Origin of the sequence: Pseudoduganella sp. R-32 (assembly GCF_049913245.1) — a bacterium.
Taxonomy (GTDB): domain Bacteria; phylum Pseudomonadota; class Gammaproteobacteria; order Burkholderiales; family Burkholderiaceae_D; genus Rugamonas.
Map to the genome: position 1 here is coordinate 4,248,904 of NZ_CP183987.1, position 56,299 is coordinate 4,305,202.

At 62.1% G+C, this 56,299-nt stretch carries 51 protein-coding genes and 1 riboswitch (2 of these 52 running past the window's edge); of the genes, 32 read left to right on the top strand and 19 right to left on the bottom strand.

Annotation, left to right across the window (positions count from 1 at the left end; genetic code table 11):
• Positions 1-205: the 5' end (the start) of a gamma carbonic anhydrase family protein gene (locus tag ACN9MU_RS19240; RefSeq protein WP_426343300.1), read on the bottom strand. It extends 332 nt beyond the left edge of the window; the window shows 205 of its 537 coding nt (coding positions 1-205); the start codon lies at positions 203-205; the stop codon falls past the left edge of the window.
• 135 nt (positions 206-340) lie between these two features.
• On the opposite strand from ACN9MU_RS19240, the gene ACN9MU_RS19245 reads away from it, so the two are divergent.
• The 7 genes from ACN9MU_RS19245 (at position 341) to ACN9MU_RS19275 (ending at position 8,237) form a co-directional block, all read left to right on the top strand.
• On the top strand, positions 341-1,657 hold the full coding sequence (locus ACN9MU_RS19245; RefSeq protein ID WP_426335938.1) for a dicarboxylate/amino acid:cation symporter: 1,317 nt from the start codon (positions 341-343) through the stop codon (positions 1,655-1,657).
• 166 nt (positions 1,658-1,823) lie between these two features.
• Positions 1,824-2,216, top strand: a complete 393-nt coding sequence (locus ACN9MU_RS19250; protein WP_426318275.1) for a type IV pilin protein — start codon at positions 1,824-1,826, stop codon at positions 2,214-2,216.
• A gap of 4 nt (positions 2,217-2,220) precedes the next feature.
• Entirely contained in the window at positions 2,221-2,670 is a 450-nt protein-coding gene (locus ACN9MU_RS19255; protein ID WP_426318276.1) for a GspH/FimT family pseudopilin, read from the top strand.
• Between the two features lie 8 nt (positions 2,671-2,678).
• On the top strand, positions 2,679-3,236 hold the full coding sequence (locus ACN9MU_RS19260) for a type IV pilus modification PilV family protein (RefSeq protein ID WP_426318277.1): 558 nt from the start codon (positions 2,679-2,681) through the stop codon (positions 3,234-3,236).
• An 11-nt stretch (positions 3,237-3,247) separates the two neighbouring features.
• Positions 3,248-4,270, top strand: coding sequence for a PilW family protein (locus tag ACN9MU_RS19265; RefSeq protein WP_426335939.1), 1,023 nt, complete (start codon positions 3,248-3,250; stop codon positions 4,268-4,270).
• Positions 4,270-4,836: a hypothetical protein gene (locus ACN9MU_RS19270; protein WP_426318278.1), complete on the top strand. Its 567-nt coding sequence runs from the start codon at positions 4,270-4,272 to the stop codon at positions 4,834-4,836. The genes ACN9MU_RS19265 and ACN9MU_RS19270 overlap by 1 nt, the downstream gene beginning before the upstream one ends.
• Positions 4,837-4,868: 32 nt before the next feature.
• Positions 4,869-8,237, top strand: coding sequence for a pilus assembly protein (locus tag ACN9MU_RS19275; protein ID WP_426343301.1), 3,369 nt, complete (start codon positions 4,869-4,871; stop codon positions 8,235-8,237).
• 96 nt (positions 8,238-8,333) lie between these two features.
• Here the strand turns inward: ACN9MU_RS19275 and ACN9MU_RS19280 are convergent, their stop codons facing one another.
• Both ACN9MU_RS19280 and ACN9MU_RS19285 read right to left on the bottom strand, forming a co-directional pair.
• Positions 8,334-8,978, bottom strand: coding sequence for a CoA transferase subunit B (locus ACN9MU_RS19280; RefSeq protein ID WP_426162007.1), 645 nt, complete (start codon positions 8,976-8,978; stop codon positions 8,334-8,336).
• Positions 8,979-8,990: 12 nt separating this feature from the next.
• On the bottom strand, positions 8,991-9,689 hold the full coding sequence (locus tag ACN9MU_RS19285) for a CoA transferase subunit A (RefSeq protein WP_426162008.1): 699 nt from the start codon (positions 9,687-9,689) through the stop codon (positions 8,991-8,993).
• Between the two features lie 82 nt (positions 9,690-9,771).
• On the opposite strand from ACN9MU_RS19285, the gene ACN9MU_RS19290 reads away from it, so the two are divergent.
• The gene (locus ACN9MU_RS19290) at positions 9,772-10,317 is read left to right on the top strand and encodes a LuxR C-terminal-related transcriptional regulator (RefSeq protein ID WP_426162009.1); all 546 of its coding nucleotides are present in this window, start codon (positions 9,772-9,774) and stop codon (positions 10,315-10,317) included.
• A 171-nt stretch (positions 10,318-10,488) separates the two neighbouring features.
• Here the strand turns inward: ACN9MU_RS19290 and ACN9MU_RS19295 are convergent, their stop codons facing one another.
• Positions 10,489-11,295, bottom strand: a complete 807-nt coding sequence (locus ACN9MU_RS19295) for an SDR family oxidoreductase (protein WP_426343302.1) — start codon at positions 11,293-11,295, stop codon at positions 10,489-10,491.
• Positions 11,296-11,476: 181 nt separating this feature from the next.
• Between ACN9MU_RS19295 and ACN9MU_RS19300 the strand changes: the two genes are divergently transcribed.
• The 3 genes from ACN9MU_RS19300 (at position 11,477) to ACN9MU_RS19310 (ending at position 15,181) form a co-directional block, all read left to right on the top strand.
• On the top strand, positions 11,477-13,093 hold the full coding sequence (locus ACN9MU_RS19300) for an electron transfer flavoprotein-ubiquinone oxidoreductase (RefSeq protein WP_426323789.1): 1,617 nt from the start codon (positions 11,477-11,479) through the stop codon (positions 13,091-13,093).
• 172 nt (positions 13,094-13,265) lie between these two features.
• Positions 13,266-14,147 (top strand): flagellin, encoded by an 882-nt coding sequence (locus ACN9MU_RS19305; RefSeq protein ID WP_426162010.1) that lies wholly within the window; start codon positions 13,266-13,268, stop codon positions 14,145-14,147.
• A 74-nt stretch (positions 14,148-14,221) separates the two neighbouring features.
• Positions 14,222-15,181: a hypothetical protein gene (locus tag ACN9MU_RS19310; RefSeq protein ID WP_426318282.1), complete on the top strand. Its 960-nt coding sequence runs from the start codon at positions 14,222-14,224 to the stop codon at positions 15,179-15,181.
• Here the strand turns inward: ACN9MU_RS19310 and ACN9MU_RS19315 are convergent.
• Positions 15,111-16,079, bottom strand: a complete 969-nt coding sequence (locus ACN9MU_RS19315) for a LysR family transcriptional regulator (protein ID WP_426162012.1) — start codon at positions 16,077-16,079, stop codon at positions 15,111-15,113. The genes ACN9MU_RS19310 and ACN9MU_RS19315 overlap by 71 nt on opposite strands.
• A gap of 126 nt (positions 16,080-16,205) precedes the next feature.
• Between ACN9MU_RS19315 and gcl the strand changes: the two genes are divergently transcribed.
• Genes gcl through pyk form a run of 5 tightly spaced genes read left to right on the top strand, consistent with a single transcriptional unit; the run spans position 16,206 to position 22,368 of the window.
• On the top strand, positions 16,206-17,948 hold the full coding sequence (gene gcl, locus ACN9MU_RS19320; protein ID WP_426343303.1) for a glyoxylate carboligase: 1,743 nt from the start codon (positions 16,206-16,208) through the stop codon (positions 17,946-17,948).
• 11 nt (positions 17,949-17,959) lie between these two features.
• Entirely contained in the window at positions 17,960-18,739 is a 780-nt protein-coding gene (gene hyi / locus ACN9MU_RS19325; protein ID WP_426162015.1) for a hydroxypyruvate isomerase, read from the top strand.
• Between the two features lie 18 nt (positions 18,740-18,757).
• A complete protein-coding gene (gene glxR, locus ACN9MU_RS19330; protein WP_426318284.1) occupies positions 18,758-19,645 on the top strand; it encodes a 2-hydroxy-3-oxopropionate reductase in 888 nt (295 codons plus the stop codon).
• Position 19,646: 1 nt separating this feature from the next.
• Complete coding sequence (locus ACN9MU_RS19335; RefSeq protein WP_426343304.1) at positions 19,647-20,918, top strand: glycerate kinase type-2 family protein; 1,272 nt, start codon at positions 19,647-19,649, stop codon at positions 20,916-20,918.
• Between the two features lie 28 nt (positions 20,919-20,946).
• Positions 20,947-22,368: a pyruvate kinase gene (gene pyk / locus ACN9MU_RS19340; RefSeq protein WP_426343305.1), complete on the top strand. Its 1,422-nt coding sequence runs from the start codon at positions 20,947-20,949 to the stop codon at positions 22,366-22,368.
• A gap of 112 nt (positions 22,369-22,480) precedes the next feature.
• On the opposite strand, the gene guaD is transcribed toward pyk, so the two are convergent.
• Both guaD and uraH read right to left on the bottom strand, forming a co-directional pair.
• Positions 22,481-23,782 (bottom strand): guanine deaminase, encoded by a 1,302-nt coding sequence (gene guaD / locus ACN9MU_RS19345; protein WP_426343306.1) that lies wholly within the window; start codon positions 23,780-23,782, stop codon positions 22,481-22,483.
• A 9-nt stretch (positions 23,783-23,791) separates the two neighbouring features.
• Positions 23,792-24,145 carry a hydroxyisourate hydrolase gene (uraH, locus tag ACN9MU_RS19350; RefSeq protein WP_426318288.1) on the bottom strand — a complete coding sequence of 118 codons (354 nt, stop codon included), beginning with the start codon at positions 24,143-24,145 and terminating at the stop codon, positions 23,792-23,794.
• Positions 24,146-24,274: 129 nt separating this feature from the next.
• On the opposite strand from uraH, the gene ACN9MU_RS19355 reads away from it, so the two are divergent.
• From ACN9MU_RS19355 to ACN9MU_RS19365, 3 genes are all read left to right on the top strand, one after another.
• On the top strand, positions 24,275-25,096 hold the full coding sequence (locus ACN9MU_RS19355; RefSeq protein WP_426343307.1) for an outer envelope protein: 822 nt from the start codon (positions 24,275-24,277) through the stop codon (positions 25,094-25,096).
• A 113-nt stretch (positions 25,097-25,209) separates the two neighbouring features.
• Complete coding sequence (locus ACN9MU_RS19360; protein ID WP_426343308.1) at positions 25,210-26,562, top strand: nucleobase:cation symporter-2 family protein; 1,353 nt, start codon at positions 25,210-25,212, stop codon at positions 26,560-26,562.
• Positions 26,563-26,674: 112 nt separating this feature from the next.
• Complete coding sequence (locus ACN9MU_RS19365) at positions 26,675-28,051, top strand: 8-oxoguanine deaminase (RefSeq protein WP_426343309.1); 1,377 nt, start codon at positions 26,675-26,677, stop codon at positions 28,049-28,051.
• A 28-nt stretch (positions 28,052-28,079) separates the two neighbouring features.
• Here ACN9MU_RS19365 and ACN9MU_RS19370 read toward each other — a convergent pair whose 3' ends face one another.
• The 4 genes from ACN9MU_RS19370 to ACN9MU_RS19385 all read right to left on the bottom strand — a co-directional run bounded on the left by ACN9MU_RS19370 (position 28,080) and on the right by ACN9MU_RS19385 (position 32,699).
• Positions 28,080-28,457, bottom strand: coding sequence for a DUF3060 domain-containing protein (locus ACN9MU_RS19370; protein WP_426162025.1), 378 nt, complete (start codon positions 28,455-28,457; stop codon positions 28,080-28,082).
• Positions 28,458-28,580: 123 nt separating this feature from the next.
• Entirely contained in the window at positions 28,581-29,477 is an 897-nt protein-coding gene (locus ACN9MU_RS19375) for a hypothetical protein (protein WP_426162026.1), read from the bottom strand.
• 254 nt (positions 29,478-29,731) lie between these two features.
• Complete coding sequence (locus ACN9MU_RS19380) at positions 29,732-31,354, bottom strand: HAL/PAL/TAL family ammonia-lyase (RefSeq protein WP_426162027.1); 1,623 nt, start codon at positions 31,352-31,354, stop codon at positions 29,732-29,734.
• A 10-nt stretch (positions 31,355-31,364) separates the two neighbouring features.
• A complete protein-coding gene (locus tag ACN9MU_RS19385) occupies positions 31,365-32,699 on the bottom strand; it encodes a urate hydroxylase PuuD (RefSeq protein ID WP_426343310.1) in 1,335 nt (444 codons plus the stop codon).
• Positions 32,700-32,931: 232 nt separating this feature from the next.
• Here ACN9MU_RS19385 and ACN9MU_RS19390 point away from each other — a divergent pair, with 232 nt between their 5' ends.
• The 6 genes from ACN9MU_RS19390 (at position 32,932) to ACN9MU_RS19415 (ending at position 41,740) form a co-directional block, all read left to right on the top strand.
• Positions 32,932-33,867, top strand: coding sequence for a LysR family transcriptional regulator (locus ACN9MU_RS19390; RefSeq protein WP_426172240.1), 936 nt, complete (start codon positions 32,932-32,934; stop codon positions 33,865-33,867).
• Positions 33,868-33,996: 129 nt separating this feature from the next.
• Entirely contained in the window at positions 33,997-35,748 is a 1,752-nt protein-coding gene (locus ACN9MU_RS19395) for an allantoate amidohydrolase (protein ID WP_426162029.1), read from the top strand.
• Positions 35,749-35,893: 145 nt separating this feature from the next.
• Positions 35,894-37,195, top strand: coding sequence for an NCS2 family permease (locus ACN9MU_RS19400; RefSeq protein ID WP_426162031.1), 1,302 nt, complete (start codon positions 35,894-35,896; stop codon positions 37,193-37,195).
• A 17-nt stretch (positions 37,196-37,212) separates the two neighbouring features.
• Positions 37,213-38,700, top strand: a complete 1,488-nt coding sequence (xdhA, locus tag ACN9MU_RS19405; protein ID WP_426343311.1) for a xanthine dehydrogenase small subunit — start codon at positions 37,213-37,215, stop codon at positions 38,698-38,700.
• Positions 38,697-41,042: a xanthine dehydrogenase molybdopterin binding subunit gene (gene xdhB / locus ACN9MU_RS19410; protein WP_426162033.1), complete on the top strand. Its 2,346-nt coding sequence runs from the start codon at positions 38,697-38,699 to the stop codon at positions 41,040-41,042. The genes xdhA and xdhB overlap by 4 nt, the downstream gene beginning before the upstream one ends.
• Positions 41,039-41,740 carry an aquaporin gene (locus ACN9MU_RS19415; protein WP_426343312.1) on the top strand — a complete coding sequence of 234 codons (702 nt, stop codon included), beginning with the start codon at positions 41,039-41,041 and terminating at the stop codon, positions 41,738-41,740. The genes xdhB and ACN9MU_RS19415 overlap by 4 nt, the downstream gene beginning before the upstream one ends.
• 18 nt (positions 41,741-41,758) lie before the next feature.
• On the opposite strand, the gene ribB is transcribed toward ACN9MU_RS19415, so the two are convergent.
• The 8 genes from ribB to ACN9MU_RS19455 form a co-directional block, all read right to left on the bottom strand.
• Positions 41,759-42,400, bottom strand: a complete 642-nt coding sequence (gene ribB, locus ACN9MU_RS19420; protein ID WP_426162036.1) for a 3,4-dihydroxy-2-butanone-4-phosphate synthase — start codon at positions 42,398-42,400, stop codon at positions 41,759-41,761.
• A 102-nt stretch (positions 42,401-42,502) separates the two neighbouring features.
• Positions 42,503-42,653: riboswitch (FMN riboswitch) on the bottom strand.
• 213 nt (positions 42,654-42,866) lie between these two features.
• The gene (locus ACN9MU_RS19425) at positions 42,867-44,960 is read right to left on the bottom strand and encodes a flagellar biosynthesis protein FlhA (RefSeq protein ID WP_426162038.1); all 2,094 of its coding nucleotides are present in this window, start codon (positions 44,958-44,960) and stop codon (positions 42,867-42,869) included.
• Positions 44,957-46,102, bottom strand: a complete 1,146-nt coding sequence (gene flhB / locus ACN9MU_RS19430; protein WP_426162039.1) for a flagellar type III secretion system protein FlhB — start codon at positions 46,100-46,102, stop codon at positions 44,957-44,959. The genes ACN9MU_RS19425 and flhB overlap by 4 nt, the downstream gene beginning before the upstream one ends.
• Positions 46,095-46,877 (bottom strand): flagellar biosynthetic protein FliR, encoded by a 783-nt coding sequence (locus ACN9MU_RS19435; protein WP_426162041.1) that lies wholly within the window; start codon positions 46,875-46,877, stop codon positions 46,095-46,097. The genes flhB and ACN9MU_RS19435 overlap by 8 nt, the downstream gene beginning before the upstream one ends.
• 6 nt (positions 46,878-46,883) lie before the next feature.
• Positions 46,884-47,156 (bottom strand): flagellar biosynthesis protein FliQ, encoded by a 273-nt coding sequence (gene fliQ / locus ACN9MU_RS19440; RefSeq protein WP_055924555.1) that lies wholly within the window; start codon positions 47,154-47,156, stop codon positions 46,884-46,886.
• 11 nt (positions 47,157-47,167) lie between these two features.
• On the bottom strand, positions 47,168-47,914 hold the full coding sequence (fliP, locus tag ACN9MU_RS19445; protein ID WP_426162042.1) for a flagellar type III secretion system pore protein FliP: 747 nt from the start codon (positions 47,912-47,914) through the stop codon (positions 47,168-47,170).
• The gene (locus ACN9MU_RS19450) at positions 47,911-48,285 is read right to left on the bottom strand and encodes a FliM/FliN family flagellar motor switch protein (RefSeq protein ID WP_426172241.1); all 375 of its coding nucleotides are present in this window, start codon (positions 48,283-48,285) and stop codon (positions 47,911-47,913) included. The genes fliP and ACN9MU_RS19450 overlap by 4 nt, the downstream gene beginning before the upstream one ends.
• Before the next feature lie 2 nt (positions 48,286-48,287).
• Positions 48,288-49,142: a FliM/FliN family flagellar motor switch protein gene (locus ACN9MU_RS19455; protein WP_426318301.1), complete on the bottom strand. Its 855-nt coding sequence runs from the start codon at positions 49,140-49,142 to the stop codon at positions 48,288-48,290.
• 387 nt (positions 49,143-49,529) lie between these two features.
• Here ACN9MU_RS19455 and ACN9MU_RS19460 point away from each other — a divergent pair, with 387 nt between their 5' ends.
• The 7 genes from ACN9MU_RS19460 to fliD all read left to right on the top strand — a co-directional run.
• Entirely contained in the window at positions 49,530-49,880 is a 351-nt protein-coding gene (locus ACN9MU_RS19460; protein WP_426162044.1) for a flagellar hook-basal body complex protein FliE, read from the top strand.
• A gap of 36 nt (positions 49,881-49,916) precedes the next feature.
• Positions 49,917-51,686 (top strand): flagellar basal-body MS-ring/collar protein FliF, encoded by a 1,770-nt coding sequence (gene fliF, locus ACN9MU_RS19465; protein WP_426318302.1) that lies wholly within the window; start codon positions 49,917-49,919, stop codon positions 51,684-51,686.
• Positions 51,667-52,689: a flagellar motor switch protein FliG gene (locus tag ACN9MU_RS19470; protein ID WP_426162046.1), complete on the top strand. Its 1,023-nt coding sequence runs from the start codon at positions 51,667-51,669 to the stop codon at positions 52,687-52,689. The genes fliF and ACN9MU_RS19470 overlap by 20 nt, the downstream gene beginning before the upstream one ends.
• Positions 52,689-53,393, top strand: a complete 705-nt coding sequence (gene fliH / locus ACN9MU_RS19475) for a flagellar assembly protein FliH (RefSeq protein WP_426162047.1) — start codon at positions 52,689-52,691, stop codon at positions 53,391-53,393. Before ACN9MU_RS19470 ends, fliH begins: the two co-directional genes overlap by 1 nt.
• Entirely contained in the window at positions 53,390-54,700 is a 1,311-nt protein-coding gene (fliI, locus tag ACN9MU_RS19480) for a flagellar protein export ATPase FliI (protein WP_426335950.1), read from the top strand. The genes fliH and fliI overlap by 4 nt, the downstream gene beginning before the upstream one ends.
• Positions 54,697-55,128 carry a flagellar export protein FliJ gene (fliJ, locus tag ACN9MU_RS19485; RefSeq protein WP_426162049.1) on the top strand — a complete coding sequence of 144 codons (432 nt, stop codon included), beginning with the start codon at positions 54,697-54,699 and terminating at the stop codon, positions 55,126-55,128. Before fliI ends, fliJ begins: the two co-directional genes overlap by 4 nt.
• A gap of 87 nt (positions 55,129-55,215) precedes the next feature.
• Positions 55,216-56,299 carry the 5' portion of a flagellar filament capping protein FliD gene (gene fliD, locus ACN9MU_RS19490; protein WP_426318304.1) on the top strand. 308 nt of this gene lie beyond the right edge of the window, so 1,084 of the gene's 1,392 nt are visible here — the first part of the coding sequence; it begins with the start codon at positions 55,216-55,218; its stop codon lies beyond the right edge, outside the window.

A 56,299-nucleotide genomic window follows, 5' to 3' on the forward strand; every position in this document is an offset into this window, starting at 1 on the left:
GGTGCGACACGTGGCACATGGCGAAATCCTGCACATTGCTGCCTTCGCCGATCGTAATGCGGTTCACATCGCCGCGCACAACCGCATTGCACCAGATCGAGGCATCTCGGCCGACATTGACGTCGCCGATAATTTGCGCGGACTGGTGGACGAACACGCCGTCTTCCAATTGGGGAAAGGTATCGAGGTAGGGTTGCAGTGTCATGCCAGGATTATATGGCCTGCGGCGCTGCAGCATCCGGCCGATTGTGGTTTTCCACAATGGGGATAGACACAATAGCGGCAAGACAACCCGTTTGCCATGATGGGAATATTCGGAGACAAACGAGGCCCCCTCATCATGGAAAAGAAACCCTTCTACAAAGTACTGTACGTCCAGGTACTGTTCGCCATCTTCTGCGGCATCCTGCTCGGCATCTACCTGCCGACCGACGCAGTCGCCATGAAACCGCTTGGCGACGGTTTCATCAAACTGATCAAAATGATCATTGCCCCGGTCATCTTCTGCACCGTGGTGAGCGGCATCGCCGGCATGCAGGACGTGAAAAAGATCGGCCGCGTCGGCGGCAAGGCGCTGATCTACTTCGAAATCGTGTCCACCTTCGCCCTGGTCATCGGCCTCGCCGTTGCCAACTTCATGCAGCCAGGCGCCGGCTTCAACGCCGATCCGCACACGCTGGACACCAAGTCCATCGCCCAGTACACGGAAAAGACCAAGGCGCTGACCACCACCGACTTCCTGCTGAACATCATCCCTAACACCGTGTTCGATGCCTTCGCCAAGGGCGACATCCTGCAGGTGCTGCTGGTTGCCGTGCTGTTCGGCTTTGCCCTGTCGCTGCTCGGCGAGCGCGGCCGTCCGGTCACCAAGCTGGTCGACGAGGTATCGCACGCCTTCTTCGGCATGGTCAACATCATCATGAAGGCCGCCCCGATCGGCGCCTTCGGCGCCATGGCTTTCACCATTGGCAAATACGGCATCGCTTCCCTGCTGCCGCTGGCCAAGCTGATGGGCTCGTTCTACCTGACCTGCTTCCTGTTCGTGTTCATCGTGCTGGGCCTGATCGCCAAGTACACCGGCTTCTCGATCGGCCGCTTCATTTCCTACATCAAGGAAGAGCTGCTGATCGTGCTGGGCACCTCCTCCTCGGAAAGCGCCCTGCCTTCGCTGATGCGCAAGCTGGAAAAACTGGGCGCCTCCAAGCCTGTGGTTGGCCTGGTGGTGCCGACCGGCTACTCCTTCAACCTGGACGGCACCAATATCTACATGACCATGGCAGCCCTGTTCGTAGCCCAAGCCACCAACACCGACCTGACGCTGTGGCAGCAACTGACCATCCTCGGCGTCGCCATGCTGACCTCGAAAGGCGCCTCCGGCATCACCGGCGCCGGCTTCATCACCCTGGCAGCCACCCTGGCCGTGGTGCCAACCATCCCGGTGGCAGGCATGGCCCTGATCCTCGGCATCGACCGCTTCATGAGCGAATGCCGCGCCCTGACCAACTTCGTCGGCAACGGCGTGGCTACCCTGGTGGTCGCCAAGTGGGAAGGCGAGCTGGACATGGATACCCTGAAGCGTGAGCTGGCCAATCCTACCCCGCTGAATGCAGCGGCCCAGCCGGCCGCCGCGGAGGCGCTGGCCGCTACCGCCGAGTAAGCCCGTAGCTTCTTTACCACTAAGACAGGCCCCATGCAATTGTGCATGGGGCCTGTCTTTTTTTGTGGTTAGAATGTAACGAAGAGTCACGAGGCAAATGTTGACACACGGAAACATGCAACCTAGAATGAACTCACTAATCATGCACCCAGAAACGGACGCCAGGATGAAATTCCCCAGCCACCGTGGCTTTACCTTGATTGAATTGATGATCACCGTCGCCATCGTCGGGATCCTCGCTTCCATCGCCCTTCCCAGCTACACCCGCTATATCGTAAAGGGTAACCGCGCCGCTGCGCAGCAGCACCTGATCGACCTGGCCCAGCGCGAGCAGCAATTCCTGGCCGATGCACGTGTCTACAAGGATTCGGTCAGCGGCCTGAACATGCAAACGCCTGCTGCCGTGTCCAAGTGGTACACGATTACCATCCAGACTGATGCCGGCCCGCCGCCAAAGTTCACCATCACGGCGACCCCTATCGCCGGCAGTCGCCAGGAATCCGACGGCGCCCTCACCATCGACCAGGCCGGCAGCAAGCTGCCGGCTGACAAGTGGTGAAGCCATGAAGCGCCAATCCGGCTTCGGCCTTCCTGAAATGCTGATGGTGGTGGTCGTGATCGGTATCCTGGCGGCGCTCGGCGCGCCTGCAATGCAGGATTTCATCGCCAACCAGCGCCTGAAGAGTACATCAAGCGACCTGTTCACCAGTATCCTGCGCGCGCGCAGCGAGGCCATCAAGCGCAACAAGGACGTGTCGATTTCCCCCTCGGCCAGCTGGAATACTGGCTGGAGCATCCCTAGCCCGAACGCCGGCGAACCGGCCCTGGCCATGTTTGTGACGCGCCCGTCGATCACCGTGTCCGGCCCCGCCGCTGGCGTGACGTTTACCGCTGCCGGCCGCGTCAAGGGGGATGCCAACCCGCAGTTCTCCCTGACGGCCTCCACCGGCAAAGCCAGCTGCATCAGGATTGACCTTGGCGGCCGCCCGAACGTGCAACCTACATCATGCTAAGACCCACCATGCCTCGCCAACACGGCGTCACTATGATTGAAGTCCTGGTCACCATTGTGATCCTGGCTTTCGGCCTGCTGGGCATTGCGGTCTTCCAGTCCAAGGCCAGCGTCGGATCGATCGAATCCTACCAGCGCGCCCAGGCGGTCATCCTGCTGGACGACATGACTGCCCGCGTGCAAGGCAACCCTCAGAACAGCGCGGCCTACGAGTCAGCCAATATCGGCACCGGCGATGCGCAGCCAGCCGATTGCAGCGGCCTCGGCGCCGGCGCCGCGCGTGATGTCTGCGAGTGGAGCAACCTGCTGAAAGGCGCGGCTGAAACCGACAGCAGTACCAAGGTCGGCGCCATGATTGGCGCACGCGGCTGCATTACCCTGCTGCAGGCAGCCGATCCCAGCGCCGGCGTTTGCAAGCCGGGCATCGTCCAGGTCGCTGTTGCCTGGCAGGGCTTGCACGCCACCCAGGCTCCATCGCTGGACTGCGGCCGCAATCAATTCGGCGACGAAAGCTATCGCCGCCTGATTGCCGCCCAGGTCCTGATTCCTCAACTTGACTGCAAATGAGGAGCCCATTCATGCAGATACATCGCCGACGCGCGCAAGGTTTTACGTTGGTTGAAATGATGGTGGCGGTCGCCGTCGGCCTCCTCCTGCTCGCCGGCTTGTCGACCCTGTTCAACAACAATAGCGCCGCGCAAATGGAAATCGAGCGCGCCAACCGCCAGGTGGAAAACGGGCGCTACGCCATGCAACTGATGACCGGCGACTTGCGCAACGCCGGCTATTACGCCGAGTACGACCCGGTGGAACTGGCGGCGCCAACCGTCCTGCCGGATCCCTGCACGCTCGACCTGACAGCCATCCGCGGTGACATCGCCTTTGCGGTGCAAGGCTACGACAACAGCAATTCGCTCGGTTGCCTGTCCGACGTCAAGGCCAATACCGACGTGGTGGTGGTGCGCCATACCCAGACCTGCGTGGTCGGCGCCGCCGATTGCGAGGACGAGGCTGCCGGTGGCCCCTTCTTCCAGGCTTCGCAATGCTCCAACGACTATGAACTCGGTTCCAGCGACAAGAACAAACACTACCAGATCTCCGAGATCAACAACGGCTTCACGCTGCACCAGTACAACTGCACGGCGGCCATCAACAGCGGTACGCCGGCCGACGTGCGGCGCCTGCTGACCCATATCTACTTCGTCGCCAACAACAGCATGGCGCGCGATGGCGTCCCCACTCTCAAGCGCGCCGAGGTGGTGAGCAAGGGCGGCGTCATGTCGGTCCAGATCGTGCCGCTGGCCGAAGGCATCGAAAACATGCAGCTCGAATATGGCCTGGACACTAGTGGCGACGGCGTCGCCGACAGCTTCACCCCGCATATCAACGATACCGAGTGGGGCAATGTGGTTTCTGTCAAGCTGCACCTGCTGGCGCGCACCCTGAGCCCGTCCGTGGGTCACACCGACCGCAAGTCCTACGTCCTCGGCGCGAACGAGAATGGCCAGCAGAACGTCATCAGCGCCGCCAACGACAAATACAAACGCCACGTTTTCACCTCACTGATTGGCCTGCCTAACGTGGCCGGAAGGAAATCCTGATGAAACACCCTGCACTCCGCCAGCAAAGCGGCATGACGATGGTCGTGGCGCTGGTCATGCTGGTGCTGCTCACCTTGCTGGCCATGACCACCTTCAACCTTGGCAAGTCCAGCATCCAGGTGGTCAACAATATGCAGAACCGCGACGAAGGCATTGCGGCCAGCCGCAGCGTGCTCGACGAGGCCATGTCCAGCACCCGCTTCTTCGACACGCCATCCGATGCACTGGACCAGCCTTGCCTGAACAGTAACCATCGCTGTTTCGACGTCAATGGCGACGGCGTGGTCGATATCGTTACCTCCCTGAGCGCGGCGCGCTGCGTCAAAGTCCGCAAAATCAAGACGTCTGAACTCGATTTGCAGAACGAAGAAGACCGGGGCTGCAGCGTCGGCTCCAGCAACGATGGCCTGATCGTCGGGGCACAAAGGGGCGATTCAATGTGTGCCGACTCGACCTGGGAAATGACGGCCACCAGCCAGGACCAGCAGGTTCAATCGGAAGTCCAGATGGTGCAAGGCGTCGCCATGCGCGTCTCTACCGACAATGTCGAAACCTCCTGTAAATAGATAACTAGCCCGCTTTTATTTGAGAGCCAGCCATGCAAAAAAAGCTAATGATCACCGCGGCCGCCAGCCTCGGTGCATGCGCCACCCTCCTGTCGTTCCCGGCTGGCGCTGACGACATCGATATTTTCACCGGGGCCTCTGCCGGCACCTCGATCAATCCACGCATCCTGATCGTGCTGGACAATACGTCCAACTGGTCGCGCCAGTCGCAGAAGTGGCCCGGCGGCCTGTCCCAGGGCCAGTCCGAGGTACGCGCCATCAAGGACGCGATTGCCACCCTGAACGACAAGGTCAACGTCGGCCTGTTTGAGTTCGTCACCGACGGCAACGCCAACGACAACGGCGGCTTCGTGCGCTTCCAAGTGCAGCCGATGACCGCGTCGGCAAAGAACCAGTTCAACAACCGGCTCAACACCATCGACGGCGCCATTACCAGCCCGATCGAAAAGCGCAACTCGGGCACGATGTACGGCAACCTGATGTACGACGTGTACAACTACCTCGGCGGCCGTCCCGGCTACTCCGCCGCGCAGGGCGTCACGCCGAGCTCGATCGCCGATCCCGCCGGCTACGTTAGCCGCTGGGTGCCGTTCAAGTCGCCGCTGACCGACGACGCCAGCTGCGCCAAGACGATCGTGATCTTCGTCACCAACCCGGACCAGAGCGGCCCGACCAAGGACGATTCCGCCAACACGACCCAGTTGCAGAGCCTGGGCGGTAGCACCAGGCAGCTCGGCCTGCCGAACTTCTCGACCCAGACCGTCGAGAGCGTCACCAATATCGGCCAGACCTCGGTCTGCTACTCGAGCCAGAGCGCCGCCGGCAATGAGCTGAACATGGCGCCGTGGCCCACCACCTGCGGCAACTACACTGACGGCTGCAGGATAGGCTCGCCCCTGAACGACGGCAGCAAGATCTGCCCGGTCGGCACCTCATCGTATGCAATCAACGGCGTCAACAGCACCGTGACCAACGTGCCGACCGGCGGCGAAACCACCGACTCCAATCCCTGGAATGCCGACGAGTGGGCGCGCTTCATGCACGACAAGGGCGTGCCGATTCCGGCCAGCACAATGAAGTCCAAGGTCACGTTCTACACGATCGACGTGTACAACGCCCAGCAAAACATCGAGCACACCAAGCTGATGCTGAGCATGGCGCGCGCCGGCGGCGGCAAATACTTCGCCGCCAAGAGCCAGCAAGCCATCCTCGATGCTTTGAACCAGATCATTGGCGAGGTGCTGGCTGTGAACTCGACGTTCGCGTCAACTTCGCTGCCAGTGAACGCCACCAACCGTTCGCAAAACCAGAACCAGGTCTTCATTGGCATGTTCCGCCCCGACCCGGATGCCAAGCCCCGCTGGTTTGGCAATCTGAAACGCTACCAGCTGGTCCTGGATGGCGCCGAGGTCAAGCTGGGCGACGCCAACGCCAACCTGGCAGTCAACGACAATACCGGCTTCATCACCGATTGCGCGCAAAGCTTCTGGACCGTCCAGAAGGGGCCGTATTGGGAGAACCTCGGGCTGAACCCGGACCCAGCGAGCGGCTGCAAGGCCTTGCCGCGCGGCGTCTCGCCCTATTCCGACGCGCCGGACGGACCATCGGTTGAAAAAGGCGCGGCGGCGCAGATGCTGCGCAACGGTAACGACCCGAGCTTCACCGGCGACCCGACCTATGCCGTCAACCGCACCTTGTACACCCGCGTCCCGGGTGGCACCTCGCTGGTGGCCTTCAACACCACCAACAGCGGCTTGCCAGCCGACGTGGTCAACTTCATCAAGGGCGCGGACGTCACGCAGGAGCGCGGCGACAACATGCCAACCACCACCACCCGCCCGTCGATCCACGGCGACGTGATCCACTCGCGCCCGCTGCCGCTGGCCTATGACGAGAACAACGTGTTCGTCTTCTACGGCGCCAACGATGGCTTCTTCCGCGCAGTCGATGCCAGCAACGGCAAGGAACGCTGGGCCTTTGTCGCCCCTGAATTCTTCAGCCGCCTGTCGCGCCTGAAAGACCAGACCCCGCTGGTGAACTACCCGAACGTGTCCGGTCCCGGCGACGTGGCTGCCGTCGGCAGCCCGAAAGACTACTTCTTCGACGGTTCCACCGGCGTGTTCCAGAACCTGCCGGTCGATGCCAACGATCCCAAGAAGATCTGGATCTACCCGACCATGCGCCGCGGTGGCCGCATGGTATACGGCCTGGACGTGACCGATATCGACAGCCCACGCCTGATGTGGTCGGTAGGTTGCCCGAACCTGACCAATGACAGCGGCTGCACCCCGGGCTTCGATGGCATCGGCCAGACCTGGTCCATCCCGGCGCTGGCCTTCGTCAAAGGCTACTCGCCCAGCAAGCCTGTGATCGTGATGGGTGGCGGCTACGACAACTGCGAAGACGCCAACACCGGCGCCCCCACCTGCGTGGCAGGCAAAGGCGGATACGTCTACATCATGGACGCGGAAACCGGCTCCCAGTTGGCCAGCTTCAGGACCAAGCGCAGCGTCGTCGGCGACGTGTCGATGGTCGACATCGACAACGACGGCATGGTTGACTACGCCTACGCGGCCGACCTTGGCGGCAATATCTACCGCATCGACTTCATCGATAGCCCCACCACCAAAGCACAGCTCACGGCCGGCAACTGGCGCATGTACCGCGTGGCCTACACCAACCAGGCCAGCAGCCCGCGCAAATTCATGTTCGGCCCGGCCCTACTGTACAACAAGGGCTTCGTCTACCTGGCCCTGGGCAGCGGCGACCGTGAGCACCCGCTGTCGTGGCAGTATCCTTACGAGTCGACCGCCAACCGCTTCTACGTGGCGCTCGACGACCTGTCCCTGCGGCCCACAACTGACGAGGCTGGGCTGAACCTTGACGCCAGCCTGACCAACAACACGGCGTCGACCAGCTGCAATTCGCCGAACGTCCTGCCGAACGGCAGCACCCGCGGCTGGTTCATGGAATTGCAGAAGGGCGAACAGGTCGTGACCTCGTCCCTGATCGCCGGCGGCACTGTCATGTTCAGTACCAACCGTCCGATTGTCGGCAACGCGGCAAGCTGCTCCACCGCCCTGGGTGAAGCACGCGGTTACGTGGTTAACCTGTTCAACGCCTCTGGCGCCATTGGTGCCGACGGCATCTGCGGCGGCAACCGCTCCTCCGTGTTTGCCGGTGGCGGCCTGCCACCTTCGCCGGTGCTGGCCCGTGGTGTGAAAGTCCGCAGGGTGGGCGAGACAGGCGACCCGGGCAGGCCTGGCACTGGCACTGAGCCTCCCCGCGTAACTGTTGGGATCGGCATCGGCGGTACAGCGGCGCCGATCCAGTCGACGCGCATCAATCCGAACATCAAATCGGTCCGCAAACGTAAATACACTTACGTCAAAGGCCAGTAGGAAACGGGGGCGCATCGGCGCCCCTTTTTCCTGACAGCCTTATCAATACAAAAAAGGGACGCCAGCAGGCGTCCCTTTTTTTCTTTGGCTGCGTGCTCAGGAGAACGACAATTCCACGCCGGAAGCAGCGGCGATTTCTTCGCGCGTTACGCCTGGGGCCAGTTCGGTCACCTTGATGCCGGTCGGCGTCACCTCCATTACGCCGAGGTCGGTGATGATCATGTCCACCACGCCCACGCCGGTCAGCGGCAGGTCGCATTTCTTCAGCAGCTTGTGCGAGGTCGAGCCATCCTTGGCGGTGGCGACGTGCTCCATCAGTACCACCACCTTCTTGACGCCCGCCACCAGGTCCATCGCGCCGCCCATGCCCTTTACCATTTTGCCGGGAATCATCCAGTTGGCCAGGTCCCCCTTTTCCGACACCTGCATCGCGCCCAGGATTGCCAGGTTGATCTTGCCGCCCCGGATCATGGCGAACGAGTCGGCGGAGCTGAAGTAAGCAGCGCCAGGCAAGGCGGTCACGGTCTGCTTGCCAGCATTGATCAGGTCCGCATCCACTTCGCTTTCGGTCGGGAAGGGGCCGATGCCCAGCAAGCCGTTTTCCGACTGCAGGAACACTTCGATATGTTGCGGCACATAATTGGCAACCAGCGTCGGCAAGCCGATGCCCAGGTTCACATAAAAGCCATCCTGCAGCTCTTTTGCCGCGCGCGCGGCCATTTCATCACGAGTCCATGCCATGTTGTCTTCTCCTTAGTTGGCACGCACGGTGCGCTGTTCAATGCGTTTTTCCGGGGTGGCGTTGAGCACGATGCGGTGCACGTAGATGCCCGGCAGGTGCACGGCATCCGGGTCGATGGCCCCGACTTCGACGATCTCTTCCACTTCCACCACGCAGACCTTGCCTGCGGCGGCGACGTTCGGGTTGAAGTTGCGCGATGTCTTGCGGAATACCAGGTTGCCGGTCTTGTCGGCCTTCCAGGCCTTGACCAGCGAAACGTCGGCCACCAGCGAACGTTCCATCACATACTGTTCGCCGTCGAATTCGCGGATCTCCTTGCCGTCGGCGACAATGGTGCCGACGCCGGTCTTGGTGAAGAATGCAGGAATGCCGGCGCCGCCGGCGCGCAGCTTTTCAGCCAGCGTGCCTTGCGGCGTGAATTCCAGTTCCAGTTCGCCGGCCAGGAACTGGCGCGCGAATTCCTTGTTCTCGCCCACGTAGGAGGAGATCATCTTCCTGATCTGGCGGGTTTCCAGCAATTGGCCCAGGCCGAAGCCGTCCACGCCGGCATTGTTGGAAATCGCGGTCAGGCCCGTAGCCCCGCTATCGCGCAGGGCGGCGATCAACGCCTCGGGAATGCCGCACAGGCCGAAACCGCCGACCGCGATGGTTTGGCCGTCGGCCACGATGCCGGCCAGGGCGGCCTTGGCATCCGGGTAAATCTTGTTCATTATGTCTCCTTGTTCAAATGGCCAGAAGGCGATTGAGGATAGAATACGCTCGCCCAAACTTCAATACCGTAGAAATACCGCAATGCCGATCAATTATGAGTCCATCTTCAAATTCGCCCCGGTAGGCATGTGCGTGTCGGACCAGCGCGTGATCAAGGCCGGCAATGACGCGCTGGCCGCCATGTTCGGCTACGGAGCGGGTGAACTGGATGGGCAATCGTTCCAGGTGCTGTACCCGACGCAGGACGAATACTTGCGCACCGGGGACCGCATCATCCCGATCATGAATGCCAAAGGGCGTTATTCGGATGAGCGCATCATGCGTCGCGCCAATGGAGAATTGTTCTGGTGCCACGTGACCGGGCGCGCATTGGAGACGGCGCAGCCGCTTGGGGCCGGGATCTGGACGTTCGAGGACGTGTCGGAGCAGCGGCCGGTGTCGGCGGCCCTCACGCCGCGTGAACGCGAAATCGCGGCGCTGCTCGTCGAAGGCAAGACCAGCAAGATGATTGCGCGCGATGCCGGCTTGTCGCCGCGGACGGTGGAGATGCATCGCGCTTCCTTGATGCGCAAGTTCGGTGCTGCTACCGCCACGGAACTGGTCCATAAACTGGCTGGGGCACGCTAGAACCGGTAAATCTGGGTCAGACCCAAGGGTCTGACCCTGTCAGCGGCACCGCCTGGAGTTACGGTTGTGCGTTGTTGATCTTTTCAAAGAGTCGAAGTCCAGGAACCAGCCTCGGGACCCTGAAACCGTCGGGGGTCTGACCCTTCGGGTCAGACCCCGGTTTACCGGTTTTCAGCCCGCCATCATGCCATCATCGGCCGAGATAATGGCACCATTGATAAAGTGCGCCTCATCGCCCGCCAACAACAGCAGCAAGCCATCCAGGTCCTCCGGCTTGCCCGCCCGCTTGCGCGGCAGCATGTCGATCAGGCGCTTGCCCTGGTCGCTGGCGAAGTAATCCTCGTTGATTTCGGTCTCGATATAGCCCGGGCAAATCGCGTTGGTGTTGATGCCATATTTGCCCCACTCCACCGCCATGGCCTTGGTCATCTGCACCACGCCCGCCTTGCTCATGCAGTAGACGCCAATCTGCGGCAACACGCGCAGCCCGGCCACCGAGGCGATATTGATGATGCGGTGCTGCTTGCGCGGATCGCCCTTGGCGCGCGCAATCATGCGCTTGGCCGTTTCCTGCGCCACGAAAAAGGCGCCGCGCAGGTTGCAATCCATGACAAAGTCATAATCTTCCGGCGACACATCGAGCAAGCGTTGCGTCATTGATACACCAGAATTGTTCACCAGGATGTCGATCGGCCCCGCTTCGGTTTCAGCGTGGGCGATGGCGGATTTGATGCTCGCATAATCGGTCACATCCAGCGTCACCACATGGGCGGCGCCGCCATCGGCTTCGATTTCTGCACGCAGTTCCTTCAGGCGTTCGATGCGGCGCGAGGCCAGTACCACCTGGCAACCTGCTTTCGCCAGCACCTTGGCAAAACGGGCGCCGAGACCGCTGGAGGCGCCTGTGATCAGGGCGATCTTGCCCTCAAAATTAACTTCGATCCCCACCGGCCACTCCTTATAATTCCGTTCCGCCATGATGACACAAAAAACCTCCTTATTAGATTGCCACGTCTAATATTAGCCCTCACAATGGCGCCACCGTTGCAATACCCGGGAAAAAAGAGCACACTCGTTCTATTTCCAGCACCGAATTTTCCATCATTCTTATAAAAACACTATGAGCAACCTTGTAGAACAGTACGGCCCGCGCGAGGCAATGGAGTACGACGTTGTGATCGTTGGCGGCGGCCCTGCTGGCCTGTCGGCAGCGATCAAGATCAAGCAGCTGAACCCGGATACCTCCGTGGTCGTGCTGGAAAAAGGCGGCGAACTCGGCGCCCATATCCTGTCCGGCGCTGTGATGGACCCAAAGGCGATCACCGAACTGATCCCCAACTGGAAAGAGCTGGGCGCTCCGCTGAACACCGCAGTCACCGAAGACCGCGTGCTGTTCCTGACCGAGACCAAGGCATACAAGACCCCGAACTTCATGCTGCCGAAGTGTTTCGAGAACCACGGCAATTACGTGATTTCGCTGGGCAATGTGGTGCGCTGGCTGGGCCAGCAAGCCGAAGCGCTGGGCGTGGAAATCTTCCCTGGCTTCACCGGCGCTGAAATCCTGTACAACGACGACGGTTCCGTCAAAGGGGTTGCGACCGGCAATATGGGTGTGAAGCGCGATGGCGAACCAGGCCCTGACTTCCAGCTCGGCATGGAGCTGCACGGCAAGTACACCCTGTTCGCCGAAGGTGCGCGTGGCCACCTGGGCAAGCAGTTGATGGCCAAGTACGACCTGAACAAGGGCAAGGACCCCCAGTCCTACGGCATCGGCATCAAGGAACTGTGGGAAATCGATCCTGCCAAGCACAAGCCGGGCCTGGTGATCCACACCACCGGCTGGCCGCTGGACACCAAGACTTACGGCGGTTCTTTCCTCTACCATCTGGAAAACAACCAGGTCGTCGTCGGCTACGTGGTCGGCCTCGATTACGAGAACCCTTACCTGTCGCCCTACGAAGAATTCCAGCGCTACAAGACCCATCCGGAAATCCGCACCTTCTTTGAAGGCGCCAAGCGCATTTCCTACGGTGCCCGCGCCATTACCGCCGGCGGCCTGCAATCGCTGCCTAAGCTGGTGTTCCCGGGCGGCGCCCTGATCGGTTGCGACGCCGGCTTCCTGAACATGAGCCGTATCAAGGGCTCGCACGCTGCAATCAAGTCGGGCATGCTGGCCGCGGAAGCAGTGGTGGCTGCGCTGGGCGCCGGCCGTTCCGCCGACGAGCTGGTAGCCTACCCGACCGCCTTCGAGCAGTCCTGGCTGCATGAAGAACTGCACGTGGCGCGTAACGTCAAGCCTTGGCTGAAGAAGGGACTGTACCTGGGCTCCCTGATGACTGGGATCGACCAGATCGTGTTCCGCGGCAAGGCGCCTTGGACCCTGCACCATTCGACGCCCGACCACGCCTGCCTGCGCCCTGCTTCGGAATTCACCCCGATCACCTATCCCAAGCCGGATGGCAAGCTGACCTTCGACCGCCTATCGTCGGTATTCATCTCGAATACCAACCACGCGGAAGACCAGCCTATCCACCTGACGCTGAAGGACAACTCGGTGCCGGTGAATGTGAACCTTGCCAAGTTTGCAGGACCCGAATCACGCTACTGCCCTGCCGGCGTATACGAATTCGTCAAGACCGACGAAGGCCAGGACCGCCTGCAGATCAATGCGCAAAATTGCGTGCATTGCAAGACTTGCGATATCAAGGACCCGACCCAGAACATCGTCTGGATCACGCCGGAAGGTGGCGGCGGACCGAACTATCCGAATATGTAAGGACAAAGGGGGCTTCGGCCCCCTTTTCCATGGTCACCCTGGCAACGGCCAAAAAAAATCAAAAAAATTTCCACTCGGCACTTAATGCTCCCGGCCCCACGGTCGTCTTGTACTTCTGAGAGCGCAGAAAAAGACCCGCTGCTCGATTTGAACCAACCACCCAGGAGTTATCATGCTGAGCCTTCACACCAACGCAGCGGCCCTGTCCGCACAAAACTCGATCACCCGCACTCAGAACACCCTGTCGACCTCGATGACCCGCCTGAGCACCGGCTTCCGCATCAACTCGGCAATGGACGACGCTGCAGGCCTGCAGATTGCAACCCGCCTGAAAGTGCAGACCAGCGGCATGAACGTCGCAATGCGCAACACCCAGAACTCCATCTCCCTGCTGCAGACCGCTGAAGGCGCGCTGGACGAAGTGACCTCGATCCTGAACCGCATGAAAGACCTGGCAACCCAGGCAGCTGACGGTTCCTCGACCGCCAACGACAAGACCGCAATGCAGAGCGAGTTCAACTCCCTGACCAGCGAACTGTCGAACATCATGACCAACACCAAGTTCGGCGGTACCGCACTGCTGACCAAGACCACCGGCAAGCTGTCGGCTGCCGCTGGTGTTGACTTCCAGATCGGTGCTGACTCCGCTGAAAAGCTGAACGCCAAGTTCGACACCAGCCTGACCGCCATCGACACCGCCCTGGAAGCCGTGTCCGCAGACTACGACGGCGCAACCGGTGCCGCAGCCGGCGGTGCCACCACCGAACTGACCGCATCCGCGAACGCCACCATCAACATCGTTGCTACCGCGATCGACAAAGTGTCGGCCCTGCGTTCCGACCTGGGTGCTGTGTCGAACCGTCTGGACCACGTCTACAACAACTTGGCCAACATCTCGACCAACACCAAGAACGCAACCGGCCGCATCATGGACGTTGACTTCGCTTCCGAATCCGCGAAGATGACCTCCTCGCAGATGCTGCTGCAAGCTGGCACCGCCATGCTGAAACAGTCGAACAGCCAGTCCTCCCTGGTCCTGTCCCTGCTGCAGTAATTCCGCAGGTGGCCTGAAAAAGCCAACCGTACGCGGTTGGCTTTTTTTATATCGCCGTATTACTATCAGTTTGTATGGCAATCGATCGCGTCACTCCTTCCAATCCAAGCCTGAGCATCCACGACCGCCAGGTCCGGGAAAATCCCGGCCAGGTCAATGCCCAGCCGATTCCGCCGGTTGCCCAGCCACCGGGCGACACGCCCGAGTTCGCGCTGCAGGGCGGCTTGCCCGCTTCCGTCGGTGCGCTGATCGAGGCGATGGAAGGTGCGCAGCATGGCCAGCTGGTCCGCAGCACCGCTGCCGCCGGCGCCACCATCGGCGCCCTGCTCTCGCAGGAAGCGTTGTCGATGCAGCCCAACCAGTTGTTCCCCTTGCGCCAGATGGTCTGGCACACCCCCGATACCTCCTTGCTGGCCGCGTCGTGGCAAGTCATGGTGCGCACCTATAGCGAACAGCGCGCCGCGTTGCAGCAGCAAAACGAAGGCCGCCATGTGCCCTCCAGCCTGTTCATGGCCGACCCGCCGCCGCCTGTGCTGCGCGACGGGCGCCCGCACCCTGGCCTGGTGTCCGAACTGGATGCCTGGCGTTTCGCGGTCTACGCCTGGGGCGCCGAGAAACTGACGCTGCGCGTCGTGGCGCGCGATCCGGGCCAGGACGAAGGGCCGCCGGAACAGCGCCGCCGCCGGCCGCGCGTGGCGCTGCGGCTGGAAATGAACTTGCCCGACATCGGCAAGGTTGTCGTGCAGATGGAGCCCTCCGAACTTGGCGTCGTGCTGGAGATCGGCGCCGCCAGCAATGAAGCCATGCAGCAGATGCGCGAGCTGTTGCCGCGCATCGCCACCATCATTGGCCAATGCGGCCTGCAGATCGTGCGCGCGCGCCTGATGCGTGAACTGACGCCGGTCAACCACCTCGAAAACGATCCTTCGCGCACGCAGGTGGCGCTGCTGACCGCCTCGCTGTTCAAGGCGATGGCGGAAGTGGCCGTGTTCCTGTCGCAACCGCGTTTGCCGGAACAAGCGCTGTCGGCCTAGTCCAGTAGCCCGGCTGGGAATAGACTTCCTTCAACTCGTCGATGAAGAAGCGTATCTTCGCCGGCAGATGCCTTTGCTGCAGGTAGACGGCCATGATGTCGTAATCGGGCAGCGCAAAATCGTCCAGCACTGTAATCAGGCTGCCCTCGGCAAGCTGGGCCTGGATCTCCCACGTTGATCGCCACGCCAGCCCCAGGCTTTCGCACGCCCAGCGGTGCAGCAGTTCGCCGTCGTTGCAGTCCAGATTCCCCTGCACCCTGACCGTGACGGGCTTGCCACCCTGCTGGAAATACCAGCCGCGCTGCTGGCCGCCCTGCAGGTTGAATGCCAGGCAGTTGTGCTGCGCCAGGTCGTCCAAGGTGCGCGGAATGCCATTGCGGGCGAAGTAGTCCGGTGTGCCGCATACAACACGGCGGTTCTTCGCCAGCCGCACTGCCACGAAACTGGGGTCGATGACGCCACCGATGCGGATGCCCAGGTCATAGCCCTCGCGCACCAGGTCGATGACCTGGTCGGTCAGGTTGAACGAGATCTGCACGTCGGGATTGGCAGCCAAAAAGGCCGGCGCGTGCGGTGCAACATGCTGGCGCCCAAATGAGGCCGGTGCGGACACAATCAGGTGGCCCGTCGCCTTGTGCCGGCCTTCCGAAATATTGCGCTCGGCGATATCCAGGCCCGAGAGAAGCTTGCGGCAATCCTCAAGGAAGACATTGCCCTGCTCCGTCAGGGTCAGGTGGCGCGTGGTGCGGTGCATCAGTTTGACGCCCAAACGCTTTTCCAGCGCATCGATCCGGCGCCCCAGCATCACCGGCGTGATGTTCTGTTCCAGCGCGGCACGCGCCAGGCTGCCCTTCTCGACCACGGCCACGAAGGCCTCGATTTGCTTCAGTTTGTCCATGGTTTTGATTATTCCATACTCAGAGTATCGAATGAAACGATTTTTTGTCGTCTTATCAGGGGAACTCATCGCCTATAGCATACAAAACATCAACAACAGACTTTGCATGCATATCAGGAGATCACCATGGCAAAAATGACGGCGGCCGAAGCGGCTGTCCACGTACTGCAGAAGGAAGGCATCTCGGTCGCATTCGGCGTACCGGGCGCCGCCATCAATCCGCTGTACGCTGCACTGAAAAAGAACGGCACGATCAAGCACATCCTGGGGCGCCACGTCGAAGGCGCATCCCATATGGCAGAAGGCTACACCCGCGCTGCCCCCGGCAATATCGGCGTCTGCATCGGCACCTCCGGTCCTGCGGGCACCGACATGATCACCGGCCTGTATTCGGCGCAAGCGGACTCGATCCCTATCCTGTGCATTACCGGCCAGGCGCCGCGCGCCCGCCTGCACAAGGAAGACTTCCAGGCCGTCGACATCTCGTCCATCGCCAAGCCGGTCACCAAGATGGCGACCACGGTGCTGGAGCCGGCCCAGGTGCCGCGCGTGTTCCAGCAAGCCTTCCACCTGATGCGCTCCGGCCGTCCGGGCCCGGTGCTGATCGACCTGCCGTTCGACGTGATGATGGCGCAGATCGAGTTCGATCCCGGGACCTACACCCCGCTGGACGCCTTCAAGCCGCGCGCCTCGCGCGCCCAGGTCGAGAAAGCGCTGCAAATGATGAGCGAGGCCGAGCACCCGCTGATCACCGCCGGCGGCGGCATCATCAACGCCAATGCGTCCGCCCTGTTGCAGGAGTTCGCGGAAATCGTCAACGTGCCGGTGATCCCCACCCTGATGGGCTGGGGCACCATCCCCGACGACCACCCGCTGATGGCGGGCATGGCCGGCCTGCAGACCAGCCACCGCTACGGCAACGCCACCGTGCTGGCATCCGACTTCATCATCGGTATCGGCAACCGCTGGGCGAACCGCCACACCGGCTCGGTCGACGTGTTCACCGAAGGCCGCACCTTCGTGCACGTGGATATCGAGCCAACCCAGATCGGCCGCGTCTTTGGCCCTGACCTGGGCATTGTGTCCGACGCCGGCTACGCGCTGGAACTGTTCGTCGAAGTAGCCAAGGAATGGAAGGCCGCCGGCAAGCTACGCGACCGCACCGGCTGGGTGGCCCAGTGCCAGCACCGCAAGCGCACCATGCTGCGCCGTACCGACTACGACAACGTGCCGGTCAAGCCGCTGCGCGTGTACGAGGAGATGAACAAGTACTTCGGCCGCAATACGCGCTATGTCTCGGCCATCGGCCTGTCGCAGATCGCTGCAGCGCAATTCCTACACGTCTACCAGCCGCGCAACTGGATCAACTGCGGCCAGGCTGGCCCGCTCGGCTGGACCATTCCTGCCGCGCTGGGCGTGCGCGCCGCCGATCCGAGCACCGACATCGTGGCGATTTCGGGCGACTACGACTTCCAGTTCCTGATCGAAGAGCTGGCAGTGGGCGCGCAGTTCAAGCTGCCTTACATCCACGTGCTGGTGAATAACTCGTACCTGGGCCTGATCCGCCAGTCGCAGCGCGGCTTCGACATGGACTTCTGCGTGCAGCTGTCCTTCGAGAACGTGAACGCACCGGAACTGAACGGCTACGGCGTCGACCACGTGGCCGTGGTGGAAGGCCTGGGCTGCAAGGCGATCCGCGTGCACAAGCCGGACGACATCATCCCTGCCTTCGAACAAGCCCGCGAGCTGATGGCCAAGTACAGCGTGCCGGTGGTGGTGGAAGTGATCCTTGAGCGCGTGACCAATATCGCGATGGGCACCGAGATCAACGCCATCAATGAATTCAACGACATCATCGACGCTGCATAAGAGGAAAGCAAATGCCTAAATTCGCTGCCAACCTGACCATGCTGTTCAACGAGCAGCCTTTCCTGGAACGCTTCGGCGCCGCCGCGCGCAACGGCTTCACGGGCGTGGAATTCCTGTTTCCGTATGAATTCGAACCGCAGCAAGTGCACGAGCAACTGGAAGAGCACAAGCTGGAAATGGTGCTGCACAATCTCCCGGCCGGCAACTGGGCCGGCGGTGAGCGCGGCATCGCCTGCCACCCGAACCGCATCGGCGAATTCGAGCAGGGCGTGGAAACCGCCCTCGCCTACGCCAGCGTGCTGGGCACCCAGCGCATCAATTGCCTGGTCGGCATCAAGCCGCAAGGCGTGGCCGATGCCGATGCCCGTGCCGTCCTGGTGAGCAACCTGAAGTTCGCGGCTGCCGCGTTGAAGAAGGCCGGCATTCCGCTGCTGATCGAACCGATCAACACCTTCGATATTCCTGGCTTCTTCCTGTCGGGAACGCGCCAGGGCCTGGACCTGATTGAATCGGTCGGCTCGGACAACCTGTTCCTGCAGTACGACATCTACCACATGCAGCGCATGGAAGGCGAACTGGCCAACACGATCAAGAACCACCTGTCGGTGATCAGGCATGTCCAGCTGGCCGACAATCCGGGCCGCTTCGAACCGGGCACCGGCGAAATCAATTACCGCTACCTGCTCAACTTCCTGGACGAAATCGGCTACGACGGCTGGGTGGGCTGCGAATACAAACCAAAAGCGGGCACGGAAGCGGGCCTCGGCTGGCGCGCTGAACTGGCCGCGTAAACCAAAGGAGAAAGCAAAATGCAAAAACTCGGATTCATCGGTCTCGGCATCATGGGCGGCCCAATGGCCGGTCACCTGCAAGCGGCAGGCCACAAACTGTACCTGCACGATGTGAAGAACCCGCCGGCCAACCTGGTCGAAGGCGGCGCCACCGTCTGCACCTCCGCGATGGAAGTTGCCAAGCGCGCCGACATCATCTTCCTGATGGTGCCCGACACCCCGCAGGTGGAAGAAGTCCTGTTCTCGGAAGACGGCATCGCAGCCGGCCTTTCCGCCGGCAAGATCGTGGTCGACATGAGTTCCATCTCGCCGATCGCCACCAAGGAATTCGCCAAGAAGATCAACAAAAAGAGCTGCGCCTACCTGGACGCTCCGGTGTCCGGCGGCGAAGTGGGCGCCAAGGCGGCTTCGCTGACCATCATGGTCGGCGGACCGCAGGAAGCCTTCGACACCGTCAAGCCGCTGTTCGAACTGATGGGCAAGAACATCACCTTAATCGGCGGCAACGGCGACGGCCAGACCACCAAGGTGGCCAACCAGATCATCGTGGCGCTGAACATCCAGGCCGTGGCCGAAGCGCTTCTGTTCGCATCCAAGGCCGGTGCCGATCCAGCGAAGGTGCGTGAAGCGCTGATGGGCGGCTTCGCATCCTCGCGCATCCTGGAGGTGCATGGCGAGCGCATGGTGAAGCGCACCTTCAACCCGGGCTTCCGCATTGCCCTGCACCAGAAGGACCTGAACCTGGCCCTGCAGGGCGCCAAGGCGCTGGGCGTGTCGTTGCCAAACACCTCGGCCACGCAGGAACTGATGAACGCCTGCGCCGCCAACGGCTTGTCCGGCCTCGACCACTCCGCGCTGTGCCAGGCAATTGAACTGATGTCCAACCACCGCATCGCGCAGGCTTGATATGACGTCCATCCCAGCCCCACGCGAGCTCCTGCTCGACCTGTATAACGCCGCCATTGGCGCGGTCCATCCTCGCAACCTGGTGCGGGATTACCTGCCGCAGCCCCCTGCGAACGGCCGGACACTGGTGATCGGCGCAGGCAAAGGTGCCGCTGCCATGGCGCAAGCCGTGGAGCAGCATTGGCAAGGTCCCTTGTCGGGGCTGGTGGTGACCCGTTACGGCCACGGCGCCGAGACGCGGCAGATCGAAGTGGTCGAAGCTTCGCATCCCGTGCCCGACGATGCGGGCCAGAAGGCCGCGGCGCGCATGCTGGAGATGGTGCAGGGCCTGTCCGAAAACGACCTGGTACTGTGCCTGATCTCCGGCGGCGGATCGGCCCTTCTTGCATTGCCGGCGGAAGGTATTTCGCTGGCCGAAAAGCAGGCCCTGAACAAGGCGCTGCTGAAGAGCGGCGCCACCATCGGTGAGATGAATTGCGTGCGCAAGCACCTTTCCGCCATCAAGGGCGGCCGCCTGGCGCTGGCCTGCGGCAAGGCCCGCGTTGTCACGCTGCTGATCTCAGACGTGCCGGGCGATGATCCGCGCGTGATCGCAAGTGGTCCGACCCTGCCGGATGCCACCAGCAGTTCCGAAGCACTGGCCATCCTGTGCAAGTACCGGATCGAGATCCCGAAAAGCGTGCTGATACACCTGCAATCGGATGCCAGCGAAACACCCAAGCCCGGCGACGCTCGCTTCGAAGGCCACAGCCACCACGTTATCGCAACCGCCCAGCATGCGCTGGAAGCCGCTGCCGCGAAGGCGCGCGAAGCCGGCCTCACGCCGTACATCCTGTCAGACGGGATCGAAGGCGAAGCACGCGACATAGGCCTGATGCACGCGGCGATGGCTCGCCAGGTGGTGGCGCGCAGCCAACCATTTCAGCGCCCATGCGTCATCCTGTCCGGTGGCGAGACCACCGTCACAGTGCGCGGCAACGGACGCGGCGGCCGCAACGTGGAATTCCTGCTCAGCTTCGCGCTGGCCATGGAAGGCGCCAAAGGCGTGCATGCGATTGCCTGCGACACCGACGGCATCGACGGCTCGGAAGACAATGCCGGCGCTGTCTACGCCCCGGATTCGCTGGCCCGCGCCGAGGCGAAAGGCGTGAGCGGCAAGCACCTTCTGGCCAACAACGACGCCTACAGCTTCTTCAGCGCGCTGGACGACCTGGTGGTCAGCGGACCGACACGCACCAACGTGAACGACTTCCGCGCCATCCTGATTCTTTGATTTACTGAGAGTAGAGAGAGACACCCATATGCGTCGCGAACGCAAAGCAAAAATCGTAGCAACCCTCGGCCCCGCAAGCAGCGAATACGCCACCATCAAGGCGCTGTTCGAGGCGGGCGCCGACGTCTTCCGCTTCAATTTCAGCCACGGCAGCCACACCGACCACCAGGCCCGCCACGGCATCGTGCGTACAATCGAAAAAGAACTGGGCCGACCGATCGCCATCCTGGCCGACCTGCAAGGGCCTAAGCTGCGCATTGGCCAGTTCGAAGGGGGCAAGGTCACGCTGAACGCCGGCGCCGAATTCCAGCTGGACCAGGCGCCCGCTCCGGGCAGCGCATCGCGCGTTCGCCTGCCGCACCCCGAGCTTTTCGCAGCCGTCAGCGCCGGCCAATCCCTGCTGCTGGACGATGGCCGCATCCGCCTCGAAGTCTTGGCCAGCGACACCGACACCATACGCACCCGCGTAGTGACGGGCGGCGTGCTATCGGACCGCAAGGGCGTGAACGTGCCGGATGCCGTGCTGCCTATCCCTGCGCTGACCGCCAAGGATAAAGCCGACCTCGAATTCGCATTGGGGCTGGGCGTGGACTGGATCGCCCTGTCCTTCGTCCAGCTGCCGGAAGATGTGGTGCAGACCAAGGAACTGGTTCAGGGGCGCGCCGGCGTGCTGTCCAAGCTGGAAAAGCCTGCCGCCCTGGACCGGCTGGAAGAAATTGTCAGTGTGTCGGATGCGATCATGGTGGCGCGCGGCGACCTCGGTGTCGAGCTGCCCCCTGAGCGCGTGCCGGGTGTACAGAAACGCATCGTGCGCCTGTGCCGCAAGCACGGCAAGCCGGTGGTCGTCGCCACCCAGATGCTGGAATCCATGGTCAGCGCACCGGTGCCAACCCGCGCCGAAGCCTCCGATGTCGCCAACGCCGTGTATGAAGGCGCCGATGCCGTGATGCTATCCGCCGAATCGGCCAGCGGCGCATACCCTGTGCAGGCAGTATCGATCATGGACCGCATCATCTCCGAGGTCGAGCGCGACCCGCTGTATCCCGCCGTGATCGAGGCCCAGCACCAGGCGCCACTACCAAACAAAGGTGACGCCATCAGCGCCGCAATGCGCGACGCCGCGCGGATCATGGGCGCGAAAGCCATGGTGGCCTACACCACTTCGGGTCACAGCAGCCTGCGCACCGCGCGCGAACGCCCGATGGCGCCGATAGTCAGCATCACACCCAAGCCGGAAACCGCGCGCCGCCTGGCACTCGCCTGGGGCGTGCACAGCACCGTAAGCCAGGACGTGAACAGCGTCGATGAAATGGTTGCAGCCGCATGCCGCACCGCACTGCGGGAAGGATTCGTAAAGGCAGGCGACCAGATCGCCATCGCTGCCGGCACCCCATTCGGCCAACCCGGTAGCACCAACCTCCTGCGTCTGGCGGAGATTTGGCCGCAATAGACAGCAACGTACAGACTTTCTCTTTTAACGCCGGTCCTCCAACCGGCGTCTTTTTATTTGTGGCGTATGAAAAACGGGTCAAACCCTTGGATCTGACCCTGCCCTACCGGTTTTACTCGCCGCGCTGATGGACTTTTGCACCAGCTGCGTAAGTTGCCGCAATCGCCCGATCATCCCCGAGCAACGCCAGCGCAAACAGCAATTCCTCCAGGCTGTCGCAGCGCGTGGAGCGGCGCTCCAGCAACGGCGTGGCCTTCGGATCGACCACGATGAAGTCGGCCTCGGCGCCGGCAACGAAATTGCCCACCGTACCTTCCAGCTGCATGCTGCGCGCACCGCCCAGCGTCGCCATGTAGAACATGCGCAGCGCCGGCAGATAGGTCCCGCCCATGCGCGCGACCTTATAGGTTTCGTTCATGGTTTGCAGCATCGAGAACGAAGTCCCGCCGCCAACGTCGGTTGCCAGCGACAATGCCACGTTCTGCTTGTCGGCCGCAGCAAAATCGAACAAGCCGCTGCCTAGGAACAGGTTGGACGTGGCACACATCGACACGGCCGCACCAGTGGCGGCCATGCGCGCTCGATCTTCGTTATCGAGCCAGATGCAATGCGCGTATATCGAACGCGGGCGCAGCAGGCCGTATTTGTCGTACACGTCCAGGTAGCTGCGCGCTTCCGGGAACAGTGACTTGACCCACGCCACCTCGTCCGTGTTTTCCGCCACGTGCGTCTGGACGTAAGTATCCGGATAGGCGCGCGCCAGCTCGCCGCACATATGCATCTGTGCTTCGGTGGAAGTCGGCGCAAAGCGTGGCGTGAGGGCGTACATATTGCGGCCCTTGTTATGCCAGCGATGAATCAGTTCCTCGCTTTCGCGCGCACCGGTTTCTGCCGTATCCTTCAGGAAGTCCGGACAATGGCGGTCCATCATCACCTTGCCGGCAGCCATGCGCAGGTTGCGAGCTTCAGCCGCGCCAAAGAACGCGTCGACCGATTCCGGATGCACCGTGCAATACACCATGGCTGTAGTGGTGCCGCAACGAAGCAATTCCTTGACGAAGAAGTCGGCCACTTCGCCCGCGTGCGCCGGATCTTTGAACTGGCGCTCCGTGGGAAAGGTGTAGGTATCCAGCCAAGGCAAGAGCCCCGGCGCCGGCGACGCGATCATGTCCGTCTGCGGGTAGTGGATATGGGTGTCGATAAAACCCGGCATGATGATCTTGCCGCGGTAGTCGCGCACCTGGGTATCGGGCGGCAGCGTGTCTTTCAGCCGCGCGTAGTCGCCGGCCGCCTGCACGCGGCCGTCGCTAGTCACCAGCAGTCCGTCCTCGTGCCAAGCGTGCGCATCGGCATGGAAGGCAGGATCGGCCGTGAAATGCAGGACGCTGGCGCGGAAAGCTTTCAAAGTAGTCATCGCGCTTTCCTAGCTGCCGCGGTACGTCGAATATGCCCAAGGCGACACCACGATAGGCACGTGGTAGTTCGCATCGGCGTCCGCAATGCCGAATGCGATGACCACCTCGTCGACGAAGCGCGGCTCCGGCAATGCCACGCCTTGCGCCGCAAAATAGTCGCCGGCAGCAAAAACCAGTTCGTATTTGCCCGCAACGACCTCGCCGCCAGTCAGCAAAGGCGTTTCGCAACGACCGTCCTGGTTGGTGGTGTCGGTCTTCAACAACACTTTTGTGTTCTCCTCAACGCGGAAAAGCTTCACTTTTACGCCCGCGCCAGGCTTGCCCTGCGTGATATCCAGGACGTGTGTACTCAGTTTGCCCATATGGTCTCCTCTTGTGAATGAAGAAAATCATATACGTCGGGCCATTGCGAAATATACACGGTGGTGAATATCAACCATGACGTGCACGGACATAATCGGGTCTCCATATCAAAAAATACAGGAGACACCATGCAGCAAGCATTACGCATAGCGGCAGCGGGCACCATCGCTGTCCTGGCCTTGGCGATGGGCGCGCAGCAAGCCAGCGCCGCCGACTGGAGCGACACCTCGATTGGCTACCGCTACGGCAGCAAATTCGCAGAACCGTACAACCCGAACGACATCAACAAGCAGATCCTGAACTGGACCTATGTCGACGGCTACAAATACGGCGGCAACTACATGAACCTGGATTTCCTGCGTTCCGACGGCAAAGACAACAACGCCCACGAAGCCTACCTGTTGTACCGCCACACCCTGGACCTGGGCAAAGTAAGCGGCAAGGACCTCAAACTCGGTCCGGTACGTGGCGTAGGCATCACCGCGGGCTTCGATTGGAACACCAAGAACGACGACAGCTACAACTCGCGCAAGCGCATGATCGTGGCCGGCCCAACCCTGATGCTGGACGTGCCGGGCTTCCTGAATGTGAGCCTGCTCGGCATGTGGGAGAGCAACCAGCCGCTGGGCGTCGCCAAGCGCTACAAATACGACACGCACGCCATGCTGAACGCCGCCTGGGGCATTCCTCTCGGATCGGGCTTCAGCTTTGAAGGCTATGGCAACTGGATCGGCAACAAGGGCAAGGACGAATTCGGCGGCCAGACTTCTCCAGAGGTGAACATCGACGCGCAGGTGATGTATGACCTGAGCGGCCATGTGGGCGCAAAGCCAAACAGCTTCAAAGTCGGCCTGGAATACCAATACTGGCGCAACAAGTTCGGGAATCCGCATAATATCCCCGGCAGCACGGCAAAAACCCCGATGATCCGCGCGGAGTACCATTTCTGATTGATTCAAGGGCACGGCTTGGCCTTCCAGCCGTCCCCTAAGCTGACCCGCAGCGGCATGCCGGATAGCACCGGAAAAAGTAGTTCAGACAAAAATCCTATAACGGAGACACCATGAACAACCTGCTATACCAAGTGGACGACCGTCCACCGCCAATCACAACTGCCCTCCTCGCCGCCCAGCACATGCTGGCAGCCCTGGGCGGCATCATCGCCGTCCCGCTGGTGGTCGGCGCAGTCCTGAAACTTCCCGCCGACCAGATAGTTGCCCTGGTCAACGCCGCCCTCCTCGGCTCCGGCATCGTCACCACCATTCAGTGCATCGGTGTAGGCCGGGTCGGCATCCGCCTGCCCTGCGTGATGGGCACGAGCTTCGCCTTCGTCGGCGCCGCCATCAGCGTGGGCCTGGAGCACGGCGTGCCAGGCATCCTCGGCTCCTCCCTCGCCGGCTCGGCGATCATGATCCTCGGCAGCTTCTTCATGCCGCAGATCCGCAAGCTGTTCCCGCACCAGGTGACAGCAGTCGTCGTCACCATGATCGGCCTGTCGCTCGTTCCTGTCGCAGTGGACTGGGCCGCCGGCGGCAAGAACGCGGGGGCGAACTACGGCGATCCGACCAACCTCGGCATTGCCCTGTTCGTGCTGGCGACCGTGATCGCCCTTGTGCAATTCGGCAAAGGCATCGTTTCCGCAGCCGCGGTGGTGATTGGCATCGTGATCGGCTATTGCGTTTGCCTGGGCCTCGGGCTGGTGGATTTTTCGGCCGTCCAGAAAGCCGCGGTGTTCGCGGTTCCCCTGCCGCTGTACTTCGGCATGAGCTTTCCGCTGAGCGGCATCCTGGCAATGGCACTGGCTTACGTCGTGACCATCGTCGAAACCACGGGCACCTTCATGGCGCTAGGCTCAGCGACCAATACCAAGATGAAGGGCAAGCTGCTGTGCCGCGGCGCGCTGTGCGACGGTCTGGGTTCGGCCTTCGTGTCCGTGCTGGGCGCTCCACCGGTTTCGACCTTCGCACAGAACGTCGGGGTCATCTCGCTGACCGGCGTTGCCAGCCGCTATGTGGTGGCGTTGACCGGCGTGTTCCTGGCGGCGGCCGGCTTGTTCCCTGTGCTCGGCGCAGTCGTCGTGACCATCCCGCAGCCGGTGTTGGGCGGCGCCGGCCTGATGATGTTTGCAATGATTATTGCGGCCGGCGTCCAGATGCTGTCCAACGTGGAACATGACAAGCGCACCGGACTGCTCATCGCAGTTTCGGTTGGCTGCGGTCTGGCGGTATCGGTCCGGCCCGAACTGTTGTCCAAGCTGCCTGCCTTCGTGCACGAAATTTTCGGCTCTGGCATCTCGACCGCCGCCATCGTGGCCGTCGTGCTGAACCTGGTGCTGCCGGACCGACCGGTAGCCGAACATGACGAGGATGAAGAAGATGACGTACCGCAGCCGATGCTGATTCCCAAAGTCGGCTAAACTCCCGCGGTCCTGCACCGGCACGTGACGGGACCGGACCGTTCCCTGACATTGTTTCCGCATTGCCCCGCGCATTGTTTCCGCAGTGTTTAATCATTTCGAGAAAAATTGAATGAGCAAAACTCTCCTGATCAAGAATGCGCGCGTAGTTGTCACCATGGACGAACAACGCCGCGAAATCGACAACGGCGCAATCTACGTACGCGGCAACGTGATCGAACAGGTAGGCCCAACTTCCGAACTACCGCAATCGGCAGACGAAATCATTGACGCCTCCGGCCACGTAGTGATTCCAGGCCTGGTCAACACCCACCACCACATGTACCAAAGCCTGACGCGCGCCATCCCTGCGGCGCAGAACGGCGAGCTGTTTGACTGGCTGACCAACCTGTACCCGATCTGGGCCAACCTGGATAGCGAAATGGTGCACGTGTCGACGTTGACCGCCATGTCGGAGCTGATCCTGTCCGGCTGCACTACCAGCAGCGACCACCTGTACATCTACCCGAACGACTGCAGGCTGGACGACAGCATCGAAGCCGCCGCAAAAATCGGCATGCGCTTCCACGCCGCGCGCGGCTCAATGAGCGTGGGCCAGTCAAAAGGCGGCCTGCCGCCCGACAGTGTAGTCGAGGATGAAAGAGCGATCCTGCGCGACACGCAACGCCTGATCGAAACCTACCATGACGCCGCGCGCCACGCCATGCAGCGCATCGTCGTGGCGCCCTGCTCACCGTTCTCAGTCTCGCGCGACCTGATGAAGGAGGCCGCTGCACTTGCACGCAGCCACGGCGTATCAATGCACACCCACCTGGCAGAAAACGTCAATGACATTGCGTACAGCCGCGAGAAGTTCAACATGACTCCGGCCGAATACGCCGAAGACTGCGGCTGGGTAGGCCATGACGTCTGGCACGCGCACTGCGTCCAGCTTGATGACGAAGGCGTCTACATGTTCGCAAAGACTGGCACTGGTGTCGCGCACTGCCCATGCTCCAACATGCGCCTGGCCTCAGGCATCGCCCCGATCCGCAAAATGGTCGATGCCGGTGTGCCGGTTGGCCTGGGCGTCGATGGCTCCGCATCAAACGACGGCGCCCATATGCTGGGGGAAGTGCGCCAGGCCATGCTGCTGCAACGGGTCGGCTTTGGCCCGGACGCGATGACTGCCCGCCAGGCGCTGGAGCTGGCGACTCTGGGCGGCGCCAAAGTCCTGAACCGCGACGATATCGGCGCCCTCAAGCCCGGCATGTCCGCAGATATCGTCATGTTCAAGCTGAACCAGCCAAGCTTTGCCGGCGCCCTGCACGACCCGGTAGCGGCACTCGTTTTCTGCACCCCGGCAAATGTTAATTACAGCATCATCAACGGAAAGCTCGTAGTGAAAAACGGGATCTTGCAGACGATCGACCTGCCATTGGTGATCGAACGTCATAACCATTTGGCAGCCAACCTGGCCTTGGCGGCAGGAACGCGAAGGATCGCATGAACGACGGCCGGGCGGCAGGGAATCCCGGCTATTTGACGCGGCTGATCCGGTGCCCGGTCCCGGTGACGCTTTGCGCAATCTTGCCTTCGGATTTCCAACGGACTGTGTGATCTGTACCAGTGATGCTGAGACGCCCTTTGGGCTTCACCTCGGTATTGACAACGTTGCCGACGCCCAGGATCTCAACCTCGCTGCACACCCCAGTGGTGGTCACGACATGCCCCGTACCGACGACCTCGAGTTTCCGTCCATCGCAAGCAAACGTACGCTGATGGCCACTGCCGCTGATGCTGATCAGCGTATCGGTCACCTCAACCTCGCCGACCGCATCTTCCTGTGCGCAAGCATTGGACATTGAGATCAACACAACGGTGGAAGCTGTGATTTTAAGCATTTTCCGAATCATACAAACTCTCAATAAATTATGAAAAATGTAATTCTATGGAAATGCTGGATACCGGCGCGTACAATAGAAAACGATACCGAAAGTGGCAATGTCCTGCGCCACCGGATCAGGGCGAAACTCAAGTTACCAGGTAAATTTCTCGGAGGCTTTCAACTCCTCGGGAAGCTCCGCGATATCGCCGCTGCTCGCTTCAATTACGAGGAATTCATTGAAACCGTGCCTGATAACGAGATGGTCTTCATCAAGCCAGCCGGAGATGAGCATCCGTCCACAGCTGGCACCCAGTATGCTGGCGACTGTCTTGATCTTGCCATTGCGGTTCCGAAGTTTGAGCACATGCGGTTCTGAATCAGCTTTGTTTTCGACAAACGCGTGCCATGTCCCACCTCGAGAACTTTCCGCTTTGGGTGCATAAGATGAGCGCGGGATCAGATCCTCGAAAGAGGGAATCTCCCGACCGTTTCGTATGAACGAATGTCCGCTGTTCGATTCGTACTTGGCGGCGAGTTTCTCGAACGAGTTCGACGCCGGCCGATAAGAGAGGAACTCAAACGGGACTTCATGTCCATTATGAAGGTTGCTGCGCACCAGAATCAGCAACTCGGTGCTGTCTTTTGACCATCTGGTCAATGTCATTATTTCTTTTACCGGAATGGAAACCGGCAGCGTCAATTTCGTCCGCTTCAGTGTCGCTGTATCGAAAAGGAAGAGGCCAGCAGATACCCCGATGACGAGGTACTTGCTGTCCGGTGAGAATGAGGGGGAAGACGCTCCCAGCGAGGGCTGTTCGTAGACGAGGCGGTTGGAATTGGCATGCCGGTCAAGCAGCCAATACTGCATTCTCGTTCCCCCAGCACGCACTCCCAGATAGCTTAGCCAGCGGCCATCCGGAGATTGCGTCATGTTCACGCCGTTCGCAAATTCATGTTCAGCCAGGCGCTTGCTACTCTGGTTTGCCAAGTCTGATTTGAAGAGCGACCCTTCACGGTGCGTAAAATAGACCTGCGTTTTGATATCCATGGAGGCGAGTGATACCTTTTTCGCATCAGTCGAAATGCTTCCGCACAGGGGAAGCGCCGCAGAACAATGAGTCGTCGCGGACGCATATATGGTCACTGCGGTGATTGCCGATGCCAACGAAAAGGACCTGTTCATTTCTTGACTCGCTCCGGAACTTTTCGCAGCTTACCATCTTGCAATTTTGAAAACAAGCCAGGTCGGCTCCAATGAAAATGGCCCTCGCGGGCCATCTTCATTTTTTAAGTCAGCGAGGTTTAAATGAATTCACCGACCCTTGCACTCACTGCCTCACGTACCGAGCCACTGGTCACAAAGCTGTGCGCCACCTGGATATCGTTGTGGAACCAGCGGTCACCATCCAGGCAAGCCGGGATCTGCTTGCGGATCTCGTCATAAGCCGCTTGCGTGCCCTCGCCCAGCTTGAAGCCTGGCAGCAGGTTCTCGGTCATGGTCAGCGCCTGTGCGGCCAGCAGCATTTCCACGCCCACGATGTATTGCGTGTTCTGCACCACGGTGTGGGCCTTGCGTGCGCACCAGGTGGAGTTGGAGATGTGGTCTTCGCTGTTGGCCTTGGATGGGATGGAATCCACGCTGCCCGGCATCGACAACGTGCGGTTCTCCATCACCAGGGAGCTGAGCGAGCATTGCACCACCGGATAGCCGGTGTTCACGCCGCGCAGGCCCGACATCAGGTTGCGCGGCAGGCCCCAAGACAGAGTTGGATCAATCAGGCGCGCCACGCGGCGCTCACAGATGCTGCCCAGGTCCGTGACCGCCATGGCCAGCAAATCCATTGCCTGCGCCAGGTACTGGCCGTGGAAATTACCGCCCGAGATGATCTCGAAGCCGCCGCCATCCTTGCCGAAAATCAGAGGATTATCGGTGGCCGAATTGATCTCGTTCTTTACAATGGTGTCAATGTAGTCCAGCGCATCGAACACGGGACCGTAGACTTGCGGCGTACAGCGCAATGAGTACACGTCCTGGATACGCGGGGTGTAGGGAATGTCGGTGCGTCGCAGTTCGTCGGGAAACTGGACGGCACGTGCCTCATGCGTGGTGCGGGTGGACCCCTTCAGCAGCTTGCGCACGACCGATGCAGTCTTGATCTGCCCGGGATGCGGGCGCGCCTGCTGGATGCGCGGGTCGAAAGCCGACATTTCCGCACGCATGGCCTCCAGCGTCAGGCCCAGCGACAGGCAGGCATCAGTCAGCAGGTCGCGCGCGTCCTTCGCCGCCAGCACGGCTACGGCCAGCGAGGCGGTGCAGCCGTTGATCAGTGCCGAGGCATCCTTGGCCTTGAGATCGAACTTTACCGGGCCGACTTCGGCGCGCGTAATCGCTTCGGCAGCAGGCATGCGCTGGCCCTTGTACATCACTTCCGCCTCATCGAAGCCGGCGATGGCTGCTGCCAGGTAAGCCAGCGGTGCCAGGTCGCCGGATGCGCCTACGGACCCTTTCTGCGGCATGACTGGATGGATGCCGGCGTTGATGAAGGCCAGCAGGCGGTCCACTACTTCCACTCGCGGCGCCGAGTAGTTGCTGGCGAAGGCGTTTGCGCGCAGCAGCATGGTGGCGCGGCTCACTTCTTCCGAAAACGGTTCGCCGATGCCGCCGCTATGGGCCTTGATCAACTGCGTCTGGAACAGTTCAATGTGTTCGACCTTGATACGCGTATCTTTCAGCAGGCCAACGCCGGTATTGAAGCTGTACATCATCGGCGCTTCGTCGTGCATCCAGGTGGATTCGATGTAGTCGCGGCTTTCCTTCAGCGCCGCGCGCGAAGTGGCGGACAGCTCGACTTTGGCGCCGTTGCGCGCCACGGCCAGGACTTCTTCGGCAGTCAGGTTGAAGCCGTCGATAGTTACGTTGCTCATTTCTCTTCCTTTAATTTGCGCTGGTTTCGAACCAGGTACCGATCAACTGGCGTTCGGCGTCGGTCATATGGGTCATGTTCGCCAGCGGCATATCCTTGTTCTGCACGGCGCGCTGGTAAATCTTGGCGGCGTGCTGTTTAACCTGGGCCTCGGTATCGAGCATCACGCCGCCCGGGGCTGATGCGAAACCCGCCTGGGTCGGGGTCGCGGAGTGGCACGAGGCGCAGCGCTGCGTCACCACTTGCTGAACGCTGGACAGGCTGGCCTGGGCGGCCGGTGCGGCAGCGGCGGCTGGCGCGGCGTGGCCATCGGCATCCACCGCAGCGGCCACGGTCGCCGGTGCGGCAGCGGCGGCTGGCGCGGCGTGGCCATCGGCATCCACCGCAGCGGCCACGGTCGCCGGCGCGGCAACTGCCTTGCGCGGCGCCGGCGCGATCGCCACAGCCACGCCCGCCAGCAGGATCACGCCCGCGATCGGGAACGCAGGCGAAACCTTGCCCGCATGGCGCAGGTTGAAGAAGTGGCGAATCAGCACACCAGCAGCCATGATGGCGGCCAGCACCAGCCAGCTGTATGCGTGGCTGTAGGTCATGGCGTAGTGGTTGCTGATCATGATCAGCAGCACAGGCAAGGTGAAGTAGTTGTTGTGGACCGAACGCACCTTGGCGCGCTTGCCGTAGATCGGATCAGGCGACTCGCCCTTGGCCATCGCATCCACCAGCTTGCGCTGGCCAGGAATGATCACGAACAGCACGTTACCGACCATCATGGTGCCGATCATCGCGCCAACGTGGATGTAGGCTGCGCGGCCGCTCAGGGTATGGGTCAGCACATATGCTGCGCCGACAATCAGCACGAACATCACGGTGCCCAGCACGGCAGGCTTTTCAGCCAGCGCGGTCTTGCACAGGGTGTCGTACACCAGCCAGCCTCCCGCCAGCGTGCCTATGCCAACGGCCACTGCCTGCAGGGAGGTCAGGTCCGCCACATTCTTATCGATCATCATCGCCGAAGCATTGAAGTAGTAGACGATGAACAGCATGGCGAAGCCGCTCAGCCAGGTGGCGTAGGCTTCCCATTTGAACCAGTGCAGGTCTTCCGGCAGTTCATCCGGCGCTACCAGGTATTTTTGGGGGTTATAGAAGCCGCCGCCGTGCACGGCCCACAGCTCGCCCATCACGCCCTTCTTGGCAAGCGGACTGCCAGGCTTGGGGGGACGGATCGAGTTGTCAAGCCATACGAAGTAAAACGAGGCGCCGATCCAGGCGATACCTGTGATCAGGTGCAGCCAGCGAACCAGCAAGTTAAGCCATTCCACCCCGTAAGGGCCGAATAAAGTCTCCATGATTTTTATCCATTCAGTCCGTTCACCTGCCTCTGGCGGGCACTTCAGGTGAACCAAACGGTCGTTATATCGCCGCCGCTACGACCTGCGTGGATGGAACGATATCGGTTGCTGGCGCGGGAGACCTTCCATTTGCTATATAACTCGCATAGTCCTGGAGATATAGTTTCGTGCCCCGGAAGGTGCGAACCTCTCATGGATAAATCCAAATAAATAATATTCGGAGACCATGATGTCCAGATTGCCAGAACACTTAGACATCCACCTGATCCGTATTCTGTACCTGCTGCTGGTGGAGAAAAACGTATCGCGGGTGGCGCTTAAACTGAACCAGCCGCAGCCCTCTATTTCCGGCTCGCTGCGCAAATTGCGCGACCTGACCGGCGACCCGCTGCTGGTGCGCGGCGGCCGCGGCATGGTGCCGACGCAACACGGCGAAAGCCTGTTGAAGACCGCCAAGCGCATCCTCGACGAAACCGAAAGCCTGTTCAGCCCAAAGACTGCGTTTGTGCCGCAGGACGAAGCGCGCACCTTCCATATCGCCGCGCCGGACTACATGAACACCCAGTTCTTCACCGAGGTGATTGCCCGCCTGCGCCGCGAATCGCCGCGCAGCCGCCTGGTGATCCACTCGCTGGGACCGGACATCGATTACGTGCGCTTGTTGTCGGATGGCGACCTGGACCTGGTGGTCGGCAACTGGGACGAGCCGCCCCAGCACCTGCACATCTCCAAGCTGTTCGACGACCCGATCGTGTGCCTGATGCGCGCCAACAGCGCCTACGCCCGCCGCACGCCGAAAGACGGCATGACGCCCGAGGAGTACCTCACCCTGCCCCACGTTGCCCCAGCGCAAATACTGCCCGGCTACCACGGCAACATCGACTCCTTCCTCGAAGAGCGCGATATGGAGCGCAATATTGTTGTGGAATCGGCACACTTTCGCATGCTGCCCTACATCGTGCAGCAAACAGATTTGGTTTTGACGAGTGGCAAACAATTCGCCAATTTCTACGAAAACCTGCTCGGCCTGAAGTCATACAAGGTGCCACTGGATTTCCCGCCGCTGAGCTTCTACCAGCTATGGCACGAGCGTGCCCACCACGCCACCGAGCACAAGTGGCTGCGCGCCCAGGTCAGCGCAGCCGCCCGCCTGCTGGTGAAATAAAACCGCCCCAGATAGCTGATATCGGCCCAGCGTTATATCTCCTGCCCGCCGGGCCTCTATTATCAATTCGCCATTCCCCAGAACACCTTACTTGGAGCGGGCCGTCGCCAGGCGGCGGCCCGAAGCACGATGACGAGCCTGAAGCGACTGAATACCTGCGACGCAGAGACTTTTACCGAGATCCTGCACGGCCTGTACGAGCATTCCCCATGGATTCCGCAGCGCGCCGCCGCGCAGCGCCCGTTCCGCACCATCGACGAGCTGAAACTGGGCCTGCAAACGGTCGTCACGGATGCCAGCGACGACGAGCAGTTGGGCCTGATCCGCGCCCACCCGGAGCTTGCCGGCAAAGCCGCCGTGGCCGGCGAATTGACGCCTGAATCCACCGGTGAGCAGGCCAAGGCGGGCCTCAACCTCTGCACCAAGGAAGAATTCGCCGTGCTGCAGGAGCTGAACGCCGCCTACAACAGCAAATTCGGCTTCCCCTTCATCCTGGCGGTCAAGGGCGGCGACGGCAAAGGCCTGTCGCGCCAGGCCATCATTGCCGCCTTTCGCCGCCGGCTGCGCAACCAGGCCGACGACGAACAGCGCGAGGCGCTGCGCCAGATCCACCGCATTGCAGAGATGCGCCTGAACGCCCTGCTGTCCTATGTGCCGCACATGGGCCGCGACATCATGGAATGGGCCGAAGAGATCGGCGCGATCAGCGAGGACGAGCAAGGCCTCACCTGCACCTACATGACGCCTGTGCACCGCCGCACCGCCAACCAGCTGGCCAAGTGGATGCGCGAGGCCGGCATGCACGCCCACATTGACGCGGTCGGCAACGTAGTGGGCCGCTACCTGTCCACCGATCCGCAGGCACGCACCCTTCTCACTGGCTCGCACTACGACACGGTGCGCAACGGCGGCAAGTACGACGGCCGCCAGGGCATCCTGACCGCCATCGCCGTCGTCAAGCACCTGCATGAAACCGGCGAAACCCTGCCCTTCCACCTCGAGGTGATCGGCTTCGCCGAAGAAGAAGGGGTGCGCTTCAAGAGCACCTTCCTCGGCAGCAGCGCCGTCATCGGCCAGTTCGATCCGAAACTGCTGGACTTGCGCGACCGCGATGGGCAGTTGCTGCGCGACGTGCTGACCGACGCCGATCATGACGTCAACGCGATTGCCGACATCGCCCGCGATCCATCCGACCTGCTTGGCTTCGTCGAAGTCCATATCGAACAAGGCCCGGTATTGCTGGAGCGCGGCCTGCCGGTCGGCGTGGTGACCTCCATCGCCGGCAGCAAGCGCTACCTGGTGGAGCTGAAAGGCGTCGCCAGCCACGCCGGCACCACCCCCATGCCGATGCGCAAGGATGCCGCCGCCGCCGCCGCCGAAATCATCCTGTACGTGGAACAGCGCTGCGCACAGGACCAGGATTCTGCCCTGGTGGGCACCGTCGGCCAGCTGCAGGTGCCGAACGGTTCCACCAACGTCATCCCGGGTGCCTGTACCCTGTCGCTCGACATCCGCGCAGCCAACAATGCAGCGCGTGATGCTGCCGTGGACGACATCCTCGCCCACATCGAAAAAGTGTGCGAAAGGCGCCACATCACCTGGCAAATTGAACAAACCGTTGCCGCCGATTGCGCCCCCTGCGCGCCGCGCCTGATGGAGCAGTTGGCAGCCGCAGTGGAGCGCCACGGCATCCCTGCCTTCCACCTCGCCTCCGGCGCCGGCCACGACGCCATGCTGATGTCGCGCGTCACCGACGTCGCCATGCTGTTCACGCGCTGCGGCAACGGCGGCATCAGCCACAACCCGCTGGAGACCATGACGGACGATGACGCAGACCTGTCGGCCCGCATCCTGCTGAGCTTTTTGCGCAATTATAGCTAATTCGAGATAGCCAATATGCCCCGGCATAGAAGCCGAAAAGGAGACCTTCAACGATATTGTTAAAACAAGCAGCGCAGGGCCGCCATATTTGCCCGCCCGGAGAGGCGGGATTTCGGGCGCTAAAAACTAAACGGAGACAACCCAAATGCAATTCCTGGACAACTATTTCAAGCTCGGCGAGCACGGCACCAACGTGCGCACCGAGGTGCTGGCTGGCATTACAACCTTCCTGACGATGGCGTACATCATCTTCGTCAACCCATCGATCCTCGGCGATGCCGGCATGCCCAAGGACTCGGTCTTCGTGGCCACCTGTGTCGCGGCCGCCGTCGGCACCCTGATCATGGGCCTGTATGCCAACTTCCCTATCGGCCTGGCGCCTGGCATGGGCCTGAACGCCTATTTCGCTTACGGCGTAGTGCAAGGCATGGGCTTCCCGTGGCAAGCCGCACTGGGCGCCGTGTTCATTTCCGGCTGCTGCTTCATGATCGTCAGCCTGCTGCGCATTCGCGAGAAGATCATGAACGCCATTCCGCCGTCGCTGCGCATCGCCATCCCGGCCGGCGTGGGCCTGTTCCTGGCGCTGATCTCGCTGAAGAACGCCGGCATCGTGGTTTCCAGCCCCGCTACCTTCGTCACCATGGGTGACCTGCACAAACCTGCACCGGTACTGGCAATTATCGGCTTCCTGGTGATCGTTGCCCTGGACCGCCTGCGCGTCACCGGCGCCCTGCTGATCGGCATCATGACCGTGACGGCCCTGAGCTTCTTCTTCGGCGGCAACCACTTCAACGGCATCGTCTCGCTGCCGCCATCGATCGAGCCGACGGCCATGAAGCTGGACATCGTCGGCGCGGTGTCGCACGGCCTGTTCACCGTCGTGATGGTGTTCTTCCTGGTTGAACTGTTCGACGCCACCGGCACCCTGATGGGCGTCGCCCAGCGCGCCGGCCTGATGAAAGACGGCAAGCTGCCAAAGAACATGAACAAGGCGCTGCTGGCCGACTCCGGCGCCATCATCGCCGGTTCCGTGATGGGCACTTCCAGCACCACCGCCTTCATCGAAAGCGCCGCTGGCGTGCAGGCGGGCGGCCGCACCGGCCTCACCGCCGTCACCATCGCCTGCCTGTTCCTGGCGGCGCTGTTCATCGCGCCATTGGCCGGCGTGGTCCCCGCCTACGCCACCGCACCCGCCCTGTTCTTCGTCGCCTGCCTGATGCTGCGCGAACTGGCGGAAGTGAATTGGGCCGAAACCACCGAAAGCGTTCCGGCAGTGGTCACCGCACTGGTCATGCCCTTCACCTATTCGATCGCCAATGGCCTGGCGCTGGGCTTCATCAGCTACGCCGGCCTGAAACTGCTGACCGGTAAATACAAGGAAGTCAGCGCAATGATCTGGTGTGTTGCAGGCGTGTTCCTGTTCAAAATGATTTACATCCCCGGCTGAAGCAAGGAGTAGCAAAGATGTCCCAACCGATTCGTTTCTTCTACCAGGGGCGCGTGCAGGAAGTCGATTCCGCCGCCCCCACCCGCACGGTGCTGCAACACCTGCGGGAAGACCTGCATTGCATCGGCACCAAGGAGGGCTGCGCCGAAGGCGACTGCGGCGCCTGCACCGTGGTGATCGGCTCGCTGGTGGATGGCGAACTGGAAATGCGCAACGTGAATTCGTGCATCCAGTTCCTGCCAACCCTGGACGGCAAGGCAGTGTTCACGGTGGAAGACCTGAAACAGCCAGATGGCGGCCTGCACCCGGTGCAGGAAGCCCTGGTGGAATGCCATGGCTCCCAATGCGGTTTCTGTACTCCCGGCTTCGCCATGTCGCTCTGGAGCCTGTACTTGAAACAGGAAGGCCAAACCACCCCACCATGCCGCAAAACGATCGATGAGACATTGTCCGGTAACCTGTGCCGCTGTACGGGCTACCGCCCGATTATTGATGCAGCCGCCCGCATGGGCGAGTTGCCGGCGGTCGGCTTCGACCGCGACGCATTGAAGGCAGTCCTGCAAGGCCTGCAACGAGATACCATGTTCAGCTACACCCACGACGGCCAGACGTTCCACGCGCCGCGCACCCTGGCCGAAATGACGGCCCTGCGCGCGGCCAAGCCGACCGCCACCATCCTTGCCGGCTCGACCGACGTCGGCCTGTGGGTCACCAAGCAGATGCGCAACCTGGGCGACGTGATCTACACGCGCCAGGTGCAGGAACTGCACCGTATCGCCAGCGTCGACGGCAAGCTGGAGATCGGCGCTGCCGTTTCGCTGGACGACGCCTACAAAGCCGTGCTGGAGCTCTATCCGAACGACTCGCTGCACGAACTGTGGCAGCGCTTCGCCTCGCAGCCGATCCGCAGCACCGGCACCCTGGGCGGCAGCGTAGCCAACGGCTCGCCGATCGGCGATTCCGCGCCATGGATGATCGTGCTCGGCGCCGAAATCGTGCTGCGTTCCGATAAAGGCCAGCGCGTCCTGCTGCTGCAGGACTTCTACCTCGATTACATGAAGAAGGACTGGCAGCCCGGCGAATTCGTGGAAGCCGTGCGCATCCCCCAGCCGCGCACCGGCCAGCAGTTCCGCACCTACAAGCTGGCCAAGCGCTACGACCAGGATATCTCCGCCGTGTGCGCCGCCTTCTCGCTCGAACTTCAAGACGGCGTCGTTCGCAATGCCCGCATCGCCTACGGCGGCATGGCGGCGACTTCGCGCCGGGCACCACAGGCCGAAGCAGCCATCAATGGCCAGCCGTGGAACGAGGCCACTCTGCGCGCCTGCGTGGACGCCCTGGCACGCGACTACACGCCGCTGACGGACATGCGCGCCTCCGCCAATTACCGCATGCGCACTGCACAAAACCTGCTGCGCCGCTTCTGGATGGAGACCCGCCCGGAAGACGCCATACCAAGCACTTACGTTAACGCTTACGCATTCAAGGAAGGAGCCGCCGCATGAACAGCAAGTCCGAACAGTTCATGACGCTCGGCGCCGCCAAGGGCTGGTCCGAAGTTGGCCAGAGCCATCCGCATGAATCGGCCATCCTGCACGTGCTCGGCGAAGCCGTCTACACCGACGACATCCCCGAAGCGCAAGGCACGCTGCACGCTGCGCTGGGCCTCTCCGCCAAGGCACACGCACGCATCCTGTCGCTCAACCTGGAGCCTGTGAAAGCCATGCCAGGCGTGGCCGCCGTGTACACCTGGAAGGACATCCCCGGTACCAATGATTGCGGCCCGATCATCCACGACGACCCGATCCTCGCCGAAGAAAAGGTGGAATACGTCGGCCAGCCGATCTTCATCGTGGTAGCCGACACCCACGACAATGCGCGCCGCGCCGCCCGCAAGGCCGATATCCAGTACGAAGAACTGCCAGCCATCCTGACGCCGGAAGCCGCGCGCGACGCAGAATCGTTCGTGGTGCCGCCAATGCGCCTGACACGGGGCGAAGCGCAGGCAGCATTCGAGCGCTCCCCGAACATCCTCAAAGGCAAACTGCACGTCGGCGGCCAGGAGCAGTTCTACCTGGAAGGCCAGATCTCCTATGCCATTCCCAGGGAAGGCAACGGCATGCACGTCTACTGCTCCACCCAGCACCCGACCGAAATGCAGCACGTGGTCTCGCACGCCCTGCACTATCCGTCACACGCCGTGGTGGTGGAATGCCGGCGCATGGGGGGTGGTTTTGGAGGCAAGGAATCCCAGTCCGCGCTGTGGGCCGCCTGCGCCGCAGTCAGCGCCGCGCGATTGAAACGCCCGGTAAAGCTGCGCGCCGACCGCGACGACGACATGATGGTTACCGGCAAGCGCCACTGCTTCTACTACGAGTACGAAATCGGCTACGACAGCCAGGGCCTGATCACCGCAGCCAAAGTGCAGATGGTGACGCGCGCCGGCTTCTCGGCAGACCTGTCCGCACCAGTGGCAACGCGCGCCATCTGCCACTTCGACAACACCTACTACCTGTCGGACGTGGACATCCGCGCCATGGCAGGCAAGACCAACACACAGTCGAATACCGCCTTTCGCGGCTTCGGCGGCCCGCAAGGGGCCATCGCCATCGAATACATCATCGATGAAATCGCCCGCAATCTCGGCAAGGATGCGCTGGACGTGCGCAAGCTGAACTTCTACGGGCGCAACGACGAGGAAGGCCGCAATATCACGCAATACGGCCAGAAGGTAAAGGACAACGTCATCCACGAACTGGTGGCGCAACTGGAAAGCGAGACCGCCTACCGCGCCCGCCGCGAAGCCATCCATGCGTTCAATGCCACCAGCCCCGTGCTGAAGAAAGGCCTGGCGCTGACTCCGGTGAAGTTCGGCATCGCCTTCAACGTCACCCACTTCAACCAGGCCGGGGCACTGGTACACATCTACGTCGACGGCTCGGTCCTGGTGAACCACGGCGGCACCGAAATGGGCCAGGGCATCAACACCAAGGTATGCCAGGTAGTGGCGCATGAGCTGGGGATTCCGCTGTCCAGCGTGCGCGCTTCCGCCACCGATACCAGCAAGGTCGCCAATACCTCCGCCACCGCCGCCTCGACCGGCGCAGACCTGAACGGCAAGGCCGCGCAGGATGCCGCGCACACGCTGCGCAGGCGCCTGGTGGATTTCGCCGCAAAGTCGTTCGGCGTGGCCGCCGAGGAAATCATCCTCGCCAACGGCACCGTGTTCGCGGGCGAAACCGTGATCCCGTTCGCCGACCTGGTGCAGAAAGCCTACCTGGCCCGCGTGCAACTGTGGTCCGATGGCTTTTACGCCACGCCTGGGCTGAGCTGGGACCGCGAGACCATGAGCGGCAACCCCTTCGGCTACTACGCCTACGGCGCCTCGGTGTCCGAGGTGATCGTCGACACCCTGACCGGCGAATGGAAGCTGCTGAAGGCCGACTGCCTGTACGATGCCGGCAATTCGCTGAACCCCGCCATCGATACAGGTCAGGTGCAAGGCGCCTTCATCCAGGGCATGGGTTGGCTGACAACCGAAGAACTGTGGTGGAACCAGCACGGCAAGCTGATGACGCACGCACCGTCTACTTACAAGATCCCGGGCGTGTCCGATTGCCCGGATCACTTCAACGTGCGCCTGTTCAAGAACCGCAACCCGTTCGACAGCATCCACCGTTCCAAGGCGGTCGGCGAACCGCCGCTGCTGCTGCCGTTTTCCGTCTTCCTGGCCATTCGCGATGCCGTGGCCTCGGTCGGCAACTACCGCATCAATCCGCCGCTGCGCGCCCCTGCCACAGGTGAAGCGATCCTCGACGCGGTCGATGCCGTTCGCGCCCAGGCATGACGCTCGCGCGACGCCTTGCCGCAGAAGGCCTTGGCACGGCACTGTTGCTGGCCGTGGTGGTGGGCTCCGCCATCATGGCCGACCGCCTGGCTGGCGGCAATGCCGCAATCGCCTTGTTCGCCAATTCAGTCGCCAGCGCCGCCGGCCTGTTGGCGCTGATCCTGGCGTTCGGCGCGATCTCCGGCGCTCATTTCAATCCGGTCGTCACGCTGTCGGAAGCCTGGCAAGGCGGCATGGAGTGGAGCGACACCCTCCCCTACGCGGCGGCGCAGGTTTTCGGCGCGTTCGCCGGCATTGCCGCTGCGCACGCGATGTTCGGCGAACCGTTGTTTGCCATGGCGACCCACTCCAGGACCGGTACAGCGCTGTGGTGGAGCGAGTTCATGGCAACTTTCGGCCTGATTTTCGTGACCAGCGGCTGCGCACGCAGCCGGCCGTCGTTGACGCCGTTTGCCGTCGCTGCCTACATCGCTTCCGCTTACTGGTTCACGGCATCGAGCTCGTTCGCCAACCCTGCCCTTACCCTGGCCCGGGCCGCGACGGATACGGTGGCAGGCATACGCTTTGCAGATGTACCCGGCTACGTCGCTGCCCAATTGCTCGGCGCAATGGCAGCGACTGTCCTTGTCACCTGGCTGCATAGTCCAGCGAAACTTCGAGAGCCTGGACCGGACGTTCGCCGCGCGTCAACCTATTGACCGCTCCGTGACCGGAAATCAGCTGCGCTTTCGCCACTCAATCAATTCGGCGATGGTGAGGATCGGCATGCCATGCAGCTGTGCGAACCGCTCGATGGCGTCGCCACGCATCATGGTGCCGTCCGGATTCATCAGCTCGCACAGCACGGCCGATGGCGACAGGCCAGCCATGCTGGCCAGGTCGACCGAGCCTTCGGTGTGGCCGGCGCGCATCAGGACACCGCCTGGCGTGGCGCGCAGCGGGAAGACGTGGCCGGGCCGCACCACGTCTTCCGGGCGCGCGCCAGGCGCCACGGCGGCACGGATGGTCGTGACACGGTCAGCGGCCGATACACCGGTTGTCACGCCGTGGCGTGCCTCGATCGAGACCGTGAACGGGGTGCCGTACTTGCTGCCGTTTTCAGCAGCCATCGGTGGCAGTTCGAGCTCACGCACTTTTTCGGCGGTGAGGCACAGGCAGACGATGCCGCTGCATTCGCGGATCATCAGGGCCATGGTCTCGACCGTCAGGCGATCGGTGGCGACAATCAGGTCGGCCTCGTTCTCGCGGTCGAAGTCGTCCAGCAGGATGACAGGGATACCGGCCCGCATGGCTTCCAGCGCCGCGTGGATACGGGCTTCGAGGTCGGTGCTTTGAAGGGACAATTCAGGGGACAACATAGGAAACGCTCCTCGCTAAAAGTTAACGAAAAACGCTCCAGGGCAAGCGAATAGGCGCAGCTACCCAGCCCGCAAGGCGGACAGGCATCCACGCGCAACAGCGCACATCTTCTTTCATCCGGACTATACCGTCGGCCCTGGAGTCGCACCAGGTCTGCTGACCCTGCCCTATGCAGCCAGGCAGGCGCTCGCGGGCTTGGACATTGCTGTCCTTACCGCCGGTGGGGAATTGCACCCCGCCCCGAAGACGTAATTATTTGCCTGCACGTTGCAGGCGCTGGGATTCTACCAGCAAAACCGGTGAACCGGGGTCAGACCCAAGGGTCTGACCCCGTACGGTCTTCGGGCAGCGGGTTCGGGTTGAGCGGTATTGATCTTCGCCGAAAGTCAGAGGCGCACAACCAAACCCGGGACCTGGAGACCGTACAGGGTCTGACCCTCCGGGTCTGACCCTGGTTTGCCGGTTTCAGCCCACCGTACCGATAATCGAAACTTCGCGATTCTCCGGCACTTCGTTATACGACAGAACGTGCAGCCCAGGCGCAAACAAGCGGGCGTAACGCGCCAGCAGCGGCCGGATCTGCGGCAGCACGAGTAGCAGCGGCGGGGTTGCCTGCTGCTTCATCTGCTCGCGCGCCACCGGCATGTTCACCTGCAATTGCGCCAGCAGGTGCGGGTCGATCGGATAGTTATCCAGCACCACCTTGCCGGTCTGGCGCGCCTGGTTCAGGGAGCCAAGCAGCATGTTTTCCAGTTCGCCGCCCAGGTTAAAGGCCAGCATCTCGGTCTTCTGGCCGAACAGACCGGACACGATCTGGCGCCGCAGCGCGCAACGCACTTCGGCTGCCAGCAGGATCGGGTCCTTGGTAGTTTCAGACGAGTCGAGCAGCGTCGTGGCAATCGGCACGATATCCTTCAGCGACACCGACTCCTGCAACAGCACGCGGAACACGCGCAGCAACTGGGTGTGCGTCAGCGCCTTGTCCAGCGAGCCAGCCAGCTTCGGCGACAAGGCAGTCAGGCGATCCATCAATGCCGCCACGTCTTCATGACGGAACAGCTCCGGCAGGTACTCGCGAATCAGCTTCGACACATGGGTCGCGATGGCGCTTGGCGCTTCCACCACCTGGTAGCCCAGCCCCAGTGCATGCGCCTTGTCCTTTGCCTCGATCCAGGTCACCGGCATGCCATAAGCCGGTTCCACGCCAGGGATGCCGTCGATCTGGCCATAAACGTTGGGCGACGCGATTGCCATCAGGCGCTCGGCAAACACTTCGGCCACCGCAATCGTGGAGCCGCCCAGCACTACCGCATACTGCGTCGGCTTCAGCCCCAGGTCGTCGCGCACGTTAATCTGCGGCAGCACCATGCCCATCGCTTCCGACAGGCTTTGGCGCACGCCGCGCAAGCGCTTGGTCAGCACTTCGCCATGCGCCTTGTCGATCATGCCCACCAGCTTGTAGCCCAGCGAAACCTGCAACGGCTGCACCACGGGCAGCGATTGCCATTCAAGCTCCGGCACTTTCTCTTCGCGCAGCGCTGCCTCGATGGCGGCGATGTTGTCGACCACCGGCGCGCCCTGCCGCTGGTACAGGCGCCAGCCCACATAGCCCAGCACCGCGGCAAAGGTGAGGAAGCTCAACTTCGGCATGCCCGGCACCAGGCCGAGGATCACCATCACGGCCGCAGCGCTGAACAGCACATTCGGCGATGCCAGCAACTGCTGGCCCACCTGGGATTCGAAGTCGGCGCCTTCCGTCTCGGACACGCGGGTCACGATGATCGCCGCCGCAGCCGACAGCAGCAGCGCCGGAATCTGCGCCACCAGGCCGTCACCGATGGTCAGCAGGGCGTACTGCTTGAACGCATCGCCGAAACTCATGTCCTGCATCACGGTACCGATGGCGACACCGCCGACGATATTGATGATCAGGATCAGGATCGATGCAATCGCATCGCCGCGCACGAATTTGGCGGCGCCGTCCATGGCGCCGTAGAAGTCCGCTTCCGTCGCCACTTCCTTGCGGCGCTGCACTGCCTTTTCCTGGTTGATCAGGCCCGCATTCAGGTCGGCGTCGATCGCCATCTGCTTGCCCGGCAAGGCATCCAGGGTGAAGCGCGCCGACACTTCGGAAATTCGCTCGGCGCCTTTGGTCACCACGGCGAAGTTGATGATCATCAGGATCACGAACACCACCATGCCGACCACGTAGTTGCCGCCAATGACCACCTGGCCGAAGGCCTCGATCACCTTACCGGCAGCATCCGTGCCCTGGTGGCCGTGCAGCAGCACCACGCGGGTCGAGGCCACGTTCAGCGTCAGCCGCATCAGCGTGGTAGCCAGGATCACCGTCGGGAAGACCGAGAAGTCCAGCGGCCGCTTGGCGTTCACGCTGACCAGGATCACGATCAGGGCCAGCACGATATTGAAAGTGAACAGGACGTCCAGCAGGATAGGCGGCAATGGCAGGATGATCATCGCCAGAATCGCCAGCAGGAATACCGGCGTGGCGAGTTTGTGGCGTCCCGCTTCTGCGAACAAGCCCTTCAGGAAATTCATATGGTTGCTGCCTCACTCATGGAAGTTGGAACCGGTACCTGCGCCGCTTCCAGCGGATTGGGCTGCGATGGACGGCGCCCTTCACGGAACGCCTTCAGCTGCAGCACATAATGCAGGACCATGGAAACAGCCTGGTACAACTGCACGGGAATCTGCTGGTTGACCTGGCTGGTATTGTAAATTGCGCGCGCCAAGGGCGGCAGGGAGAGCACATCGATGCCGTTCTCCTGCGCCAGCCGCTTGATGTACAGCGCCATTTCGTCGACGCCCTTGGCCAGCACGAACGGCGCCTCGGCGCGCTTCTCGTCGTATTTCAGCGCCACCGCATAGTGCTCCGGATTGACGATCACCACGTCGGCGCCCGGCACGATCTTGCGCGCAGCCCGTTCGGCCATCGCTCGCTGCAGTTGCCGGATGCGCTGGCGCACTTCGGGACGGCCTTCCTGCGACTTGTATTCTTCCTTCAGCTCCTGCTTGGACATCTTTTGCTGTTCGGCGAAGAAGTAAGCCTGCGCCGGCACGTCGATGATGGCGAAGATGATGAACACGGCCACCATGGCCATCACGCCATTCAGCATCTGGTTGGCGCCCGAAATCATGGCTTCATTCAGTCCCAGCCCTTGCAGGCGCGTGTACTCGTTGACCGTACTGGTGCCGATGTGCACCAGCACCCAGCCCAGCACCGCTGCCTTGCCGATCGATACCAGCAGTTCAAAGCCATGCTTCTTCGAGAACAGCCGCCCCAGGTTGGTCACCGGGTTGAAGCGCTCGAACTTCGGCTGCAGGTTCTTGGCGCTCATCACCCAGCCGCCCGGCACCATGGCGCCCAGCACGACAAACAACGGCACCACGAACAAGGGCAACACCATCTTCACCAGCAGCAGCGCGGAACTGAGCCAGACCGTGCTCATGACGTTCTCCAGGGCGCCCTCGCCTTCCAGCGGCGCAAACGCCTGGTGGAAGATCTCGCGGAAATCCAGCAGGTAGTCCGGCAGCATGTACACGAACAGCTTGAGCGACACCAGGATGCCGATGGCCGTCGCCAGGTCGCGCGAACGCACCACCTGGCCTTCCTGGCGGGATTTCTTCAGCTTCTGCGCTGAAGCCTTCTCTGACTTGTCGCCGCCGCTATCGTCAGCCATGAGGCACCATCTGTTGCTGGATCATGTCGAGCACACGGCTCGACATGCGGATGTAATGCTGCGGAATGAAGCGCACCACCTGGCCCAGCATCAGCAGGCCGAAAACGGTGATCACCGAAAAGCCCAGCGCAAAGAGGTTCAGCGTCGGCGCCACGCGGTTCAGGAAACCGAAACCAAGCTGCACCACCAGCGCGGAAAACACCACCGGTATCGCCAGCAGCATGGCGGCCGAGAAGATCCATGCCACATTCCACGCCACCGCCTGCAACAGCAGCGCCGAATAACCGCCGCCCAGCGGCCAGGCCTTGAAGCTTTGCCCGATCACGCCGGCCAGCACCAGGTGGCCGTCTATCGAAAAGAAAACGACGATGGCCAGCATGGACAGCAGCGCCGACACCACGTCCGACGAAGTGCCATTCAGCGGGTCATTCATCACCGCCATCGAAAAGCCGACCTGGCTCGATACCAGGTAACCCAGCACGCCGATCACCGACATCGAAAAATGAAATGCCAGCCCGATCGCGCCGCCGATCACCGCCTGCTCCAGCGTCACCGCAATGCCCTGCACCGAAATCGGGTCGATGCCCTGCACCGCCTGCCCCTGGGTCACCGGCAGCAGGATGATCGCCAGCACCAGCGACACCAGCAGCCGCACAGTGACCGGCACCATCATCTCGCCCAGCACCGGCGCCGCGCTCAGCATGGCCATGCAGCGCACGAAAGGCCACCAGATTGCCGTCAGCCACACCAGGAGGTTTGCCAGGACCTGTTCCATGGCCCGCTACCCCACCAGAGTTGCCGCGCGCTGGAAGATCGACACGCAATAATCCATCAGGTAGCTGGACATCCAGCGCCCCGTCAGGACAATGGCCAGCAGGGTGACCAGCAGGCGCGGCAGGAAGCTCAGCGTCTGCTCATTGATTTGCGTCGCGGCCTGCACCAGCGCCACCAGCAGGCCCGCCACCAGCCCTGGCACCACCAGCACCATGACCATGATCATTACGATATGCAGGGCCTCGACGATCAGGTCGACGGCCACGTCGGGCGTCAGCATCGCTTTGTCACCTAATAGGCCTGTATGCTCGTCACGAGCGTATTGACAGTCAATGTCCAGCCATCGACCAGCACGAACAGCAGCAGCTTGAACGGCAGCGAAATCACCAGCGGCGACAGCATCATCATACCCATTGCCATCAGCACCGACGATACCACCAGGTCGATGATCAGGAAGGGAATGAACAGCAGGCAACCGATCTGGAATGCCGTCTTCAATTCAGACAAGACAAACGCCGCCAGCTTGACGGTGAACGCATGGTCGGCGGGATTGGTAATCGCGTCTTCGCCGGCCAGGTGGGCGATCTGCCTGAGCGAAGCCTTGCTGGTCTGGGCCAGCATGAAGCGCGATATCGGCTTCTCGGCAATTTTCAGCGCATCCTGCAAGCCGATCTTGTCCTGGTCGTAGGGCACGAAAGCGTCGCGCCACACCGCGTCCCCGATCGGCTTCATGACCAGCAGGGTCAGGATCAGCGCCACGCCGGTGATGATACGGTTGGGCAAGCCCTGCTGCAGGCCCAGGGCCTGGCGCAGCAGCGACAGCACGATGACGAAACGGGTAAAGCTGGTCATCATCATGACCATGATGGGCAGCAAGCCCAGCAGGGTCATGATGACCAGGATCTGCATCTTCACCGACAAGTCGGTCTTGGCGCCAGGGACCACCCCGGCCAGCAAATCCTGGGCCCACGCGGGCGCGCAGGCACATAGCAGCACTGCCCCGGCCGCCAGGCCGGGCACCAGGCGGCGCGCCGTCATGGCGCCATCATGTCGAGGTTCAACCCGTCCAGATCGATGACCTTGAGGCCGTAGTTTTCGCCGGCCACCACCACCTCGGCGCGGCCGATCGCGGTGCCGTTGACCTTGATGGTCAGCGGTTCCCCGGCCAGCATGTCGAGTTCCACCACGCTGTCCGGCCCGATCTGCATCAGGTCCTGCAGCGACAGGCGGGCCGAGCCAACCTCCAGCGTCAGCGTGACGGGAATCTTGCGCATCATGGCAGGCAGGTCGCGCCGGCCGGCACGCGGCGCCGGCACGTCGCTCAAATCCTGCGATACCTGGTCGATGATCATTTCTTCCGACATATCGTCCAGCATGGAGTCGTTGGAACCGTTCGGGTTATTCATCATGTTCATTCGGAATCTTCAAAAGAGGTTAAGCAGAGTTTGCCCTTGTGCTCAGTGACCGCAGCTGTAAACAGGCGGGATTCTTCGAGCATAACGTCTGCCCTGTGCAGGCTGATCGGGATGACATCGCCCACACGCAGGTCGAACATGGCGCCCAGCGTGGTTTCCTTGGAAACCAGCCGGCCGCTCAGGCCAACCTGGAGCCGCGCCGCCAGCGGCCCTGGATGCTTGTTGCCCTTCTTGCCGGCATCGCGCTCCGGCATCAGGCCGGCCAGCACACTGCCCATCACTTGCTTGTCGAGCGCAAACCAGGCCTTGCCCTGCAGTTCGCCATCGCTGAGCGAAACAGTGACCACCCAGCTTCCTTTGCCGGGCTGGGCGGCGCTGCTTGCCTTGATGCTTTCCTCTTCGCCAAGTTCGCGCCCGCTTGCAGGCAGGTTACTTTCAATTCGCGCTGCCAGAATGCTCACCAGCTGTTGCCCCAGAACCACAGCCAGGCGTTCCTCGGTAGCGGTAACTCGCACGGCCTGTTCGTCAACAGCGGCATCGGCGCGGGTGGCGCGGCCGTAACGGTAATTCAATACGCCTAGCAGTATCTTACGCTCCAACGCAAAACCCAGTTGCCCGGAAGGCGCTGCAAAACCCAGCCAGCGCTGGCGCGCTTCGCTGCCGTCGAGGCGGCTGAAGGACACATCGTCCACCTGGAACGTGCCCCAGTAACGGCGGTGGACGTTCAGGCGCATGGCCTGGGCCAGGTCTTCGCGCAACTGCGCGGCAAACTCGGGCAGCCGGTGTACCGGCCGCCCCAGCAAGCAAGGGTCAAGTACTTCGTATTGCACAGTGCTTTGAGAGGTAGTCATAGTTGGCCATCCGTCTGCTGCAATCCTATCGCAAAGTTCTGCGCTCAGGATGATCTTGGAAGCGTAGAATAACTCAAATCCCTCAGTATTGCCATGAATCAAGTAGCTCTTTGGTCAAAAAGACTTTACATAAAAGTTTCCAACGAGTAAGCTTCATTATTGCAATGTAACATCAGTTGGTTGCAAAAACTATCCTTAGTGCATGATTTATAAGTAGTTTTGCGATTTGTAAGCGGTTGTTACGAACCAGAAATCGGGTTACACTGCATGTTCCCGTACGGCACCATTTAACATTTAGTCCAGATTGTTGGTTAGTGACTGGAAGTCAATGGTGTTGCATTATTGGTAACGAAAGCGCGCCCTGACGCAACCAACCTGAGGTGTTTTATGGCAAATGAATTCGCTGGCCTGATCAAGGCCGACCTGGCATCCCTGAACAATGCGGCCGCCGAGCTGACGCAGCACGCCAACCTCATCGCCCCTGCCGCCCAGTTCAACGCGCCGCAGCCGGGCGCCACTTTTTCCTTTGCCCAAACGATGCAAGACGCCATTGCCGGCGTCAATGCGCAGGACCTTGATGCCGGTCAAAAGATGGCCGATGTCGATGCCGGCCGCAGCGACGACCTGGTGGGCGCCATGCTCGCCAGCCAGGAAGCCAGCCTGTCGTTCCAGATGCTGATGCAGGTGCGCAACAAGGTGATGGGTGCGGTCGATGAATTGATCAAGCTTCCGCTGTAATCTGTAGTTTCCGCCTTCCCTCTCGAAAGACCTGACGTGATTGCTAACCTCAAGTCCGCTCTCGGACGCTGGCGGGGCGCTGCGGCACCAGCGGTGCCGCCGGCTGTCCTGAAGAACCTGTATCCCCTGCTGCTGCTTGCTGTCGGCGTGACGGCGCTGGTGCTGATGATCCTGTGGAAGGACCAGAGCGGCTACAAGCCGGTGTTTGGCCAGCGCGAAAAAGTCGCGACCGCCGACATGATGAACGTGCTCGACGCGGAAAAGATTTCTTACCGCATCCATCCGGAAACCGGCCAGGTGCTGGTGCCGGAAGGTAAGCTGGGCCAGGTGCGCATGCTGCTCGCCGCCAAGGGCGTGACCGCGCAATTGCCGGCCGGCCTGGAACTCATGGACAAGAACGACCCGCTTGGCGTCTCGCAATTCGTGCAGGACGTGCGTTTCCGCCGCGGCCTGGAAGGCGAACTGGCCAATTCGATCATGACCCTCGACGCGATCGCCCATGCGCGCGTGCACCTGTCGATCGCCAAGTCCACTTCCTTCGTGTCGAGCGATGGCGAGAAGTCGTCGGCCTCCGTAGTTATCGCTACCAAGCCAGGACGCACGCTCGCGCCTGAACATATCGCCGCCATCGTCAACATGGTGGCAGGCAGCGTCGCTTCGCTGAGCCCGGCGCGTGTGAGCCTGGTCGACCAGGCCGGCAACCTGCTGTCCTCGCACGTCGACCTGACGGAGGCGTTCGATGCCTCGACCTCGACCAATGAGAACGCCAAGCGCCAGCAGGAAGAAATCCGCGCCAACATCAAGGGCCTGCTGGGCCCTATCGTTGGCGACAGCAATTTCCGCGTCAGCGTGACCGCCGATGTCGACAACGACAAGGTCGAAGAAACCGTTGAAAAATATGGCGCCGACCCCAAGGTAACCAGCGAAGCCATGCGCGAAGAGCAGGACCGCAACCGCATCGCGATGGGCGTGCCTGGCACCCTGTCCAACCGTCCGCCGCAGCAGCAGGCGGCCGATGCAGCGGCCGCAGCCGGCGCGGCTGGCGCGCCCGGCCAGGCGCCGGAAGGCACCGCGCGCAAGAACGCGACCACGCGCCAGTTCGCCTATGACCGCAGCATCACCCAGACCAAGCGCGCCCGCGGCCGCCTGGTGCGGCAGAACGTGGCCGTGGTGCTGGCACAGGCTGCCGCCCCCTTCCCGAAGACTGGCTGGACCGCACCTGAGATTGCCAACATCGACAAGGTGCTGCGCAGCGGCCTGGGCATCAATGAAGAACGCGGCGACAAGCTGGTGGTAAGCGCCATGAACTTCCCTGCCAAGGCGGCCGACGTGCCATGGTGGCAGGAACGCGATACGGTGGTCGATTCGGTCAACTGGCTTGGTTACGCGGTGGCCCTGCTGCTGGCTTACCTGCTGCTGGCCCGCCCGCTGCTGCGCCTGCTGACTGCGCGCTTCGCCCCGGCCACGCCGGCGCAGGCGGCCAAGCCGGCCCTGGCCGGCGCGGCGGCGCGCCAGGCCGAGGCTACGCCGATCCCGGGCAGCGCGACGGCCGTGCCGGGCGCCGCCGGCGCGGCAGCTGCTCTAGGCTCTCCGCAAGCGCAGGAAGAAGCCGGCGCCAAGCCGGCAGCGCTGCAAGGCAGCCAGATGCCGATGGTGCCGCTGCTGGAAAACTACGATTTGCCGCCTGCCGGTTCGCCGGTGGACGTGATGGTGGACCACCTCAAGGTTCTGGCCGAGAAAGAGCCGGAACGCGTAGCCGAAGTCGTCAAACAATGGATGCAGAAAAATGGCCGACATCAACAATAACCTGGACCAGGAACAGGGCCTGAGCCCGGTCGAGCAAGCCGCGATCGTGCTGCTGTCGATCGGCGAAGAGCCGGCTGCTGCCGTGCTGCGCTGCCTGTCGCGTGAAGAATTGCTGGAAGTGACCCAGGTCATGTCGCGCATGAGCGGCATCAAGGTGGAAGAAGTGAAGACCGCCATGCAGACCTTCTTCGACGACTACCGCCAGCAGTCCGGCGTGCACGGAGCTTCGCGCTCCTTCCTCAAGCGCTCGCTCGACCTGGCGCTGGGCGGCGATATCGCGAATACCGTACTGAACAACATCTACGGCGACGAGCTGCGCCCGAAAATGGCGCGCCTGCAGTGGGCCTCGCCGAAGTGGCTGGCCGACTACATTGCCAACGAACACGTGCAGATGCAGGCGGTGTTCCTGGCCTTTCTGCCGCCGGCGCTGGCCGGCCAGATCCTCGATGCGCTGCCGCTGGAAGGACGCGACCTGGTGCTGCTGAACATGGCGCGCCTGGACGAGATCGACCGCGACCTGCTGCTGGAACTGGAAGAACTGGTGAACCGCTGCCTGTCCTCGTTCGACTCGCAGTCGACCAGCGTGGAAGGCGTGCGCCAGGTGGCCGAGATCCTGAACCGCCTGCCCAGCAACCGCGCCCAGATCGTCGAGCTGCTGCGCGCCCACGACCCGGAAGTGGTGGAACAGATCGAGATGCAGATGTACGACTTCCTCATCCTGTCGACCCAGACCGAAGTCACGCTCACCCGCATCATCGAGGAAGTGCCGCTCGAGCAGTGGGCCATCGCGCTCAAGGGCGCCGAACAGGCGATCCGCGACGCGGTGCTGAAGACCATGCCGAAGCGCCAGGCGCAGGCCTTCGAAGACATGATGCGCCGCGCCGGCCCGGTGCCGATGTCGCGCATCGAAGCGACGCGCCAGGAAATCATGGCCACTGTCAAGGCGCTGGCCGATGCCGGCGAAGTCGAAGTGCAGCTGTTCGCTGAAACGGTGGTCGAGTGATGAAACAGTTCCGCCCTTACCGCTTCCCGCCTTTGCAGCAGTACGTGCACGGCGCCAATGGCCAGCGCGTCGCCGGCCAGGGCCACGTGGCCGATGCCGCCCAATGGCAGGCTTCGGTCAGCGAAGGTTTCGAGCAGGGCCAGCGCGACGGTTATGAAATCGGCTTGCAGCGCGGCCAGGAAGACGGCTTTGAAGCCGGCCGCCAGCAAGGCGTGGAGCTGGGCCGTGAAGAAGGCCGCCAGGAAACCCTGGTCGGCTTCGACCACCTGGCGCGCCCGGTCGACGGCATGCTCAAATCGCTGAAGAAGCTGCGCGCCGATTACCGCGCCGCCCAGCGCAAGGAAGTGGTGGACCTGGTGGCGAAAGTGGCGCGCAACGTGATCCGCGCCGAGCTCGCGCTGCAGCCGGTGCAGATCATGGCCCTGGTCGACGAGACCCTGGCCTCGATGCCGCCAACGCGCGACGAGATCGATGTCTACCTGAATCCGGAAGAAGTCAAACGCATCATGGAAGTCGATCCGAAGCGCGCCAAGCGCTGGAACCTGATCGGCGATGCCCGCCTCGACCTGGGCGAATGCCGCATCCGTGCCGGCGATAGCGAAGTCGATGCCGGTTGCCACCAGCGTCTTGCTGCTGTCATGGAACAGGTCGATAATCAGTTGCAGGCCGCCGATGGCGGTGACGACGCTGAGAGCGAAGAATGATTGCAGACGCACTGCGCAAACTGGAACTCGATGACGTACCGCTGGCCACCCCGACCGGGCGCCTGGTGGGGGCTTCCGGCCTGCTGCTGGAGGCTACCGGTTGCAAGCTGCATACCGGCCAGCGTTGCCAGATCGAGACAGTCGATGGCGAATGGCTCGACGCGCAGGTGGTGGGCTTCCGCGAAAAGCTGACCTTCCTGATGCCGTTCAAGAAAGCTGCCGGCTTGACCACCGGCGCACGCGTGCTGCCGTCCAACGAAAAAGGCAGCTTGCAGATTGGCGACAGCTGGCTGGGCCGCATGGTGAACGGCATTGGCGAACCGATCGATGGCCTGGGCAAGCTGGGCGGTGAATACGCGCTCGACGCCCAGCCGCCGCGCATCAACCCGCTCAGGAAGCAGCCGGTAATCGATGCACTCGACGTGGGGGTGCGCGCGATCAACAGCATGCTGACCTTGGGCAAGGGCCAGCGCGTCGGCCTGATGGCCGGTTCCGGCGTCGGCAAGTCCGTGCTGCTGGGCCTGATCACGCGCCAGACCGTGGCCGACGTGGTGGTGGTAGGCCTGATCGGCGAACGTTCGCGCGAGGTGCGCGAGTTCATTGAAATGTCGCTGGGTCCGGAAGGCTTGAAGAAAGCCGTGCTGGTCATCGCGCCGGCCGACGAGTCGCCCTTGATGCGCATCATGGCCACCGAACTGTGCCACTCGATCGCCGCCCATTACCGCGACCAGGGCAAGAACGTGCTGCTGCTGGTCGATTCGCTGACCCGCTATGCGATGGCGCTGCGCGAGGTGGCGCTGGCACTGGGCGAGCCGCCCGCCACCAAGGGCTATCCGCCATCGGTGTTTTCCGCCCTGCCCCAGCTGGTCGAATCGGCCGGCAATGGCGAAAATCCATACGGCAGCATGAGCGCGATCTACACCGTGCTGGCCGAAGGCGATGACCAGCAGGACCCGGTGGTCGACACCGCGCGCGCCATCCTGGACGGCCACATCGTGCTGACGCGCGAACTGGCCGAGCGCGGCCACTACCCGGCGATCAATATTGCCGCCTCGATCAGCCGCTGCATGAACCATGTGATCACGCGCGAGCACATGCTGGCGGCGCGTGCACTGAAAGCCTCGATGGCGCGCCATGAACGGGTGCGCGACCTGATCCCGCTGGGCGCCTACGTGCCGGGCGCCGATCCGGTCACCGACAAGGCCGTCAACCTGCATCCGCATATCGAAGAATTCCTGTGCCAGGGGACCAAGGAACCGGCCCCCTACGCCAATTGCGTGGACCAACTTGAAAGGCTCATGGCATGACGACAACCACGATTCGCAGCCTGTCGACCCTGGTCGACATGCGCAGCAATGAAGTCGACAAACTGCAAACGGAAATGGCCGCCAAGGAAAGCGTGCGCGACCGCTACCGGAAGACGCTCGACAAGCTGACCAACCTGTACGAAAGCAGCGGCCCGTCCGGCCGCCTGCCGATGGCCCTGGCCATCAATTGCGGCGATTACAAGCAAGGCGTGATGGCCATGGCCGACAGCCAGCGCCTCAACCTGCACATGCACGAGGCCGACATGGCCGTGTCGCAGCGCGCCCTGACCGCCGCCTACGTCAAGCGCGAAGTGCTGGGCCAGGTCTTGGAGCGCCACCAGGACGCAGCGGCCACGGCGCAGCGTGCGCAAGAGCGCAAGCGGCATGACGAACTGGCAACCCAACTGTGGTACCGCGGACATAAATGAAAGGCTGAACCGAATATTTCATGAAGTCATCACTTTGGTCGCCTCTTACCTTGGTACACTTCATTTAATTTCTTCGGAGCACGAGAAATGGCTACTTCTGTCCCCACCTACGATCCCAAGACCACGGCCACCCAACTGGCGCAGATGTATATCCAGGGGCGCCAGTCGATGCTGGATTCCCAGTCTGCTACCGCGACGGCGATCGACAAGGCGCTGAGCAAGCTGAGCTCGGCCCTGGGCACCTTCCGCAGCGCCCTGTCGTCAACGACCTCGTCCGGCTCGGTTGTAGCCAACAAGGCAACATTCAGCTCCGATGTCGGCACGGCCACGGCAACCGCCTCGGCGGCCGCCGGCAATTACCAGTTCTACGTCGAGCAGCTGGCCACGGTCGGCCAGGTGTCCTACAGCGGCATGACCGATTCGGCCGTGACCGGCGCGGCCGCCGGCACCCTGTCCGTCAAGCTGGCCGATGGCAGCAGCTTCACCGTCAGCCTGGCCAACGGCGACAAGGACCTGAACAATACGCTGAGCGCGAAAGAAATTGCCGCTGCCATCAATATGGAGGCGACCAATAATTCGCGCGTGACCGCCTCCACCCTGACCGTCAACGGCCAGACCCGGCTGGTGCTGACCTCCAATGTGACCGGCCAGGCCAATGGCGTGGCCGGCATCGACACCACCAACCTGGGCGATCCAGCGTTGCAGGCGCAGCTGGCCGATGCCAACCGCGTGCTGCAGAACGGCACCGATGCCGTGGTCTGGGTCGGTGCCCCGGGCGGCGATCCGAGCAACAAGATCACGCAAGCGTCGAACACCTTCAATGTGGTCGATGGCGTCTCGATGACCTTCACCAAGGCCCAGACGGGCGGCGTGCCGGTCACCCTGAATGTCGCGCGCGACAGCAGCGCCACCGCGACCAATGTGCAGAATTTCGTGGACCAGTGGAACAAGATGCTGGCCTCGATCGGCGAACTGACGGCAGCCGGCAACGTTGCCAAAGGAACGGCCAGCGGCATCTATGCCTCCGACGCCGGCCTTGCTTCGCTGAAATCGCGCATGCAATCGCTGCTGCGCACGGCGGTCGGCGGGGTCAGCCTGGTCAACTATGGCGTCACGGCCCAGCGCGACGGCACCCTGGCGCTGGACAAGACACGCCTGGACAAGACCCTGG

Excerpts from the sequence above, each read along its gene's own strand:
- ACN9MU_RS19245 (WP_426335938.1), top strand. The coding sequence starts at position 341 with ATGGAAAAGAAACCCTTCTACAAAGTACTGTACGTCCAGGTACTGTTC.
- ACN9MU_RS19250 (WP_426318275.1), top strand. The coding sequence starts at position 1,824 with ATGAAATTCCCCAGCCACCGTGGCTTTACCTTGATTGAATTGATGATC.
- ACN9MU_RS19255 (WP_426318276.1), top strand. The coding sequence starts at position 2,221 with ATGAAGCGCCAATCCGGCTTCGGCCTTCCTGAAATGCTGATGGTGGTG.
- ACN9MU_RS19260 (WP_426318277.1), top strand. The coding sequence starts at position 2,679 with ATGCCTCGCCAACACGGCGTCACTATGATTGAAGTCCTGGTCACCATT.
- ACN9MU_RS19265 (WP_426335939.1), top strand. The coding sequence starts at position 3,248 with ATGCAGATACATCGCCGACGCGCGCAAGGTTTTACGTTGGTTGAAATG.
- ACN9MU_RS19270 (WP_426318278.1), top strand. The coding sequence starts at position 4,270 with ATGAAACACCCTGCACTCCGCCAGCAAAGCGGCATGACGATGGTCGTG.
- ACN9MU_RS19275 (WP_426343301.1), top strand. The coding sequence starts at position 4,869 with ATGCAAAAAAAGCTAATGATCACCGCGGCCGCCAGCCTCGGTGCATGC.
- ACN9MU_RS19280 (WP_426162007.1), bottom strand. The coding sequence starts at position 8,978 with ATGGCATGGACTCGTGATGAAATGGCCGCGCGCGCGGCAAAAGAGCTG.
- ACN9MU_RS19285 (WP_426162008.1), bottom strand. The coding sequence starts at position 9,689 with ATGAACAAGATTTACCCGGATGCCAAGGCCGCCCTGGCCGGCATCGTG.
- ACN9MU_RS19290 (WP_426162009.1), top strand. The coding sequence starts at position 9,772 with ATGCCGATCAATTATGAGTCCATCTTCAAATTCGCCCCGGTAGGCATG.
- ACN9MU_RS19295 (WP_426343302.1), bottom strand. The coding sequence starts at position 11,295 with ATGGCGGAACGGAATTATAAGGAGTGGCCGGTGGGGATCGAAGTTAAT.
- ACN9MU_RS19300 (WP_426323789.1), top strand. The coding sequence starts at position 11,477 with ATGGAGTACGACGTTGTGATCGTTGGCGGCGGCCCTGCTGGCCTGTCG.
- ACN9MU_RS19305 (WP_426162010.1), top strand. The coding sequence starts at position 13,266 with ATGCTGAGCCTTCACACCAACGCAGCGGCCCTGTCCGCACAAAACTCG.
- ACN9MU_RS19310 (WP_426318282.1), top strand. The coding sequence starts at position 14,222 with ATGGCAATCGATCGCGTCACTCCTTCCAATCCAAGCCTGAGCATCCAC.
- ACN9MU_RS19315 (WP_426162012.1), bottom strand. The coding sequence starts at position 16,079 with ATGGACAAACTGAAGCAAATCGAGGCCTTCGTGGCCGTGGTCGAGAAG.
- gcl (WP_426343303.1), top strand. The coding sequence starts at position 16,206 with ATGGCAAAAATGACGGCGGCCGAAGCGGCTGTCCACGTACTGCAGAAG.
- hyi (WP_426162015.1), top strand. The coding sequence starts at position 17,960 with ATGCCTAAATTCGCTGCCAACCTGACCATGCTGTTCAACGAGCAGCCT.
- glxR (WP_426318284.1), top strand. The coding sequence starts at position 18,758 with ATGCAAAAACTCGGATTCATCGGTCTCGGCATCATGGGCGGCCCAATG.
- ACN9MU_RS19335 (WP_426343304.1), top strand. The coding sequence starts at position 19,647 with ATGACGTCCATCCCAGCCCCACGCGAGCTCCTGCTCGACCTGTATAAC.
- pyk (WP_426343305.1), top strand. The coding sequence starts at position 20,947 with ATGCGTCGCGAACGCAAAGCAAAAATCGTAGCAACCCTCGGCCCCGCA.
- guaD (WP_426343306.1), bottom strand. The coding sequence starts at position 23,782 with ATGACTACTTTGAAAGCTTTCCGCGCCAGCGTCCTGCATTTCACGGCC.
- uraH (WP_426318288.1), bottom strand. The coding sequence starts at position 24,145 with ATGGGCAAACTGAGTACACACGTCCTGGATATCACGCAGGGCAAGCCT.
- ACN9MU_RS19355 (WP_426343307.1), top strand. The coding sequence starts at position 24,275 with ATGCAGCAAGCATTACGCATAGCGGCAGCGGGCACCATCGCTGTCCTG.
- ACN9MU_RS19360 (WP_426343308.1), top strand. The coding sequence starts at position 25,210 with ATGAACAACCTGCTATACCAAGTGGACGACCGTCCACCGCCAATCACA.
- ACN9MU_RS19365 (WP_426343309.1), top strand. The coding sequence starts at position 26,675 with ATGAGCAAAACTCTCCTGATCAAGAATGCGCGCGTAGTTGTCACCATG.
- ACN9MU_RS19370 (WP_426162025.1), bottom strand. The coding sequence starts at position 28,457 with ATGATTCGGAAAATGCTTAAAATCACAGCTTCCACCGTTGTGTTGATC.
- ACN9MU_RS19375 (WP_426162026.1), bottom strand. The coding sequence starts at position 29,477 with ATGGATATCAAAACGCAGGTCTATTTTACGCACCGTGAAGGGTCGCTC.
- ACN9MU_RS19380 (WP_426162027.1), bottom strand. The coding sequence starts at position 31,354 with ATGAGCAACGTAACTATCGACGGCTTCAACCTGACTGCCGAAGAAGTC.
- ACN9MU_RS19385 (WP_426343310.1), bottom strand. The coding sequence starts at position 32,699 with ATGGAGACTTTATTCGGCCCTTACGGGGTGGAATGGCTTAACTTGCTG.
- ACN9MU_RS19390 (WP_426172240.1), top strand. The coding sequence starts at position 32,932 with ATGTCCAGATTGCCAGAACACTTAGACATCCACCTGATCCGTATTCTG.
- ACN9MU_RS19395 (WP_426162029.1), top strand. The coding sequence starts at position 33,997 with ATGACGAGCCTGAAGCGACTGAATACCTGCGACGCAGAGACTTTTACC.
- ACN9MU_RS19400 (WP_426162031.1), top strand. The coding sequence starts at position 35,894 with ATGCAATTCCTGGACAACTATTTCAAGCTCGGCGAGCACGGCACCAAC.
- xdhA (WP_426343311.1), top strand. The coding sequence starts at position 37,213 with ATGTCCCAACCGATTCGTTTCTTCTACCAGGGGCGCGTGCAGGAAGTC.
- xdhB (WP_426162033.1), top strand. The coding sequence starts at position 38,697 with ATGAACAGCAAGTCCGAACAGTTCATGACGCTCGGCGCCGCCAAGGGC.
- ACN9MU_RS19415 (WP_426343312.1), top strand. The coding sequence starts at position 41,039 with ATGACGCTCGCGCGACGCCTTGCCGCAGAAGGCCTTGGCACGGCACTG.
- ribB (WP_426162036.1), bottom strand. The coding sequence starts at position 42,400 with ATGTTGTCCCCTGAATTGTCCCTTCAAAGCACCGACCTCGAAGCCCGT.
- ACN9MU_RS19425 (WP_426162038.1), bottom strand. The coding sequence starts at position 44,960 with ATGAATTTCCTGAAGGGCTTGTTCGCAGAAGCGGGACGCCACAAACTC.
- flhB (WP_426162039.1), bottom strand. The coding sequence starts at position 46,102 with ATGGCTGACGATAGCGGCGGCGACAAGTCAGAGAAGGCTTCAGCGCAG.
- ACN9MU_RS19435 (WP_426162041.1), bottom strand. The coding sequence starts at position 46,877 with ATGGAACAGGTCCTGGCAAACCTCCTGGTGTGGCTGACGGCAATCTGG.
- fliQ (WP_055924555.1), bottom strand. The coding sequence starts at position 47,156 with ATGCTGACGCCCGACGTGGCCGTCGACCTGATCGTCGAGGCCCTGCAT.
- fliP (WP_426162042.1), bottom strand. The coding sequence starts at position 47,914 with ATGACGGCGCGCCGCCTGGTGCCCGGCCTGGCGGCCGGGGCAGTGCTG.
- ACN9MU_RS19450 (WP_426172241.1), bottom strand. The coding sequence starts at position 48,285 with ATGATGAATAACCCGAACGGTTCCAACGACTCCATGCTGGACGATATG.
- ACN9MU_RS19455 (WP_426318301.1), bottom strand. The coding sequence starts at position 49,142 with ATGACTACCTCTCAAAGCACTGTGCAATACGAAGTACTTGACCCTTGC.
- ACN9MU_RS19460 (WP_426162044.1), top strand. The coding sequence starts at position 49,530 with ATGGCAAATGAATTCGCTGGCCTGATCAAGGCCGACCTGGCATCCCTG.
- ACN9MU_RS19470 (WP_426162046.1), top strand. The coding sequence starts at position 51,667 with ATGGCCGACATCAACAATAACCTGGACCAGGAACAGGGCCTGAGCCCG.
- fliH (WP_426162047.1), top strand. The coding sequence starts at position 52,689 with ATGAAACAGTTCCGCCCTTACCGCTTCCCGCCTTTGCAGCAGTACGTG.
- fliI (WP_426335950.1), top strand. The coding sequence starts at position 53,390 with ATGATTGCAGACGCACTGCGCAAACTGGAACTCGATGACGTACCGCTG.
- fliJ (WP_426162049.1), top strand. The coding sequence starts at position 54,697 with ATGACGACAACCACGATTCGCAGCCTGTCGACCCTGGTCGACATGCGC.